The organism is Allobosea sp. P5_A5 (genome assembly GCF_056400625.1).
In genome coordinates this window covers 1-54,295 of record NZ_JBFUKY010000004.1, presented here as the reverse complement: position 1 = coordinate 54,295, position 54,295 = coordinate 1, and the positions used below count along the sequence as shown (strand labels likewise).

Sequence of the window (54,295 nt, the reverse complement as noted above, 5' to 3'; positions counted from 1 at the left end):
CGATCGACGCCCGGCCGGTCGACATCATCTGCCTGCTGCTGACTCCGGCGCAGGCGGCGCGCGAGCATGTCACCGCCCTGGCCTGCGTGGCGCGCAGGCTCCGCTCGCCCACGGTTCAAGCAGCGATCCGTGATGCGGCGACCCCGGCACAGCTATGCGCCGCATTGGCCGAGCCGGGCTGATCAACCGGATGGGGGAGGCAGATCAAATGAAGACGGGAGCCGACGCTGAGCAAGCGCCGGCTCCCTCCGGTGGGGCGTTGCGACACGCTTGAACCACCGCTGCCGGCCCATTCGCGCCACGGTCGCGGTGATCCGCGACAGGCCGGGTGCAGGGGGGCAATAAACCCGTGGCGAAGGGGTCGGCAGCGACGAACGAACACCCTGTCGAAGGCTCCGTTCCGCGTTCGCGGCAGACTGTTCCCAAACGCACCTTGCCTCGCCTCATCCGCCCCGGCAGATCGCAGCCAGAGCCTGCGCCGCGCCCGACAACGGACGCTCGGTATGATGGAGCAAAACGAAGTCGCGCGGTTCGAGCGAGAGGGGAATCGTGGCGAGGTCCCCGCGTGCGACGAACGGGCCGACCAGAGCTTCAGACAGCGCCGTGGCGCAGTTGCTGCCGGTGCGCACTGCGGTCAGCACGGCCTCGTTGGACGGAAGCGTCATGGCGACCCGCAGCCTGGCCGGGTCGATGCCGAGCGCGCGCAATCCCTCCTCGAACATCGCGCGGGTGCCGGAGCCAGGCTCGCGCAAGATCCAGTCGAGCCGGAGCAAATCCTCCACCGCATCCGAGACCCCGCCGCCAGCCCGGTCGACAGCCGGCACCACCACCATGAGCCGATCTTGCGCGACCGGCGTCGCACTGAGCCGAGGCTCCTCGTTTGCCCCCTCGATCAGGCCGAGTTCGGCCAGGCCCTCGGCGACGGCGCGGGCCACGCTCGCGGTGTTTCCGAGGCGCAGGTCGACCTCGATGCCGGGATGGCTCCGCCGAAACCGCGCCAACCTCTGCGGCAGCCAATAATTGGCAATCGTCTGGCTGGCCTGGACCACCACGGTGCCGCGGTCGAGCGAGCCGAATTCGCTCAATGCGGTTTCCGCCAGGCGCACCTGCGCGATCACCGCCTTGGCGATCGGGAGGAAGTCCCTCCCGGCAGCGGTCAGCGCAAGGCCGCGGCCGATGCGATGGAACAGCTCGACCCGGTAACGCGCCTCCAGCGCGCGAATGGCCGCGCTCACCGCCGAGGGCGAGAGGTGACGCGCTTGCGCCGCGCGGGTGAGGTGCTCGCACTCAGCAACCGCGATGAAGACCGAAAGCTGGTCGAGCGTCACAAATCCGTTCTCTCAAACCGAAAGGTCCATGCGCCATTATGCGATTGATCCGGACATTTGAGAAGATTATTCTTCGGTACGCTTTTCACAGAGTTGAACATGTCCGTCTCTCCGCTGGCTCTCCGTATCCTCCCCGGCCTTGCTGTAACTATTGGCGTCACACTCGCAGCCTTCGCGGCCGAGCGACTCGAGCTCATCGCGTTCGGATATGCCTGGGTCGACGCACTGGTGATCGCGATCCTGCTCGGCGTCGCTGTGAACTCGGCGATCGGCATGCCAGCTGCGACGGTTCCGGGAATCAAATTCGCCTCGAAAACCCTGCTCGAAGTCGCGATCGTGCTGCTCGGCGCCTCGATCAGCTTCGCCACCATCGCGCATTCGGGGCTGTTCATGGTCCTGAGTGTGGTCACTGTTGTTTTGCTGTCGCTTTTGGTCAGCTACGGCATTTCGAGGTTCCTCGGCCTGCCGCGCCACCTCGCCACACTCGTCGCCTGCGGCAACTCGATCTGCGGAAACTCGGCGATCGTCGCCACCGCCCCTGCGATCGGTGCCAAGCCCGACGACGTCGCCTCGGCCATCTCCTTCACGGCCGCGCTCGGCATCCTCGTCGTTCTGCTCCTGCCCTCGCTGGTGCCGCTGCTCGGGCTGAGCGAATGGCAGTACGGCGTCCTGGCTGGCATGACGGTCTATGCCGTGCCGCAGGTGCTCGCCGCGACGGTGCCGGTCAGCGCCGTCAGCACGCAGATCGGCACCATCGTGAAGCTGCTGCGTGTGCTGATGCTCGGACCTGTCGTGCTGATCCTGGGCTTCGTCAGCGGGCGGCAGGGCGGCGCCAAACCGAAACTCTCCAGCCTCGTCCCGTGGTTCATCATCGGGTTCCTGGGGATGATGGTGCTGCGCTCGCTCGGCCTGATCCCGACCGACGCGCTGAGGCCGCTCGCAACGGCGGCATCGATCCTGACCATCGTCTCGATGGCGGCGCTGGGGCTGTCGGTGAACCTGCGCACGGTTCTTGCCGCCGGCGGCCGCGTGCTGGCGGCCGGAGCGCTATCCATCGCCGTGCTCGGCGGGCTTGCGGCCATCGTGCTGGCGCTGTCTCCGGCTACGCCCTGAGCGCAGGGACGTCGCTACAAGCGTCGCGCCGTCAGCCCCTTGGCGACGATCGGCCCCGTCGGCCGGCCTGTCGGCGACCCGGCGGCAGGTTCGACGGTGATTTCGAACAGCTGATCCGAGCCCAGCGGGAGACTGTCCAGCCGCAGCGGAACGGCCCGCGCGCGCTCGATCAACCCGACCGAGCGTGGCCCGACGGCACGGTCCCACAGCGTCCAGATCTGCAGCGCCCGGCCCTGCGGCACGTCGATATCCTGCAGCGGGAGCAACTCCACGCGACCATCGGCGAAGGTATTGACCACCGCTGCGGCGACACTGGCATCCGTCATCAGCACCGCAACCATGACCGGCTGCCGGCCTGCCCGATCGAGCGCTGCGACGAGGCCCACCGCCAGCACGATCGCAGCAGCAGCTCCCGCGAGGGCCGCACCGCGCCATAATGGCAGGCTGTCCCACCACTCGGCGAGCCGGGCCCGCAGGACAGGCCTCGTCTTCTGTCGGACAGCCGTCGCCGGCTGCTGTCTCGAGGCGGCAAGTCCGGCCTCGATCTGCCGCCAAAGCCCTGCCGAGGGCGCGATGGGAGCCGCCGTCGCATCGATCGGAGCCAGGCGCGTCTGCCAGCGCGACACCGCGGCATGCAAGGCCGGGTCCTGCTCCAGACGCGCCAGGACGTCTTCATGCTCGCGAGGACCGAGCAGACCGAGAACATACTCGCCGGCGAGGATTTCGGATTCGAGCGGCGGGGTCATCCGAGGCACTCCCTCAATGTCAGAAGCGAGCGGCGGATCCAGGATTTGACGGTACCGAGCGGCATGTCGAGCTTGCCGGCGATCTCGCCATGGCTCAGCCCCTGCACGAAGGCGAGCAGGATCATGCCGCGCCGTTGTTCCGGCAAGGCCTGAAGGCAGCCATGGAGCGCCTGCGCATCCGAGAGCTTTTCCATGATGGTGTCGGGCCCGTCCTCCTCGCTCGCCGTCTCTTCGGCGACCGGGCTTTCCTCGGTGTCCACGCGCTTCTCGTCGCGCAGGATCGAGAGCGAGCGGTTGCGCAGGATCGCGTAGATCCAGGTCAAACCCGAGCCGCGCTGCGCGTCGAACCGCGCCGAATGCCGCCAGATCAGGATAAAGGTGTCCTGCACCGCTTCCTCCGCCAAGGCGCGGCGCCTCAGCATACGCTGCGCCACACCGATCATACGCGGGCATTCCTGCTCGTAGATGCGACGCAATGCGGATTTATCGCCGAGCACGCACGCCGCCAGCGCCTGCTCGATCATCGACTGCGCGGCGGGGCCGGCCATTCATCGTCCTATTCGCCAGAGCTGCGATCGACGGCAGATTACGCGGCCGCCGCCGGCTTGGATGCAGGCAGATAATTTATTTTTCGCTCCGCATCCGATGCACCAGCCTCGCTCTATCCGGAATGAGTGCCGCACCGCGACAGGATGGCGGCACCGCCAAAACCGGAGGATGGAATGACCAGAACCACACGGCTCGCCCTCGCGATCTCGACGATTCTCGCGACCGGCGTCGGCGCCGGCCTCACCGCGCAGGCCGCCACGCTGGCGGCGCTGACGGGCGACGATACCCTGACCATGGTCGATACCGGCACGCTCAAGGCCGGCGCATCGATGAAGGTTTCCGGAATTTCCGGCAAGATCGCCGGCATCGATGTCCGCCCGGCGGACGGGATGCTGTATGCGCTGACCGTCGACGGGACGATCTACACCATCGACAAGGCCGGCAAGGCCACGATGAAGTCGAAGATGGACACGGTTCTTTCCGCCAGCGCCATGGCGACGGTGGACTTCAATCCGGCCGCCGACCGCCTTCGCGTCATCGGTTCGGACGGCACCAACCTTCGCGTCAACGTCGAAGACGGCAAGACGACGGTCGACGGCAAGCTGAAGTTCGCCGAGACCGACATGCACAAGGGCGAAGCGCCGATGATCGTGGCAGGCGCCTACACCAACTCGGTCAAGGGCACGAAGGAAACCGCGCTCTACGACATCGACGGCAAGATCGGCGGCCTGATCAAGCAGGCGCCRCCAAATGACGGCGTGCTCGGCGCTGTCKGCAAGCTCGGCGTGATGCCGAAGGCGATCGCCTTCGACATCGAGAGCGGAAGCGACGGCTCCAACACCGGCTGGCTTCTCGCCGACGGCACGCTCCACAAGGTCGATCTCGCGACCGGCAAGGCGACGTCCGTCGGCAAGGTGACCGGGCTGTCGGCGGCGGCCCGCGACATCGCCGTCATGCCGGCGATGTAATCCACGATCGTCTTTCAACCGATCAAGAAAGAGCCCGCCTTTCGGCGGGCTCTTTATGTTTCGGGGCGAGGCGCTCGCGGTTACTTCACGCTCGTCGCAACCCCGGTCGCCAGCGCCGTCGCGCCCGAGATGTAGTAGAGCGTCTCGAAGGGCGAGCGCAGCGACAATCCGGCCCCGGCCGGTACGCCGAGCTCGGAATAAACCGACGCCATCGAGGCCGTGCCTCTCGCCGACCTGCTCTGATGGAAGCCGAGGCCGGACTGGCCCTTCTTGCCGACGCCGTCCGCAATACGCCCGCCGCCGCGATAGACGCGCTGCGCACCGGCCGCGAACAGCAGCGTGCAGGCGCTGCCGCACAGGTTTCCCGCATTCACAACCGTCGCCGCGCCGGTCGCCTTGATGTTCCGGGCCATCGCGATGGCCGGCGGAAGCCCGCCTTCGCCTGCGCCCGGGCTCGACAGGACGACCATGCGGTAGCTGCCCTGCGGCGCCACCTTCTCGAACAGGGCGTCATCGCCCTCCCCGATCATCCCGCGAACTGTGATAGTGGTGCCAGACTTCGTCACCTGCGCCGCCTGCGACATGGTGCTGACGAAGAGTAAGGATGCAGCGATAGCCAGAATTCGAAGCACGGTCTTCATGGCTCACCTTGTTCTAACATCGGTCGTTGCCGCAAAGGTGCATCGCGATTTATGGGGGCGTCAATGGTGAGCCGACCCCGTGATCCATCGGCGCAGCACAAGCCATAAAAAAACCCGCCGAGCGGCGGGTTTTTTGAAGACGTCGGTGCGCCGCAGATCAGATATCCTCGCCCTGCAAGGCAGCCACCGGGGCCGGCCCCAGGCCGTCCTTGTTGTAGATGTCGTCGCGGAACTGGACGCCGCCATCCGGCGTCGCCCAGGCCGTGACGTAGACCCAGTAACACGGCACGGGATCTGCGATGCGCGCATTGACGCGCTGGCCGGAAGCGATGGTCTCGTCGATCTTGGCGCGATCCCAGCCGGGGGTGTTCTTCAACAGCCACGCCACATAGTCGCGCACGTTCTGCACGCGCATGCAGCCCGACGAGACGAAGCGGTAATCGTCGCCGAAAATGCCCTTCGACGGGGTGTCGTGCATGTAGACGCCGTAGGGGCTCGGAATATTGATGCGCACGAAACCGAGCGAGTTGAAGTCGCCGCCCGGATCCTGGCGGAAGGTGTAATGCGTCGCCTCGTCCGAATTCCAGTTCACCTGAGCGGGCGAGACTTCGCCGCCAGACCCGTTGATGATGCGGATCTTGTTCTCGGAGAGATAGGTCGGCTCCTTGCGCATCTTCGGGATCAGATCCTTGCGGATGATCGATGCCGGCACCGTCCAGGTCGGGTTGAAGTTGATCTCGGGAATCTTGGTCTGAAGCAGCGGAGACTGGCGATCGATCTTGCCGACGCCGGCGGCATGACGGGTCGCGACATGGCCGTTCTCGACCGTTTCAACGGCCGCGGCCGGGATATTCGCGACGACATAGCGGCCGCCAAGATTGCCCGACCAGGTGCGCAGCCGCACGACATTGGTCTCGAGCTGGCGGATGCGCCGGTCGATCGGGACGTTCAGCGAGACGATGGTCGCGCGGTTGATCGCGCCCGTCGTGGAAAGGCCCATACGCGCTTGGAACTGGCGCACCGCCGCCTCGACATAGGAGTCGTAGACGTTGCTCTCGCCGGCGTTCTCGTGAAGGTCTCCCGTCACGACGAGGCGCTGGCGCAGTGCGACGACGCCGGGGCCCTTGGCGCCGAGGCCCATCTTCTCGGGCAACTGCACCGGCTGCCAGCCGCCGCGCGCAGCGAGGTCACGATAGGCTGCGATGGCCTGCTCGGTCGCCTGAAGCGATTCGGGCGACAGCATCGGAGTGGAAGAGCGCAGCACGGAATTGCGCGGGCCGGCATCGTAGTTCTGACGCCACTCCGCCTGCTGCGCCAAGGCCGGGGCCGCAGCGGCCGTCGCGACGCCCGAAAGCAGGGCCAGCACAGTTTCGCGGCGCGTCAGGCTCAGTTGCGACATTTCTTCCCTCTTTGAATCTTGACCGCGCGACCGCAGCAAAACGCCGCCGACAGGCGGCGGCCCTGGAGCAAGGCGGCCTGATGTCAGCGACGGTGTCTTAGCACGGTTAAAAAGGGGTGATGACAGCGGCTATTTTAGGGCATGAGCACGTTTTGCGACGTGCATGGCGGCCGCGCCACAGCTGATGCCAACGGCGACGCGGCCGGGATTGGGCCCAGCCGCGTCAATCGCATGAAGATCTCGAAACAGCGTTTTTCAGAGCTTATAACGGATTTGGTCGGTCCAGAAGCGCTCGAGGCGAAGCAGGGCGTTGTTCATGCGCTCGAAGTCGTCTGCCGCGATGCCGCCGATCTGCTCGACCGTGCGGACATGCTTGTCGTAAACGCCCTTCACGATGTCGTGCACCTCGGTGCCCTTCTCGGTCAGGCTGATCCGGACCGAGCGGCGGTCGATGCGCGAGCGGGCATGGTGGAGATAGCCGAGCTCGACCAGCTTCTTGACGTTATAGGAGACGTTGGAGCCAAGATAGTAACCGCGGGTCCGCAGCTCGCTGGCGGAGAGTTCCGCGTCGCCGATGTTGTAGAGCAGCAGCGCCTGGACGCTGTTGACGTCGTCCCGGCCGCGCCGCTCGAACTCATCCTTGATGACGTCGAGCAGGCGGCGATGCAGTCGCTCCACCAGCGTGAGAGACTCAAGATAAAGAGGCTTCACGTTCAGGTCGGCTTCTTTATTCCCGACAACTTCCGAAGTCTTGACGCTGGCTTTCATCGTACATCCTGCCTGTCTGACGCCTGTTTCCCGTCGGCCAGGATTGTTTCCCCGGTCCGCTTCTGAAAAAGACCATATGCCTGCACGGATGAAAACGAGTTTAAATATCAGGATGAATCAGGGATTTACCCCTTTGGGTGAATCGTAGGTGAAGTCAGAAAGGCTTAAGCTAAAGCGATTCTTACCAAGACTCAGCGTAGTCGAGCGACAGGCGACCGGGCTCAAGCCTGCATTTACTTGGCGTATACCGTGAGGCTTGCAGCGCTCGGCACGCGCTCAGGCGGCTTCCGTCTCGGTCTCCGCCGCCCAGGTCACGAGGAAGTAGAGGGCGATCAGCGCCACGTACAACCCCACCAGCCAGATCGTCAGCGGGACGAAGCGCGGGAAGAAGAAGCTCAGCAGGAGATGGCTCAGCGTCGCCAGCAGCCAGAGCACGCCCCCCCAGGTCGAGGTCAGCCAGAGGCCCACTGCCGCAACGAGGTCGATCACCGCGAAATAGACGATAATCGCTTGATAGCTCAGCAGCCGCGCCTCGAAAGGCGGCTGCGCCTGGCCGCCGAGGCCGAAAATCACGGCCCAGGACATCAGCCCCTTGGCCAGCCAGAACACCGACAGAAGGCGCAGGAACCAGACCAGCCCCGAGCGCCAGCGCGTGTTCGCTTTGACACCGCCCTCGCCCGAAATACCGCTCCGCAGGGCCTCGCCGTCGATACCCAGTCCCAACTCAAGCCTCCAGCTTCAACTCGTCGGCACCGAGCGGCTCGAAATAGGCCGCGATCACCGCTGCATTCACCTCTTGCAAGGTTTTCGGCCGCCAGAGCGGAGCCTGGTCCTTGTCGACCACGACGGCGCGAACGCCTTCATAGAAATCATGGCCGCGCGCGATGCGCGAGACGACACGGAATTCGGTGCGCATCGCTTCGGCAAAGTCGAGGGCGGGGCCACGGCGCATCTGTTCGTGGGCAATGGCAATGCTGGTGGGAGACTTCGTCGCCATGGTCTGCAGAACCTTCGCCGCAAAGGCATCACCCTTTGCCGCCGCGGCCTCCAGCCCTGCCAGAATGGACTTCACGTCCGCAGCCGCGAAACAGGTGGCGATCGTCGCCCGTGCTGCTTCCAGCGGTCCAGGACCGCGCTCGATCGTGAAGCCCGCCAGGATATCGTCGATCGCAGTGCGACCCGTCAGGGCATCGGCGAGTTCGGCCATCCGGTCGCTGGTCACGCCATGGGTCGCAAGCCCGACGGCCGTTGCATCGGCCGCGCCGATCCGCTCGCCGGTCAGCGCTAGAAACGTCCCGAACGCACCCGGCAGCCGGGGCAACGCATAGGTCGCGCCGACATCGGGGAAGAAGCCGATGCCGACTTCGGGCATGGCGAAGAGGTAGCGGTCGCCCGCGATGCGGTGGCTGCCATGCAGCGAAAGGCCGACGCCGCCGCCCATGACGATGCCGTCGATCAGCGAAATATAAGGCTTGGGATAGGACTTGATGCGGTGATTGAGGATGTATTCCTCGCCCCAGAACGCCAGCATGGCGGCATGGTCGCCAGCCTTGCCGCGATCATGCAGCCAACGGATGTCGCCACCGGCGCAGAAAGCCTTCTCGCTGGTGCTGATGACGACGATTCGCGTGACCTGCTGGTCGTCTTCCCAGGCATCGAGCGCGCGGGCCAGCTCCCTGATCATGCCAAGGCTCAGCGCGTTCAGCGCTTTCGGGCGGTCGAGCACGACAACGCCGGCGGCGCCGCGAATTTCGCAGATGATCTCAGGCGCCTGCGTCATGCTCGCTTTCCGCTGCGGCGGACTGCCGCTCCGATGGGCCTGCGGTTCTGGAAGGCAGGTGCGCGGTTGTCAACGCGAGCCTCAGCTTCTCCGCGCCGGACCGTGTGCAGGGCACCCTTGCGACCAACTGACGTGTTTTGGAATTATTCCGATGTGCTATTGAAAGCTTCGCCGACTTCGCCCGCATGACGAAAGCCGCGCGAGACCCACACGTCGAAGGCAGTCAATCATGGAATCTCGGGTCGTGCGGCCTTTCCCCCTCTCTCCTCGGCAGGACGAGGCGCAATCGGCGCCCTCGCTCGGCTTGACGCGCCGGATGCGCCGCAACCGCAAGGCGGACTGGTCGCGCCGGCTGGTGCGTGAAACGCGGCTGACGACAGACGATCTGATCTGGCCGATGTTCCTGATGGATTCGCGCGAGGCGCGCACGCCGGTCGCCTGGATGCCGGGCGTCGATCGGCTGAATATCGAAGAGGCTGTGCGGCAGGCGGCGGATGCGGCGGCGCTGGGCATCCCGGCCATCGCGCCCTTCCCCTTCGTCGAAAAGGGGTTGCGCGATCCGACCGGCTCGGAGGCGCTCAACGCCGAGAACTTGATGTGCCGCGCCGTGCGCGCGATCAAGCGCGAGGTCCCGCAGATCGGTATCATCTGCGATGCCGCGCTGGACCCCTACACCTCGCATGGTCATGACGGGGTGCTGGACGGCGAGCGTGTGCTGAACGATCACTCGGTCGCGATCCTGGTGCGGCAGGCGCTGGCGCTGGCCGATGCCGGTGCGGACGTTATCGCTCCCTCCGACATGATGGACGGGCGCGTCGCGGCGATCCGCTCCGCGTTGGACGACAGCGGCCATGAGGATGTGCAGATCATGGCCTATGCGGCGAAATACGCTTCCGCGTTCTACGGCCCGTTCCGCGACGCGATCGGCACCAACGCGACGCTGGTCGGCGACAAGCGCACCTACCAGATGGACCCCGCCAACATCGACGAGGCCATCGCCGAGGTCGCGCTCGATCTCGAAGAGGGTGCGGACATGGTGATGATCAAGCCCGGCCTGCCCTATCTCGACGTGGTGGCGCGGGTGAAAGACCAGTTCCGGGTGCCGACTTTCGCCTATCAGGTCTCCGGCGAGTACGCGATGCTGATGGCCGCCGTGCAGAATGGCTGGCTCGACGGCGACCGGGCGATCATGGAAAGCCTGCTGGCCTTCAAGCGCGCAGGCGCCGATGGCGTGCTGAGCTATTTCGCCCCGCAAGTCGCCAAGGCGCTCAAGGCAGCGGGCTAAGCCTCGCCGTCCATTCCGGCCGAACACACCTCAAAATCGAAAAGCCCGGCGTGTCGCGCCGGGCTTTTTCTTAGTGAGAGGCGGCTTCCTTCGGTGCTTCCGTCGGCGCTTCCCCGCGGCCGCGCCAGCGGCGCACCAGGCTCACCACGCCGACATAGAGCAGCGGCACGAAGAACACGCCGATCGCGGTCGCTGCGATCATGCCGCCCATCACGCCGATGCCGATCGAATTCTGGCTTCCGGAGCCGGCGCCCGTCGCGATGGCAAGCGGCGTCACGCCGAGCACGAACGCCAGCGAGGTCATCAGGATCGGCCGCAGGCGCTGTTTCGCAGCTTCCAGCGTCGCCTCGATCAGGCTCTTGCCGCTCGCCTCCTGTTCGATCGCGAATTCGACGATCAGGATCGCATTTTTCGCGGCGAGGCCAATGGTCGTGAGTAGGCCGACCTTGAAGTAGACGTCGTTGGTCTGGCCGAAGATCGTGGCGGCCAGAAGCGCCCCGAAGATGCCGATCGGCACGGAGAGCATCACGGCGAAGGGAATCGCCCAGCTTTCGTAGAGCGCGGCAAGGCAGAGGAAGACCACCAGCATCGAGATGGCATAGAGCGCCACCGCCTGGCTGCCCGAGAGCTTCTCCTGATAAGACAGGCCTGTCCATTCATGTCCAAAGCCTGGGGGCAGTTGCGACATCAGCTTGTCGACCTCGTCCATCGACGCGCCCGAACTGATGCCGGCTGCCGCGCCGCCCTGGATCTCGACGGCCGACGAGCCGTTGTAACGCTCGAGCCGTGGCGAACCGTAGGACCAGCGACCGCTCGAGAAGGCCGAGAACGGCACCATCTGCCCGCCGGCATTGCGGACATACCAGCGCCCGACATCCTCCGGCTGCATGCGGAAGGGTGCATCGGCCTGGACATAGACCGACTTCACCCGCCCACGGTCGATGAAGTCGTTGACATAGGCCGAGCCCCAGGCGGTCGACAGCGTATCGTTGATGCTGCCGAGCGAGAGCGTCAGCGCGCTCGCTTTTTCCTGATCGATCTCGACGGCATATTGCGGCGTGTCCTCCTGCCCGTTCGGGCGCGTGCCGGCGAGCATCTTGCTCTGACCGGCGAGGCCGAGGAACTGGTTGCGCACCTCGATCAGGCGCGAGTGACCGGCACCGGCGACATCCTGAAGATAGAAATCGAAGCCGGCCGTATTGCCGAAGCCCTGAATGGCGGGCGGCGCCAGCGCAAAGACCGTACCGTCCTTGATCGAGCGGAAGGCGCCCATGGCGCGCCCGGCGATGGCCTGCGCCGTCGCCTGCTTGCCGGAACGCTGATCGAAGGGCTTCAAGCGCACGAAGGCGAGGCCGACATTCTGGCCAGCGCCACCAAATCCGAAGCCGGCGACCGTCAGCACGCCGTCGACGAGGTCCTTCTCCGATTCGCGATAGTATTTCTGCACCTGATCCAGAACCGCGAGGGTACGGTCCTGCGTCGCGCCGACCGGCAACGAAACGCTGGTCAGCAGGATGCCTTGATCCTCTTCCGGCAGGAACGAACTCGGTAGCCGCGCGAACAACAGCACCATGCCCCCAGCGATGAGCAGGAAGACAAGGAAAAAGCGCACCGAGCGCGAGATCATGCCCGAGACACCGGCGCGATAGCCGTTCGTCGTGCGCTCGAAATTACGGTTGAACCAGCCGAAGAAGCCCTTGCGCTGGCCGTGGTCCTTGACCGGCTTCAGAAGGGTCGCGCAGAGCGCCGGCGTCAGCACTAGCGCGACGACGACTGAAAGGATCATGGCGGTGACGATGGTGATCGAGAACTGGCGATAGATGACGCCGACCGAACCGCCGAAAAAGGCCATCGGCACGAACACCGCCGACAGCACGGTGGCGATGCCGACTAGAGCACCGGTGATCTCGTCCATCGACTTGATGGTGGCTTCCTTGGGGCCGAGCTTTTCCTCCTGCATCACGCGCTCGACATTCTCGACCACGACAATGGCGTCGTCGACGAGCAGGCCGATGGCGAGCACCATCGCGAACATAGTCAGCGTGTTGATGGAATATCCGGCAATTGCGAGCACGCCGAAGGTGCCAAGCAGCACGACCGGGACGGCCAGCATCGGGATGAGCGTCGCGCGCAGGTTCTGCAGGAAGACGAACATCACGATGAAGACGAGCACGATCGCCTCGATCAGGGTGTGGACCACCTTCTCGATCGAGAGCGTGACGAAGGGCGTGGTGTCGTAGGGGTAGGTGACCTCGACGCCCTCAGGCAAAGTCTGCTTGAGGCGTTCGATGGTGGACTGCACAGCCTTGGCGGTGTCGATCGCGTTGGCACCCGTGGCCAGGCTGATCGCGAGACCCGTGGTCGGCTGGCCGTTATATTTCGAGACGGTGTCGTAGCTCTTGGCGCCAAGCTCGACACGCGCAACGTCGTTCAACCGAACGATCGAGCCCGACGAGCCGCTCTTCAGGATGATATTCTCGAACTGCGAGACCGTCTGAAGGCGCGAGGCGGCGGTGACGGTCGCGTTGAGCTGCTGGCCCTTGATCTGCGGCAGGCCGCCCAGCTGGCCGGCAGAGACCTGCGTGTTCTGCGCCTGGATCGCGGTCGCGATATCGCTCGGCATCAGCGCGTATTTGCGCAATGCGTCCGGGTTCAGCCAGATCCGCATCGCGTAGCCGGCGCCGAAAATCTGCGTCGTGCCGACACCCGCAACCCGCTTCAGCGTGTCGTTCAAGGTCGAATCGACATAGTCGGCGAGATCGGTCGTCGACATCCGCCCGTCCTTCGAGACGAAGGCGGCGACCATCAAAAACCCGGTCGAAGCCTTGGCGACCGAGATGCCGGTGCTCTGCACGACCTGCGGCAGCTGCCTTGTGACCAGCTGCAGCTTGTTCTGCACCTGCATCTGCGCAACGTCGGGGTCGGCCGCGCTGGTGAAGGTCAAGGTGATCGAGGCGTTGCCGGTCGAGGTCGACGTCGCCGTCATATACTGCAGGTTGTCGAGGCCGGTCATGCCTTGCTCGATGACCTTGGTCACCGAGTTCTCGACGGTGGCGGCATCGGCGCCGGGATAGTTGGCGCTGATCTGGACGGTCGTCGGCGCGATCTGCGGGTATTGCGAGATCGGCAGCGTGCGCAGCGCCAGCAGGCCGCCCAGCATAATGACGATGGCGACGACCCAGGCGAAGATCGGCCGTTCGATGAAGAAACGCGACAACATGGCGTCAGTTCTTCGTGGTGGCGGCGGGAAGCTCGGCCCGGCGATTGGCCGATTTAAGCTCGCCCGTCGCCTCGTCGACGCTGACCTCGGTCGGCGTCACGGTCTGGCCGGGTCGCACAAGCTGGCCGCCCTCGACGATGATCTGATCGCCGTCCTTGACGCCTGAATCGACCAGCCAGTTGTTGCCAATGCTGCGGCGGGTGGCCAGCACACGCTCCTCCACCTTGCCGTCGGCGGCGACGAACTTTCCGGTCGGCTCGCCCTTGGTGTTGCGGCCGACGCCGCGCTGCGGCAGCAGGAAGCTGTTTTCAGCGATGCCTTCTTGAATAACGGCACGCACGAACATCCCCGGCAGCAGCAGCCGCTGGGGATTGGGAAACTCCGCCCGAACGGCGAATGTGCCGGTCGTCTCGTCGATGTTCGCCTCGGCGAATTCGAGCTTGCCGGTCTGGGGGTATTCGGCGCCGGTATCGAGCTTGAGCTTCACCGCGACGTTGGGGCCGGTGAATTTAAGCCGTCCGGAATCGACCGCCTCGCGGAACTTCAGCAGGTTCGTGCTCGATTGAGTGACATCGACATTGATCGGATCGAGCTTGCGGATGGTTGTGAGCGCGGCGGCCTGGTTGGCCGTGACCAGCGCACCGGGCGTCAGCGCCGATTTGTCGACACGGCCGTCGATCGGCGCGGTGACCTTCGTATAGGCAAGGTTGATGCGGGCGGTCTCCACGCTCGCCTTGTTGGAGGCGACGTCGGCCTGCGCCTGCGCATAGGTCGCGTTGGCGTCGTCGGCATCCTGCCGGCTGCCGGCGTTTCGCTGAAGCAGCTCGCCGTAACGGTCCGCCCTGATCTTGGCGTTGACGGCCGCGGCTTCGGCTTTCTGCTGAGCCGCCATCGCGCTGTCGAGCGCGGCCTTATAGGGCGCCGGGTCGATCTCGTAGAGCACGTCGCCGGTCTTGACCTCGCTGCCTTCCTTGAACAGGCGCGACTTGATGATGCCGTTCACCTGCGGGCGCACTTCGGCGATCAAATTCGCCGCGACGCGGCCCGGAAGCTCGGCGGTGATTGCCACCGGCTGCGGATGCAGCATGACCACGCTGACCTGCGCCTGGGGCTGCGGCGGCGGAGCCGCCTTCTGCTCGTTGCAGCCAGCCGCCAGCAAGGCGAGCACAAGGCTGCCCGCGACAAGAGGACGGAAATGCGAGGGGGCGCGCGCGGCCGGCATGCGTGGCTCCTATTAGGAAACTGGCGGGTTTCTTAACGCTTGATTTTGGGAGCTGTCAAACCGACAATGTGCCAGCATGGACGAAATGACGGCAGATCACGACATCGGGAAGGCCGCGCGTCGGCAACCGGGCCGGCCCAAAACCCGACCCGACGAGGCGGAGCGCGCGCGGATAACGAGCGGAGCGCTCGAGCTGTTCCTTGTCTCGGGATACGCCGCCACGACCATGGACGCGGTTGCCGCGCGGTGCGGGGTTTCCAAACGCACGCTGTACCGGCTGTTTCCCGGCAAGACAGATCTGTTCCGGGCGATGGTCGCCGATCATCGCCGCAGCATGCTGGCGCTGCCGCGTGCCGCCGGTCCCGAACCGCTCGATCAGGCGCTTGCAGCCATCTTCAAGCTTGAAATCGACGCGGAAGAGGATCGGGGGCGCATAGCCTTCGTGCTGCTTGCCGTTTCGGAGGCCGAGCGGTTTCCGGAAATCGGTGAGGCGTTGCGGCTGGAGGGCGTCGAGCCTTCGCGCCGGATGCTGGCCGGCTGGCTCGCCGACCAGCAGGCGGCCGGCCGGCTGCGACCCTTCCCCACCGAGGCCGCAGCCCGCATGCTGATGGATATGATCTTCAGCGTGCAGGCCCGGCGTTTCGTCGGTGACCTCGAACTGACGCGCGGCGAACGCGTCGCCCATGCGCGGCGCTGCATCGATCTGTTCCTCAACGGGCTGGCGAGCTGATCTCCCGCCGATCGTGCGGCCGCCAAATCGCCCATTAGCGGGAAGGCCCGCCTCCGCCAGGGCCGCCGCCGCCGTGACCGCCGCCATGGCCTCCGCCGCCGGGTCCGTTTCCGCCGCCCGTGCCGCCACCCGGACCGCCGAACCCGCCGCGGCCGCCTGCGCCTTGGCCGGCCCCTGCGCTTGCCCGGCCACTGAGACCGTCACGTCCGAATCCTGCCGATGGGCCGCCACGCCCGCCCTCCCCGCCGCCCGTCCCACTCGCGCGGGCAAAACGGATGTCGTCGACTTGCAAGGTCCCGTCGGCGCGAACGCGCCCGTCAAGCACCGCGCGCCATTCCTGCGACGGCAGCAGCTTATCGGCGAAGCTATCGGCCCTGATGGAAAGACCAGAACCGAGATGCAGGCGCCCGTCGCGTGTCCCGACGTAGCTTTCCAGCGAGACTGGGCCTGCGCCGGGCAGCAGAGGCGCCGGTGTCAGGCTCTCGACAGCAAAACCCCCTGTCGCGATCCGGCCTCGCACCAGAACGCGACGACCGACAGCGCTCTCGTCGAGCCCGAGAAGTTTCAGCCCGTCGATCCAATGCCCATCTGCATCCCGTTCGACCACGCCGATCACCTGATGGGCCGCCTCGACACGGGGTTCGACGAGGCTTGCGGCGATTATGCCGTCCAGACGTCGCAGGCCGCTCACGGCGACAAGCTGCCTCTTGCGCCAAGACCGCCCTGTCCCGCCCGGCGGCAGGAGAATACGCTGGCCCAGCACATCGATCCCGTCGCGATAGAGGGCGGTCACCGGGCCGACCACCTCGCTGTCAACCACGATCGCCTGCGTCGTCAGCCCGGCCGGATCGGCTTGGGCGAGCACGCGCACGACATGGCCGATGCGGAGCTCGCGCGCGGCTCGTGTCCGTCCGTCGATGGTGACCGATACGCCCGGAGGATAAGCGATGCGGCTATCGTTGACGACGATGCTGCCGAAGCGCTGGATCGTTCCAACGAAACCGGTGCCGCCGATGCCGCGATCTGACCCGGCAGGCTCGTCCGGCGCAAAGCCCGTGCCGCCGATGCCGACATCGCGCGGCCGCTCGGGCGCCGCCACGGCGGGTCGCCACGCCAGGGTCGCCCCCAGCGAGGCGAGCAGCGTGCGACGCGTGAGGGCTATACGTCGGCTCATCCCCGTTCCGCCTCGGACGGCCCTATGGCGGCCTCGCGATAGACATAAACGCCGCAATTCCAGCGGTGTTCGCCGCCCGGATCGCCCTCGCAGGCAGCATTGGCCTCGCGGTTGAGCTGCTGGAGCATCTCCAGCGCCAGTTCGCGCGAGCGTGCTTCGAGCCGCTCGGCCAGTTCCGCCGAGAGCCCGTCATAATGCACCGAACGCTCGATGAAGGGCGGCTTCGCAGCAAGCATGTTGGCGGACGCCGCAGCAAGATGGTCGTGCATGTTCCGGCCGAAATAATACAGTTTGTCGTCGTCGCCGTGCCGGGGGATGAACGCCGCCTCGGCCAGTATCACCCGGTCTTCGGCGTCGATCATGGCGATTGCGCGGTCCAACCATTCGTCCAGCACGGCGCGGGGCCGCAGGTCGCGCGTGACCGACGCCACGAGTTCCTCGAAGGACGGCCGCCCGTCATCGGCGCTGCGCGGCAGAGGAAGCGGCGCTCCGTTCCCATCGCAATAGCGCGGCGAGCCCAACCAGCGGGCGATGATCGCGCCCGTGCGCGAAACCGAGGCCGGAACGACGTTGACCGGCGCGCCCGCGCCGCGCAGGCGGCTGACCTCCTTGCGGTGGATCCCTGTCAAAAGGCTCACCCGGCTGTCGGTCTGCTCCTTGCCGGCAAGCGCGAAATCATGTTCCGCGACGTTGACGTAAAGCTCCCGCAGCAGCTGGCATAGCGCGGGGAACGTCATCCCTGCGCGGATGCTCAGCCGAACCAGCGGCCGCAAAAGCCGCGCCAGCGGTGGATAGAGCTTCTCGGCCGAGGGGTCCTGCGACTGATCCGACATCGGGATGATCTAGGGCCGAACTCAGTGGGATACAATCCCACGACGGATGGCCCTCGTTGCTGCCGCGCGCGCTTTTATGCCGCGATGCTGTTTCCGCAGTGACGCAGGAATACACCGGCGAGAACGCCGATCCGCGGCACTTGAACCAATGAACGAATGATCGCTGCGCTACGGCGGTCGCTATGTCATTGAAAATAAAATGGTGCCCAGGGCTGGAATCGAACCAGCGACACTGCGATTTTCAGTCGCATGCTCTACCAACTGAGCTACCTGGGCGCCGCCGGGGCGCGCTGCGCCGTCCGTGTTGGTGGGGGCGATATAGAGGCTGGCGGCAGGGCTGTCCAGTCACTTCAGCCGGCTTTCTGATGCCGCCTTCAAGGCTTCGATCACGCGCAGGCGTGATCGCTTGGCGGGCTGACCTGCACATCGCGACGAGCCGCCCTTCAGCGTTTGGTATCCTGCTCGGTCGGTGTGTCCACCTTCGGGAAATGCCAAGCTGCCGTGCCGGGACCTGGACACGTCCCGCTGTCGAAGGCGGCAGAATCGCACACACGTCTGCGACTGGGAAAAGGGAAGGCCCGGCGGGAAACCTGCCGGGCCTTTGTCATCCTGCTAGTGGACCGTGGCGATATCGTCGTCGTCCGGGTCGATCAGCCTCGCCAGGCCAAGCTGGCTGACGCCGTCCATGAACTCGGCGAAAGCCTCGGCATCCGTGGCGAAACTGTCCTGCCACACGGTCGAGCCGCCCTCTTCGTCGACGAGTTCCAGCGTCCAGCCATCGGTGCCGTCGAGCCGATAGATTTCGACCTGCACGGTCATCCCATCATGGGTGACGCTCTGGGAAAGTGGCGAACGGATGATACCGGGGAATTCAGACATGGCCCGATCCTAACGTCTCGGCATGGGGCGTGCACCCCCGAATCGCAAGCGGCGCACCTCGCCGTCCAGCACCAGCGCGCCGACGATCATTTCAGCTGGCTATCCTTGCTGCCACGGCGGTTGTAGGCGGCGGCCGATGCAGGGCGGTCGAGCACGCTCTGGCAATCGACGCAGGTGCGGGCACCCGGCATGGCACGGCGCCGGGCCGCGGGAATTTCCTCGCCGCATTCCTGACAATGAATTTCGCCTTCGCCGGCGGGCAGGCGCGATCGCGCTAGCCTCACCGCATCGCTGATCGAATCGTCGATCTGGTCCTGAACCGCTCCGTCCGGAGCCCAACCGCTCGCCATGGTACACCTCCTGCGGGTTGCAGATGGGATGGCGTATCCGGCGCTTCAAGCGTTCGTCCGCGCACTCAGTTGTCGTGCCGAGGCTCGCTTCCGGGCACGTCGTCGGCCTCGTCGAGCGGCGCGCCGGGAATGACGTAGCCGCCCTTCAGCCAGCGCCCTAGATCGATATCGGCGCAGCGCGCCGAGCAGAAGGGGCAGAATTTCAGCGCCATCGGCTTGCCGCAGAGGGGGCAAGGTTTTTCGGGGCGCGCAGGATTGTCTTCCGTCTTAGCCATATTTGAGCGTGATGCCTCCGTCGACGACGAGTTCGATTCCGGTGACATAGCGCGCCTCGTCGCTTGCGAGAAAGAGCGCCGCGTTGGCCACGTCCCAGGCCTCGCCCATATGACCCATCGGAACCTGCGCGGCGCGCGCGACCCACATGGCCTCGACGTCGCCATCCCCATACGCCTGGGCAAGACCCGCCGAGTGCTCGACCATCGGCGTCTTCATCAGCCCAGGCAGAATGGCGTTCACGCGGATCTTCTGGGCGGCATACTGGACCGCCGTGGTACGGGTGAGCTGGTTCAACGCCGCCTTGGTGGCGGAATAGCTGGCATAGGGCACGCCGGTATAGCGGATCGAGGCGATGGAGGAGATGTTGATGATCGAGCCGCCCTCGCCGGTCTCCTCGAACTGCCGCTGCATCACCGGAATGATATGCTTCATCGCCAGAAAGGCGCCGGTGAGGTTGATGCGGAAAACGCGGTCCCAGGTCTCCTCAGGCAAATCGACGACGCCGCCCACCTCGGCGATGCCGACATTGTTGTGGAGGATGTCGATACGGCCATAGCGACCCAGCGTGCGGCCCACCAGATCCGCAACCTGCTCGGCCTGCGTCACGTCGACCTGGACCGCGAAGGCCTGGCCGCCCTCGTTTTGGATGATGGCGGCCGTCTCCTCGGCCGCGGCAAGGTTGATGTCGGCGCAGATCACCTTGGCGCCCTCGCGGGCGAAGATCGTCGCGGTCGCCTTGCCGTTGCCCCAGCCGGGGCCGATCGACCCCGCGCCGGCCACGATCGCGACCTTGCCCCTCAGACGTTCGCCCATCCCTGCCTCCCGCCGCGCGCCTTGTCGGATCGGCGCGCTTGTCGCTCGAAGATCGGCGGAGACGCGGTCCGATGCAAGCCGCCGGGCCCGTCAGACCGTATTCATCCAGCCGAAACGGATGGGGAAGCCCTCGCCGCCCAGCAGGCTGACGGTCTCATAGAGCGGCAGGCCGACGACGCCGGTGTAGGAGCCGACAAGCTTGATCACGAACGATCCGGCGATGCCCTGGATCGCATAACCTCCGGCCTTGCCGCGCCATTCGCCCGAAGCGAGGTAAAGCTCGATATCCTCGGTCGAAAGCCGCTTGAAGCGAAGCCTCGTCTCGACGATGCGCTCGCGGATCGTGCCCGAAGGCGTGACCAGCGCGACGCCGGTGAAGACCTTGTGCGCCCGGCCGGAGAGCAGGCGCAGGCAGGCGGCGGCCTCGTCGACGAGCTCGGCCTTGGGCAGGATGCGCCGGCCGACCGCCACGACGGTGTCGGCGGCGACGATATAGCAGCCGTCGAGATCGGCCCTCGCCTTGGCGCCTTCCCGCGCGGCCTGCGCCTTCTCACGGGCCAGGCGGCGCGCGAGATCGCGAGGACGCTCGGCTTTCTGCGGGGTCTCGTCCAGATCGGCCGGCAGCAGCGCATCGGGTTTGAGCCCTGCCTGCTCGAGCAAAGCAAGCCGTCGCGGCGAGGCGGAGGCAAGCACGAGCATCGGGCGCCAGCCGGCCGGTTTGGAAGACGTGAAGAGGCTCAAGATCGCAGGCTCGGATTTGTGCTCGGCGCCGGTGAAGCGGAACGCGCCGCCCCCGGCTTTAAAGCATCGCACGCCAAAGGGGAATCGCACATTGTTCCATGTCGAAGCCGCATGGCCTTGGCCAGCCCCTGTGCTTCCCGGCCATTGCCAAGCGGCAGGCGCAACGCCAGAGTCCTTTATCGTCGGCGTCCGCTGGCGCCCCGGAGTTTGTCCATGCCCACATCGCGCAAGCCAAAGGCCGTCACTGCCATTGCCGCGGCAGGCGTCGAGGCGCAGGCGCTGGCCATGCGCATGGCGACGATGCAGGCCGATGCCGGACTGACCATCGCCATGCGGATGCCTATGCTGATGAAGGGCGCCATGGGCGACCGCTCAGGCCAGCGCGAAGCGACCAAGGCCGTCGTGGAAAAAGTCTCGGCCCTGATGGAGAGCGGCGTCGCGGCCGGCTGCGCTGCCGCCGCGTTCTGGTGGGGCATTGCGCTCAATCCCCTCGCCCAGGTCGATTTCGCCGAAGCGTCCGCGAAGGTGGCCAACAGCACGCTGGAGCCGTTCTCCCGCCGCGCACACGCCAATGCCGCGCGGCTGCGCCAGCGCGGCTGATCACGATTTGCCTGCTTAGAGGGTCGTCTCCGGCTGCGCCGGCGTCTCCTGTGCCGGCGTCTCCTGTAGCGGGGCCGCGAGGGCATGCTCGCGCTCGAGCTTGCGATAACGCGCCATGCTGAGCGGGATCAGCCCGAGATAGGCGAGCACCACGACGCTCAGCGTCTCGAAGGTGTAGGCGAAAAGCAGCCCTGCGATGATCACTGCACCGGCAAAGAGCGGCAGCACCATGTCGCGGGGAACACGGGTGCCCAGGGTCTTGCCGGCATAGCAGGGAATGCGCGAGATCGTCAGGAAGGCGATGAACAGGATATAGAGGCCCACGAAGGGTGCGCCGTATTCCTGCACGGGAACACCGACCGTCTGGAGATAGACCGGCAACAAGGCGGTGATCGCGCCGGCCGGTGCCGGCATTCCGACGAAGAAGTTCTTCTGCCAGTCCGGGCGGTTGGGATCGTCGATCATGACGTTGAAGCGCGCAAGCCTCAGCGCCATGGCGCATGCCAGCGTCAACACGATGATCCAGCCGAAGGATTTCAGGTCGTGCAGGACGAAGATCCACAGCACATAGCCTGTCGCGACACCGAAATTCACGAAATCCGACAGCGAATCGAGCTCGGCGCCGAAGCGCGAGGTGCCCTTCAGCATGCGCGCAAGCCGTCCGTCGATGCCGTCGAGCGCAGCGGCGACCAGAATACAGATCGTCGCAGTCTCCAGCCGCCCCTCGACGATCAGCCGCATCGCCGTCAGGCCAAGGCAGAGCGCCAGCAGCGTGACAAGGTTCGGCGCGATCAACCGGAACGGGATCGATTTGAACCGCGGGCGCTTGGGCTCGACGCGCTCGGGCTCGAATGGGGGGAAAAGGTCGCTCATGGCAGCGGGAATACGCGGATTCTACCCGTCACGCCAGTCGCGCCCGCGCTCCGTCCCGTCAGATCGGGCGGTAGCTGCGGGTGACGACCTCGTTGGCGGCCATGTCGGCGAGCACGGTCTCGCCGGCGATGGCGGTTTGGCCCGGGCCGACCAGCGGCACGACATGGGCCGGCAGGTAGACGTCGACGCGCGAGCCGAAGCGGATCAGGCCGAAGCGCTCCCCTGTGCCGAGAACGTCACCTTCCTTGACGAAGGGCACGATGCGGCGCGCGACCAGCCCGGCGATCTGGACCACCCCGACGGTGCCGGATGCGGTTTCGATCGCCAGCGCGTTGCGCTCGTTGTCGTCGCTGGCCTTGTCGAGCTCGGCGTTCAGGAAGAGACCAGGCGTATAGGCCATCTTCAGGATGCGACCGGGCACGGGGCTGCGATTCACATGGCAGTCGAAGACGTTCATGAAGATCGAGATGCGCATCATCGGCTCGGCCGGCAGGTCAAGTTCCGGCGGCGGCAGGGCCAGCGCGACCTGGCTGACATTGCCGTCGGCCGGCGAAATGACCAGCCCGAGCCGCTGCGGCGTCACGCGGATCGGATCGCGGAAGAAATAGCAGATCCAGACCGTGATGATTGCGCCGATCCAGCCGAAGGGCGACCAGAAATTGGCGAGGATGATGGTCGCGACCAGCCCGATGGCGATGAAGACATAGCCCTCCTTGTGGATGGGCACGATCACCTTACGGACGGAATCGACGAGCGACATGGGCTGTTCCGTTGTTCTGGCCGCGCGTCGGCGCGGCAATGGATTTGCTCGCAGCGGAGCTGGCGGAGCGACGCGGTGATTTAGGCGGTTCCGGGCGGAAGGGGAAGCCCGGCGGGGTCGCACCCTCTTTTATCGCCACAATTCAACACCCAGTTGCTGGAGAGCACCGAACCGGCCCTGGAGGCAATCCGATGAACATCTCCGTGAACCCGTCCGAACTCGCTACCGAGGGCCTCGTCGAGACGAGTCGCTCGCCACTTGGCCTGTTCGCGGCCATCCTGCGCAACCCGTTGACGGCGCTTCCCCAGGAGATCTTTCGGGAGAAGCTGGTCCTGGCGAGCGTCGCCGGGCGGCAGAGCCTTTATGTCTGCGATCCCGCGCTGATCCAGGAGGCGCTGGTCAAGAACGCGGCGTCGCTCGGCAAGGGCGAGATCGCGCGCAAGGTCTTGGGTCCGGCACTCGGCGATGGGCTGCTGACCGCAGAGGGCGCGCATTGGCGGTGGCAGCGGCAGTCGGTCGCAGCCGGCTTTCAGCATGACAAGCTGCTGGGCTTCCTGCCGGCGATGATCGGCGCGGCTGAAGACACGCGGGCGCGCTGGCAGGAGAGCGCCGCGCCGCTCGACATCGGCCACGAGATGATGCGGACGACCTTCGCGATCATCGTGGACACGATGCTGTCCGGCAGCGCCAATCTCGATGTCGATCGGGTCGAGCGGTCGATCAGCCACTATCTCGAGCCGACGGGCTACGTCTTCGCCTACACCATGCTCGGCCTGCCGGAATGGCTGCCCTATCCCGGCCGTGCCCGCGCCAAGGCCGCCACAGGGTATCTGCGCGAGAGCATCGGCGAACTTGTGGCGGCGCGGCGCGCCTCAGGCGAACGCCGCGGCGATCTGCTCGACATGCTGCTCGCGGCGACCGACCGCGAAACGGGCCGGGCGATGCAGGACGTGGAGATCGTCGACAACCTGCTGACCTTCATTACCGCCGGCCACGAGACGACCGCGCTCGGCCTCGCCTGGACCTTGCATCTGCTTGCCGAGCATCCCGAGATCGAACGGCAGGTGCTGGACGAGGTCGCGACTGTCACGCAAGGCACGCCGCTGGCGCCCGAGCATGTCGCACAACTGAGCCTCACCAAGGCGGTCTTCCAGGAATCGATGCGGCTTTATCCGCCGGCGCCGGTCATCACCCGACAGGTCGAGAAGCCGTTCTCGCTTGGCGGGCTCTCGCTCAGCGAAGGCTCGGTGCTTTACGTGCCGATCCAGGCCGTGCATCGCCACGAGAAACTGTGGGACCAGCCGGACCGCTTCGACCCGAGCCGCTTTCTGGGCGAAGCCAGCCGTGGCCGGCATCGCTACGCCTATTTGCCCTTCGGCGCCGGGCCGCGGATCTGCATCGGAAGCGCGTTCGCGACGATGGAGGCGGTTGCGATCCTTGCCGTGCTGCTACCGGCACTGAAGCTCGCGCCGCTCTCGAACGCAGCCCCCGAACCTTCGCTCAAGATCACGCTGCGGCCGCGCCGTCCGCTGATGATGTCCGCGACCGAACGCCGGGCCGCTTGAGGCTCGGCGCGGCCGCGAGACTCAAGCAGCAAGTCGCGGGGGATGGACGAAGCGCCGCGCGGCTTGCCAGATCAGCGCCGCGAACGCGGCGAGCACCACCAGCTGCGCGACGAGAAAGGCGGGCTCCGCCCCGGTCGGTGCGAGCCCATGGAGGGCCGGCACCTTGAGAAACAGCTGTGCCACCAGCACGAAGACCAGAAGGTACCAGGCCAACAGGGCCGCAATGGCATAGACGCGGCGCCACGCGCCTTCCAGCCTACGTGCGTAAAGCGCGAAGGCGGCGATAGCGACCAGCACGAGCGAGAGCGCGCCGACGATATGCGACGGCAGGATACCGCTGACCGGAAAACCGAAGCCTGTGGCGCTGGTGGCAAAAGCCGTCGACAGAAATGTGCCGGTCCAGCGCGGTCGCGTGTGGCCCCGCAGCATCCCCGCCGCGACGGGAAAACCGGCGACAATGGCGATCAAGCTGAGCCAGGTGTGAAACCCGGTGAACGTCGTCGGATCGAACATGGAACCCCTCCCCCGCCTCGCCCACCGACCATGACGAATGCCGGCCCCGGTGAAAAGAGGCGCGTCAGGTCGTCAGGCTGACGCGGACGCTCGGCTCCTCCGCCTGCGTCGCGCGCTGCAGGGTCGCCTTGGCCTCGTCGACCTCGCGCTGGCGGTTCCACATCGCGGCATAGACGCCCTCGGCAGCGAGCAGGTCGCGATGGTTGCCGCGCTCGACGATGACGCCCTTGTCGAGGACGATGATCTCGTCGGCATTCACCACGGTCGAGAGACGATGAGCGATGACCAGCGTGGTTCGGCCTTCGCTGACCCGGTCGAGCGCATCCTGGATTTCCTTCTCGGTGAAGGAATCGAGCGCCGAGGTCGCCTCGTCCAGCACCAGGATCGGCGGGCCCTTCAGAATGGTGCGGGCGATGGCGACGCGCTGCTTCTCGCCGCCCGACAGTTTCAGCCCGCGCTCCCCCACCGAGGTGGCGTATCCTTCCGGCAGGAGGCGGATGAAACGGTCGATCTGGGCGAGGCGCGCCGCCTCCTCCATCTCCGCCTTGGTCGCGCCGGGCCGCCCATAGAGGATGTTGTACTCGATCGTATCGTTGAACAGCACCGTGTCCTGCGGGACCATGCCGATGGCGGCGCGCAAGGAGACCTGTTGCACGTCGGGGATCGGCTGGCCGTCGATCAGGATACGGCCGGCCTGCGGTTCATAAAAGCGGAAGAGCAGCCGGGAAATGGTCGACTTGCCGGCGCCGGACGGGCCGACGATCGCGACGGTCTTTCCAGGCGGGACCGTGAACGACACCCCGCGCAGGATCGGTCGCTCCGGCACATAGGCGAAATGCACGTCGTCGAAGACCACCTCACCTGCCGGGATTTGCAGCGGCAACGCGCCCGGCTTGTCTTGGATCTCGGGATCGCGCCCGATCAGCGAGAACATCTGCGCGATGTCGAGCGTCGCCTGCTTGATCTCGCGGTAGACGGTGCCCATGAAATTCAGCGGAATATAGAGCTGGATCAGCATGGAGTTGATCAGGATCAGGTCGCCGACCGTGTTGGCACCGGACTGAAAGCCGCGGACCGCCATCACCATCGAAAGCGTCAGGCCAGCGGCGAAAATGGCGGCCTGGCCGAAGTTGAGCCAGGCGAGCGAGGTGTAGGACTTGATCGAATTGCGCTCGTAGCGTGCCATCGACACATCGTAACGGGCGGTCTCGCGGGCCTCGGCGCCGAAATACTTCACCGTCTCGTAGTTCAGCAGCGAATCGATCGCCTTGGCGTTGGCGTCGGTGTCGGATTCGTTCATCGCCGAGCGGATGGCGATGCGCCACTCCGTCGCCTTGATGGTGTAGGTCATATAGGTCGTGACCATCGTCACCAGGACCACGACATAGCGCCAGTCGAACAGCGCCAGCAGCACGGCGATGATCAGCACCACCTCGATGATGACCGGAACGAGCTGGTTGAGGCCGAGCCGCACCATCTCCTCGATGCCGTTGCGGCCACGCTCCAGCACACGGGTCAGCCCGCCGGTCTTGCGTTCCAGATGGAAGCGCAGGGACAGGTAATGCAGATGGCCGAAGGTCTGCAGCGCGAGCGTGCGCACCGCATGCATGAACACCGGGGCGAAGATGGCGTCGCGCAACTGCACGAAAGCGGCCGAGCCGACGCGCGCAAGGCCATAGAGCACCGTCAGCGCCAGCGGGGCACCGACCAGCCAGGGCAGCCAGTTCTCCACGCCCGAGCGTGTACCGGCCAGCGCATCCGTCACCCATTTGAAGGTGAACGGCACGCCCATCAGGATCAGGCGCCCGCACAGCATCAGCACGAAAGCCGCCACGACGCGCCCACGCAGATCGGCCCTCTCCGCCGGCCACAAATAGGGCCACAGAGCCCGGAACGTGGCGAAGAAGCCGGATCCCGGCTCGATCACGGCGGAGCGCGAGAAACTCGGCGCCGGAGGCGGCGCGGCAGGCGATGGCATTTAAAATGATTCCAGTTGCGCGGCTGATATAGGCGCAAACGCCCCGGCGCGCATGGGTCTTGTCGGGGGTCGGCCTTGCGCCGGAATGCTGCCTTGCTCTCGCCGAAGCGCGGGTGTCTGATCGCGCCAGAGCAAAACATGCTCATATCGGGAGACACGACCATGACATCGCGCATCCTGATCGCGGCAGGCCTCGGCCTCACGATGGCCGCCGCCGCGCTGCCAGCCTACGCGCAGGGCAAGAAGCCCGTCTCGCAGGTGACCATCACCAACCAGCGGGCCGTGCCGCTGATGGCACTGGAGATCACGACAGCGGGCGAGCAGCCGCTGCTTGTTGCCAAGCTCGCCAGACCGTTACCGCCGGGCAAGAGCGTCGCGCTGAAACTTACCAAGGCGCAAGGCTGCGCCTTTACCGTGCAGGGCAAGTTCGACGACGAGGCCGATACCGACTCCGACATCGACCTTTGCAAGGAACGGGTGCTGCGCCTGACGGAGTGAACCTCTCCAACATCGGCGCCGTCATCCCGGACAAGCCGCGAGGCGGCGCCGATCCGGGATCCATGCCGGAGCGCCTCAGATAAAGGTTCTGGAATGGATCCCGGGTCTGCGCTTCGCTTCGCCCGGGATGAGCGACGTTTGCGGCGAGGCGCGCTGCTCAAGCTGTCGCGCCGGCCCTCACCAGCTTGTAGGTGATGGAATCCACCAGCGCCTGGAACGAGGCGTCGATGATGTTGGCGCTGACACCCACCGTGGTCCAGCGCTCGCCAGTCTCGTCGCCGGACTCGATCAGGACGCGGGTCACGGCGTCGGTGCCGCCCTGGAAGATACGCACTTTGTAATCGACAAGGCGCAAGCCGCCGATCAGCGACTGGTAACGGCCGAGATCCTTGCGCAACGCGATATCGAGCGCGTTGACCGGGCCGCTGTCGCCTTCGGCGGCCGAAATCAGCAGGTCGTCGCCGACCTTCACCTTCACGATCGCCTCGGAAAAGGTCACGAGTTCGCCGAGCGCGTTGTATCGGCGCTCGACATTCACCTTGAATCGCTCGACCTCGAAATAATCCGGCACCTCGCCGAGGATGCGCTTTACCAGCAGGAAGAACGAGGCGTCGGCGCCTTCGAAGGCGTATCCTTGCGCCTCCTTGTCCTTGACCTCCTGCAGCACGCGGTTGAGGCGCGGGTCGTCGCGGCCGAGCGTGACGCCGATGCGCTCAAGCTCGGCGACGAGGTTCGACTTTCCGCCCTGATCCGAAATCAGCACCTTGCGGGTGTTGCCGACCGCCTCCGGCGCTACATGCTCATAGGTGCGCGGGTCCTTCAGCACAGCCGAAGCGTGGATGCCGGCCTTGGTCGCGAAAGCCGAGGCGCCCACGAAGGGGGCATGCCGGTTGGGCGCGCGGTTCAGCATCTCGTCGAGCGCGCGCGAGACATGGGCAAGATCGGCGAGCCGGCTCTCATCGACGCCAAGCGCGAAGCGATCGCGATAGCGCTCCTTGAGCTTCAGGGTGCCGATCAGCGTGACGAGATTGGCGTTGCCGCAGCGCTCGCCCAGCCCGTTCAGCGTGCCCTGGATCTGGCGCGCCCCGGCCTCGATCGCGGCCAGCGAATTGGCGACGGCGCAGCCGCAATCGTCATGGGCGTGGATGCCGAGATGCTCGCCCGGCACTGTCTTCGTGACCTCGGCGACGATCGTGCCGATCTCGTCCGGTAACGTGCCGCCATTGGTGTCGCAGAGCACGATCCAGCGGGCGCCGGCTTCATAAGCCGTGCGGGCACAGGTGAGGGCGTAGGCGGGATTGGCCTTGTAGCCGTCGAAGAAGTGCTCGCAATCCAGCATTACCTCGCGGCCGGCGGCCTTCGCCGCCTCGACGCTTTCGCGGATGCCGGCAAGGTTGTCCTCCAGCGAGATCTCGAGGGCGACGTGGACATGGTAGTCCCACGCCTTGGCGACGAAGACGATGGCGTCGGCCTTCGCCTCCAGCAGCGCGGCGATGCCCAGATCGTTGGCGGCGGAGCGCCCTGCCCGCTTAGTCATGCCGAAGGCGGCGAATTTCGCGTGTTTCGTAGGTTTTTCGGCGAAGAAGGCCGTGTCCAGCGGGTTGGCGCCGGGATAGCCGCCCTCGACATAATCGATGCCGAGCCGGTCGAGCAGGCCTGCGACGGCGCGCTTGTCGTCGAGCGAGAAATCCACGCCGGTCGTCTGCGCGCCGTCGCGCAGGGTGGTGTCGAAAAGATGGATGCGCGCGGCGCTCACGGCTCGCGCCTCAGCTTGAAGCGCAACATGCGAGGCACAACCATGGCCAGCATGACGAGCTTGATGGCGAGCGACAGCGAGCCTGCGGGGCGAATGTTGGGGGTCATGGGCTTTTCTTGTTCTTGTCGATGAGAGCGATACAGGCCGAAACAAAGTCCCGCGCCTGCGAAACGGCGAGTTCGGCCTCTTCGCGGTGCTGCACACCGTCGCCGTAATCGGCAAAAAGGCGCAGCTGCTCCTCGCGGCCGATCAGCCGACCGATCTCCAATGGTAAATGACCGGCCTTGACGACGACAAGGTTGAACAACCTGATCAGACCGGCATGGGTCTTGACCTCGGTCGTGTCGATCGCGGCTAGCGCCTCGATGCAGCCGCGTGCCGCGTCATAGCAGGCGTAATAGGCGCGATTGACCGCCCCGTCGAAATCGCCGACCTGCAAAAGCAGTTCTGCGGAGCGCAAGGATTGCCGGGCCTTGTCGAGATGAGGCCTCATCTCGCCGGCACCACCGCCACGGCGTCGCGACGCGCGGCTTGCAGCAGGCCAGAAAAGCGGGCTTCGACTCCACGGTTCTCCCAATCGGCCTGGCTGAACGGCCATGGCTGGATCATGAGCCCAGATTCCGTCAGAGCGTCAAAGGCAAGATCGACAAGACGCATCTTCTCGTCCAGTGCCGACCCGGACAGGGCCGTCAGCACCACTGCGATATCCGCATCGCTTTCGGGTCGAGAGGAGCCCCGCGCCCGGCTGCCAAAGAGATAGAGCCCGACAAGCCGGTCGCCATAAACATCTGCGACCAAGCCTGCATAGTCGGACAGGGCTTGCTCGACTGCCGCTGCGTCCGGCGCAGCGAGGAGCTCGACGAGATCGATCATCGCTTCACCTCCCAGGCCGTCGTCAACTCGCCGGTTGCCGGGTCCTTGCCGTCCATCAATACGATGCCCATCGAAACCAGCTCGTCTCGGATGCGGTCGGATTCGGCGAAGTTCTTGGCGCGGCGGGCTTCGAGGCGCGCATCCTTCTTTGCCTCAATGAGGGCGATGTCCGTGTCGGTTAGACCGAATGTACCGGCGCTAGCGTAAAAAAGGTTATCGAAACCGAGCGCCAGAAGCGTACGCGTCAGCCGACGCCCCGCCGATGCGTCGCCCCGCTCGGCATCGTTGTACGTTTTGTGCAGAGCGGTGATAGCAGCCGCAGTATTCAGATCATCGCATAATGCGTCCTCGACAGCATCAATCTCGATAGACGCGGTCTGATCGGGCACCCACTTCCGCCCCCAAGAATTCAAGGTTCGCTCGGCTTCGTTCAACGCACTCACAGTCCAGTCGATCGGCTGGCGATAGTGTGTCTTCAGCATCGCCAAACGAAGAACGTCACCTCGCCATTTCCGCTCGCCGAACTTCTCCGTCTCCAAGAGTTCGTTGATCGTGACGAAGTTGCCGAGGCTTTTCGACATCTTCTCGCCTTCGACCTGCAGGAAGCCGTTGTGCATCCAGATATTGGCCATGCGCCCGGCTCCGTCCGCCCCACCGAAGGCGCAGCAGGATTGGGCGATCTCGTTTTCGTGGTGCGGGAAGACGAGGTCGATTCCGCCGCCATGGATGTCGAAGGCGTTCTTGGCGGGATCGTCGCAGGAAAGTCCGCCGCCGAAGGGCGCGAGCAGCTTCGCCATCGACATCGCCGAGCACTCGATGTGCCAGCCGGGGCGGCCGGGCGTGGCGATGCCGGCGGGTGACGGCCAGCCGGGATCGATGCCGTCGCGGCTCGGCTTCCACAGCACGAAATCCATCGGGTCTTTTTTGTAAGGGGCCACATCGACCCGCGCGCCGGCCATCATCTCGTCGAGCGAGCGGCGCGCCAGCGAACCATATTTCGGCGCCTTCGCCAGATGCGCGACGGCCGGCACATGAAACAGCACATGGTCCTCGGCGACATAGGCGACGCCGCGCGCGATCAGCCGCTCGATGATCGCCTTCATCTCCTCGATATGCTCGGTCGCACGCGGCTCGGCATCCGGCCGCAGGCAACCGAGCGCATCGATATCGGCATGGAACTGCGCCGTCGTGCCGTGGGTGACCTTGGCGATGGCCTCGTTCAGCGGGATGCCGGGATAATCACGGGCCGCTCTGGCGTTGATCTTGTCATCGACGTCGGTGAGGTTGCGGGCATAGGTGACGTGAGCGTCGCCGTGAAGATGCCGCAGCAGCCGATAGAGCACGTCGAAGACGATGACAGGGCGGGCATTGCCGATATGGGCGTAGTCGTAGACCGTCGGACCGCAGACATACATCCGCACATTCCGCGGATCGATCGGGACGAAATCCTCTTTCGTCCGCGTCAGCGTGTTGTAGAGCCTGAGCGTCGGCGACATCGGGCGGAAATCCTGAAAACGAACGAAGAGCAGAACAAGAACAGCCTGGCCGCTGGCCGGGGCGCTGTTGTCTTTTCGTTTTCAGGACGAGGACGTGAGCAGCCGGCCAGCGAAAGCTAGCGGCAAATCAAGCAAATCCGGTTGTGGATGGCGGCTCGCGTCATAGTGCTGAGTGATTGCCTTTCCGCAGCACGTCCGTCAAGAGGGCGTCCACTTTGCTGCGCCGCAACATCGCCGCGCAATTCACTCAAATTTAACGGACCGGAACCATCCTCCCGATTCTCGGGTTGCTGGCCCGTTGAAACAGGATCTCCTCGCATGCGCCGCGCCGTCGCCCTTCTCGGACTGTTCGGAATCGTCGCGGGCGGTCTTTCGCTTTCGGTGCTGCCGGCCACGAAGACCACGGCAGCCTCGAACGAGCAGCGCACCTTCCTGATCCCGGCAAGCGACGGCTACGGCGTTGCCGATTGCCTCAGCACGGCGTCGGAATGCGGCAAGATCGTCGCCAATGCCTGGTGCGAAGCGCAGGGCTTCGGCAAGGCCGTCGCCTTCGGCGTGGCCGACCGCGCCGATTTCACCGGCACGGTCGCCAAGCCCGTCGCCGCGGTCAGCGAGCAGCCGCTCAGCATCACCTGCGGCGGCTGATCTTCCTCCTCAACGGATCCAGTCCGCGCATTTCGGCACGTCGGTCGCCGCGCCCCACGGCATGATCGGCACGGTCGAGGTCGAGTTCTGCGGTGAGCCCTCGATCAGCTTGTCGGTGTAGACGAGATAGACGAGCACATTGCGCTTGGCGTCGCAGCCGCGCACGATCTGCATTTTCTTCCAGATGAGCGAGCGGCGCTCGCGGAAGACGACATCGCCCTGCTCCGCCTTTTCTTTGAACTTGACCGGTCCGACCTGACGGCAGGCGAGCGAAACCTCCGAAACCTCCTCGGCCACGCCGAGCATGCCCTTCACGCCGCCCTTTTCCGGCACGGTGTAATGGCAGGCCACGCCTTCGACCACGGGATCGTCGACCCCGTAGACCGCAAGCTTGTCGTCCGGCGTCAACGCCTTCCAGACGGTCGATTTCTTGAAGATCAGGTCCTCCTGCGCCGCCGCAGGCCCGGCGGCGGCAAGGCAGAAGACCGCCAGGGCGGAGAGGATGACAGGCAGGCGCATTGGCGAACTCCGAAAGGCACGCGCTCGAAACCGAGGCGAGCCGCATATGGCCCCGGCGAGATCAGGGCGCCAGAGGCCGAAACACCAGCCAGGCGGCAGCGAGTGCGCCGACGACACCCAACGAGAAGAAGATGAGCTTCAGACGCGTCATGCCGCTGGCGAAGGCGACATCGCCCTCGGCGACCGCAGGATAGCGATCGAGCAGGCGCGCGACTGCCAGGTTCTCGGCGACGTCGCAAAGCCCGCCGATCAGCCAGCCGCCCCCGCACAGCGCCGCGATCCACCAGGGCTGGCCACGCATGGCGAGGCCCGCGATCAGCAATCCCCCGACGATGGCGTAGGTGAAGGCGCAAGCGACATCCGCCGGCAGGACGCGGCTGCGGTAGCGGGCGCGCGTTGCCTCGCCATAAAGGCCGAACAGCTTCTCGACATCGGCGACGCTGTAGCCATCCCAGTCGCTTTCGAGCATGCGCGGCACGCCTTGCCGGTTCGACCAGAAGCCGACCAACCAGTAGAGCACGACGACGAAGACCGGCGCCCAGATAAAGAAGGCGAGCGGGATCGTCGTCGTGTAGAGCGGCACGGATTCGGTCATTGGGGCTCGGCTCTCGCTGGAGACTCGGAAGACGGGCGGATCAAGGCAGGTTACCCGGCCCTCCGGCAAGCGCCAAGCTGTTCCGCCATCAGCCCTCGGGCAGAATCTCCTGTTCGATCGCGCCGAAGATCGAATGGCCGGCTGCATCCTTCATCTCGATGCGCACCGTGTCCCCGAATCGCAGCGGCACCGGCGCCGGCGCCGCCGGGATGTGCTCGACGATCGTGCCCGCCGTCAGCGCGCGCCGCGCGGAAGCAGACGCGAGCAGCGAGCCGAATGCCAGCGGGACCGAGACCGCCGAGGACGCGCCGTTGACTTGCAGATGCAGGGCCATTGCTTTGCCGGGATCGGTCCATGCCACGCCGAGTTCATCCGGCGTGACGGCGACGGGGGAGAGCGTCAAGGCCGCTGCGTGAGTCGTTCCAAGGGGTTGGCCGGACGAGTTCACATCCTGATTCCACGGCTTCACGTGAACGGTGAGCATGACCAGGCGAACCAGACCGAAGGCTTCCGACGCCGAGGCACCCATCGGCACATCGCCTATGACGATCGCGAGACCGCAGGCGCAATCGCTGCCCTCCTCCCCCGGCAAGCGGGTCGGCTGACGCGGACCGAGCGAGGCGTCCCCGGCGATGTCGAGCAGCGCGCCCTCCCCTTGCTGGATGAGGCGGCGATAGGCTCGCGGCAACGGAGCGGCGCAAGCGTGCTCATGAAAGCGGAACGAGGGCACGGAGCCATGCTCCAACCCCTCGGCGAGATCGGCCAGGCGTGGGGCCAGACGCTCCCAATCATCCAGCGCCGCCTGCAAGGTGGCGACAACCGGGAAAGCGTCGGTAGCACGGGTCAGATCGTTCGAGACGACGACCAGCCGGCCGTCCCGACCATGAGCGAGGGAAGCGAGTTTCATCTCTTTCCATTCCTTCCGGGACACGCCAATAAGAGGCCAACGGCCTTCGAAAAAAGGCCTCGGGAGGAGAGCATATGGAACGTCGGGCGTTTTTGAAAACCGGGGCTCTCGCCGCAGCCGTGGCACCGATCGCGATGCCGGCTCTGGCGCAGTCGCAACCGCAGGTGAAATGGCGGCTGACCTCGAGCTTTCCGAAGTCGCTCGACACCATCTTCGGCACCGCCCAGCACTTCGCGAAGCTCGTCTCCGAAGCCACCGACGGCAATTTCGAGGTTCAGGTCTTCGCGCCGGGCGAGATCGTACCCGGTCTGCAAGCACTCGATGCGGTGTCCTCCGGCACCGTCGAATGCGCCCATTCGCCGACCTATTTCTATATCGGCAAGGATCCGACGCTGGGTCTGGGCACCGGCATTCCGTTCGGGCTCAACGCCCGCCAGCAGCACAGCTGGTGGTATTTCGGCGGCGGCGAGCAGATCGTGAACGGCGTGCTGGACCGCTTCAACGCCTACTCCATTCCCTGCGGCAATTCCGGCTGCCAGATGGGCGGCTTTTTCCGCAACGAGCTGAAGAGCGTCGATGACCTGAAGGGGCTGAAGTTCCGCATCGGCGGCATGGGCGGCTCGGTTTTGGCGAAGCTCGGCGTCGTGCCGACGCAGATCGCGCCGGGCGACGTATACCCGGCGCTGGAGCGTGGCTCGATCGACGCGGCCGAATTCGTCGGCCCCTATGACGACGAGAAGCTCGGCTTCATCCGCGTCGCGAAATATTATTACTATCCCGGCTGGTGGGAGGGCGGCGCCATGCTGCACCTGATCATCGGCAAGGAGGCCTGGGCCAAGCTGCCGAAGCATTACCAGGCGATCGTCGCCCAGGCTTGCGAGGCGGCGAACAACTGGATGTTGGCGAAATACGACTTCGTGAACCCCGGCGGCCTGCGCCGGCTGGTCGCGCAGGGCGCGCAGTTGAGGGCCTTCCCGCTGCCGGTCATGGAAGCGGCGCTCAAAGCGTCCGAGGAATACTACACCGAGACCAGCGCCAAGAGCGCCGATTTCAAGAAGGGTTACGAGTCGATGGTGGCGTTCCGGGGCGAAAACCTGCTCTGGTGGCAGCTCGGCGAACTCTCCTACGACACGTTCATGAACCGCCTGAAAGCGCGTTGAAGCCGGAATTGACCGGCTAAGCCTGGGACCCGCCGATGTCGACGAAACCACCCGATGACTCCGAGAAGCAGGCGCTCCGGCTGGAGCGCTTCCTGCCGTATCGCCTCAATGTCGTCGGCTCGTTCGCGAGCCGGGCGCTGGGCCGCATCTATGGCGAGCATTTCGGCATCGGCATCCCCGAATGGCGGGTCGTGGCGCAGCTCGGCGAGTTCGGCAAGCTGACCTCGCGCGACATCGGCGAGCTCGCGCAGATGCACAAGACCAAGGTCTCACGCGCCGTGACCGAGCTGGAGAAGCGCGGTCTGGTCTCTCGGTCCGAGAATCGGCAGGATCGGCGCGAGTCCTTCGTCGAGCTGACCTCGGCCGGCCGCCGCGTCTACGACCAGATCGTGCCGCTGGCGTTGGGCTTCGAGGCGCGTTGGATCGAGGGCATCGCGCCCGACGAACTCAAGACCTTCGAGCGTGTCCTCTCGACCCTGACCGAGCGCGGACGGCACCTGGCCGGGACGTATCGGGAAGAGGACGGGTCGTAAGGCCTGTCGGTAGCGTCATGCTCGGGCTTGACCCGAGCATCTCATCACACGAAGGCTCGGAGCCTCTTCCGGCGCAAGATTCTCGGGTCAAGCCCGAGAATGACGGCTGTATATCAGAAATACTTCGCCAGATTCCGCCTGATCCTGGCCTGCGGGTCTTCGCCGGCCGGCGGATAGGCGAAGGACTGCCCAGTGATCGTCTCGAAGGCGCGGACATAGACCGCCGAGGTCTGGTCGATCAGCTCCTGCGGGATCGGTGGCAGCTCTTCCTTGTAGGGATCGCAGCGCTCCACCACCCAGTTGCGCACGAAATCCTTGTCGAAGGACTCCGGCTTTCCACCCGTGGCGAGGCGTTCCGCATAGCTCTGCGCGAACCAATAGCGGCTGGAATCAGGCGTATGAATTTCGTCGGCGAGAAGGATGTTGCCCTCGGCATCCGTTCCGAACTCGTATTTCGTGTCGGCGAGGATGAGGCCGCGCTCGCGGGCGAGCGTCTGGCCGCGCGCGAACAGTGCCAGCGCGTAGCCCGAAATCCGGTCCCATTGCTCTTTGGTCAGCAGGCCGCTGTCGATGATCTGCGCGGCGGAAAGCGGCTCATCATGGCCGCCGTCGAAGGCCTTGCTTGTCGGGGTGATGATCGCCTGCGGCAGCGCCTCGTTGTCGCGCAGGCCGTCCGGCAGGGTCATGCCGTACATCTCGCGGCGGCCCTGCTTGTACATCGTCAGGATCGACGTGCCGGTCGTCCCGGCGAGATAGCCGCGCACCACCATTTCGACTGGCAGGATGTCGAGGCGCTTGCCGACGACGACGTTCGGGTCTGGGTATTCCATCACATGGTTGGGGCAGAGGTCGGCGGTCTTCTCGAACCACCAGCGCGCCGTCTGGGTCAGCACCTGGCCCTTGAGCGGGATCGCGGCGATGGCGCGGTCGAACGCCGAGAGCCGGTCGGTCGAGATCAGGATACGCCGCCCGTCCGGGAGGTCGTAATTCTCGCGCACCTTGCCGCGATAATAATTCGGCAGTTCGGGAATGACGGCTTCGTGAAGCGGCGGGAAGGCGGTCATGGCGTGGCTCTCGCCTCGTGCGATGGCGGGTCGGATCAAGCCGGTGCGACGGCGCCGGCCCGGTCTTCTAGCGAAACCGCGGGTTTTCCACCACAGCGACGGCAGAGCCATCCCCGGATTGCTGCGCCGTTAAGGATATGGCATGGCGACAGATGGTGCGGCTGTTGGCTCCGCGCCAAAGAGCCGCAAGGCTCGTTCCATAGTTCCGTCTCCTTTGGCGGGTGTTCTCGGCAGGATTTCGCGGTTCGACGGCCGCGATCCGACATTGGATGACGTGACCCGCCTGCGATGATTCTGCGCTTTTCCAGATTTTTCGGCCTGACGCTTCTGGCGCTGGCCGCCCTGAGCGGACCGGTGGCGGCCCAGTCGCCCTCCTGCGACGCCTGGCGCTCGGAGCTGGAGGGCCTGCAAGGGCGCAGCGGCGGCGACCCCCGCGCGGCCCAGGCCGCGCAACGCATCGGCGCCCAGCTGGCGCAGTTGAACGGCCAGTTTCGCAGCCTCGGCTGCGACCGGGGGTTCTCACTGTTCGGCCAAGGCGTGTCACCGCAATGCGGCTCGATTCGCGGGCAGATGGATACGCTGCAGGCGCAGTATGGTGCTGCGCAGGCGCGCGCGCAGGGCGGCGGCGTCGAGCAGCGGCGGGCCCAGCTCGCAGCCGCGATCAGCAACAATTGCAGCCCGCGCCAACGTGGCTTCTTCGACACCATCTTCGGGCGCGATCCGGGGCCGGGCGGCGTCGATTCCACCGTGCCGGAGCTGGACCCCGAGCAGTCGATCATCGAGCCGGAAAAGCCGCGCATGGGCGGCGCCCAGACGGTCTGCGTGCGGACCTGCGACGGCTTCTTCTTTCCGCTCGCCAACAACAACGGCAATGCCGACGAGATGTGCCAGGCGCTTTGTCCCGGCTCGGAAACGACGGCCTTCGGCATGACCGCGGGGGGGGAAATCCAGAACGCGGCCTCGCGCTCGACCGGGCAACCCTACTCCTCGTTACCGAATGCTGGAAAATACGTCCGCTCCTTCGATGCGAGCTGCACCTGCCGGGGCCAGGGCCAGAGCTGGTCGGAGGCGTTGAAGAACGCCGAATACCTGCTCGACAAGCGCAAGGGCGACGTCATCGTCAGCGAGCAACGCGCCGCCGAACTCTCCAGGCCCAAGGCCGTCGATCCGAAGCGGCGCGGGGCTCCCGGCGCGGCTTCCGCCACCGCCCCGGCCACTGCCGCGCCTGCGCCGGACCTTCCCGACGAAAAGCCCATGACCTCGGAGAACTCACCGACCTCGGGGACCGAATCCGCCGGCGTCGGCCCCGACGCGGTGACCGAGAAGACGCTCGACAAGAAGGACGGGCTGAAAAGCGAATCGCGCAGCGTCACGGGTGAGCGCCGTGCCGTCCGGATCGTCGCACCGAACCTCGCCCCGAACCTCAGTCCGCAGTTGGTCCAGCCATAAGGCGGCTGTTCCATGCTTCCGTCTCACACCACCCCTCTGTAAAAGGCGTGGTTCCGGCGCTGGACGCCTGGGTATCTGAAGTCGCATAACTGACGCCTCCGCGCCCTCCGGGAGGCCGCCAGATCGCGTCCAGACGTAGCCTTCAAGCTGCTGGAGCGCTCCTGACGCTCCCCAGCCTCAGGCCAGCTCATGTCGAACAGCGAAACGCCGGGTCATCCGCACCCGATCCAGCTCGCGGACGCACAGCGGCGGATCAAGGCGATCTTCATCGGCTCGGTCGGCAATCTCGTCGAATGGTATGATTTCTACGCCTATACGGCTTTCGCGCTGTATTTCGCGCCGCATTTCTTCCCCTCGACCGACCCCGTCGTGCAGCAGCTCAACGCCGCGACCTTGTTTGCCGCCGGGTTCATCGTGCGGCCTGTGGGCGGCTGGCTGTTCGGACATCTCGCGGACCGCTACGGGCGGCGCCTGTCGCTGACGCTCTCGGTGCTGATGATGTGCTTCGGATCGCTGATCATCGCCTTCACGCCGACCTATAGCTCGATCGGCTTCGCGGCGCCGGCCCTGCTGGCGCTGGCCCGCATCATCGAGGGTTTGAGCCTCGGGGGCGAATACGGCGCCAGCGCGACCTACCTCACCGAAATCGCCGATCCCGAGCATCGCGGCTTCTATTCGAGCTTTCAGTACGTGACGCTGATCGGCGGGCAGCTCACCGCCATCCTGGTCCTCCTGCTGCTGCAAAACGTCTTCCTGACCCATGAGCAGCTCGTGGCCTGGGGCTGGCGCATTCCTTTTGTGATCGGCGCGCTGCTGGCGGTGATCGCGATGTTCATGCGACGCCACATGGAAGAGACGGCGTCGTTTCAAAAGGCCAAGGAGGCCGGCCATCTCAAGCGGGAGAGTTCGCTGCGCGGCCTGCTGCGCTATCCGCGCGAGGTCGCCATCGTGGTCGGGCTGACCGCCGGCGGCACGGCGGCTTTCTACACCTTCACGACCTATATGCAGACCTTCGTGAAGCAGACGGTAGGCCTCTCCGACATCGTGACGACCTATGTCATCGCGGGGTCGCTGATCTTCGCCTCGATCCTGCAGCCGATCTACGGGCTGATTTCGGACAGGATCGGCCGCAAGCCGGTGCTGATGTTCTTCGGTATCGCCGGCACACTGCTGACCGTGCCGATCCTGACCACGCTCGCCGGCACCAAATCGCCCTGGATGGCGTTCCTGCTGATCTGCGGCGCCTGGATCTTCGTCGCCGGCTACACCTCGATCAACGCCGTGGTGAAGGCCGAGCTATTCCCGACCGCGATCCGCGCCACCGGCGTCGCGGTGCCCTATGCACTGACGGTCTCGATCTTCGGCGGCACGGCGCCGGCGATCGCGCTTTATTTCAAGCAGCAAGGCCACGAGCAGTGGTTCTTCTACTACCTCGCCGGGATGATCTTCATCTCGCTGCTGGTCTACGCAACGATGCGCGACACCAAGCACCGCTCGGCGATCGACCGGCACGAGTGAACGGGTGTCATTCCGGCGAGCGCATAGCGCTCGAACCCGGACTTACGACGGCGTGAGCGCGTCAGAGCGACGGTATAAAGGGCGCACCCCGTCGTGGGTTCCGGGTTGAGGCCTTCGGCCTCACCCGGAATGACAGTGGTCAGACTCTCTCGCTGGCCAGCCGCCTCAGCGCTTCCTCACGCCCGATGAGCGGCAGAAGGGCCGCGAGCTCAGGGCCGTGGTCGAGGCCCGTCAGCGCCTGGCGCAGGGGCATGAACAGCGCCTTGCCCCTGGTGCCTGTGGCGGCGGCCACGGCTTGCGTCCAGCTTTTCCAGGTGGTCGCATCGAAGGGCTCGGCGGGGAGCAGGCCGGCGGCCGTCTTCGCGAAAGCCGCGTCGGCGATCACCGGCTCGACTGGTCCTTGGACCACCTTCCACCACAGCCTGGCCTCGCCGAGGTTGGCGAGGTTGCCGCGCACCGCAAGCCAGAATGCCTCGCCGCCCGCGATACCGGCCGCCGCAAGCCGCGCGGCCACTGCCTCATACGGCATCTGATGAAGCGTCCGGGCGCTCAGTGTCTCCAGCTCGTGCTCGTCGAACTTGGCCGGCGCGCGTGAGACATGCGCCAGCTCGACCAGCCCGGCGAGTTCGTCGAGGCTCGCGACGGGGCGCACGGCGTCCGACGTGCCGACCAGCACCGCCAGCGCCGCAACGGCGAGCGCCTCAACGCCGCTGTCGCGCAGCCCTCGGAGCGAAAGATGGCCGAGCCGCTTGGAAAGCCCCTCGCCGCTCGCGGTCGTCAGCAGGTTGTGGTGGCCGAAGACCGGCAAGGGCGCGTTGAGCGCCTCGAAGATCTGCGCCTGGACGGCCGTGTTGGTGACGTGATCCTCGCCCCGGATGACGTGGGTTACGCCGGTCTCGATGTCGTCGACCACCGACGGCAGCGTGTACAGATAGCTCCCGTCCTCGCGCACGAGAACCGGATCGGACAGCGAGGCGCAGTCGACATGCGAGGCGCCGCGCACCAGATCATCCCACACGACCTCACGCGCCTCCAGCATGAAGCGCCAATGTGGCGAGCGACCCTCAGTGGCGAATTCGGCCTTCTGGTCCGGCGTCAGCTTCAGCGCCGCCCGGTCGTAGATCGGCGGCAGGCCGCGGGCGAGCTGGCGCTTGCGGCGTCGGTCGAGTTCGTCAGCAGTCTCGTAGCAGTCATAGAGGCGCCCGGCAGCGCGCAGGCGATCAGCCGCAGCGTCGTAGATCGCAAGCCGTTGCGATTGCCAGATGACGAGATCCGGCACGATGCCGAGCCAGCCGAGATCCTCGGCGATGGCGTCCGCATATTCCGGCTTGGAGCGCGCGATATCGGTGTCGTCGTATCGCAGCAGGAAACGGCCGCTATGGCGCCTGGCGAACAGCCAGTTGAACAGGGCCGGCCGGGCATTGCCGATATGCAGATAGCCGGTGGGTGATGGTGCGAAGCGTACGAGCGGGGAGTTCATGGGCGGCTTATGGCGCTTTTGCCGACGCTGGACAACGGACCCGTTGCGTCTCTGGCGGGCATTAACCGCGCATTAGGGTTACTGAGGCATGAAAGCTTCAAGGCGAAATCTTCACCCGTTGTCGCCGGGGAGCCAGGGATGCGCATCCGTTCGATCTTGCCCGCTTTCGCGATGGTGTCGCTCGCAGCCCTCGCTGCCTCTGCTGCTCTCGGCGCCGATTATCCGGTGCTTCGCGGATCGCAGGTCGAAGATGCTCCTCCGGCGCCATCCTTCGCGCCAAATTGGGGCGGCTTCTACTTCGGTGGCAGCGCCGGCTATACATCAACCCAATTCGATGCCGAGAAGCAGTCCGGCACCCTTTCGACGGCAGCCTTCCGGAACCTGGTGATCAGCGATGCCGCCAGCGGAATGCTGCGCTTCGGCCGCGCCAGCAAGGATCGCACGAACTTCGGCGGCTTCGTCGGCTATAACACCTCATTCGGTGACGCTGTCCTTGGCATCGAGGCGGAATACCTCAAGATCAATACACAGACCGATCAAAGAGGCTCGATCGGCGGCGTATTCACCGACCTGTATCCGACCACGGTCGCGTCCTCGCCTAGCGCAGAGCCGCTCAACACGAAGACGGCTGTGGCCGTCGCCGGTCATTCGACGAACAAGATCGACGATCTGGTCATGCTGAAAGCAAGGGCTGGATATGCCTTCGGCAACTTCATGCCCTTCGCCAATATCGGCCTTGCCGTGGGGCGCGTGTCGACGAATGCTGAAATCCAGCACGCCTATGCGACCATCGAAAACTACTCCCGCTTCAACACCATCACCGACCAAACCGGCGCCGTCTCGCGGACGACGCTGATCGGCACGGGCACGATCGGCCGGCCGGATGCGACGGGCAGCCGGGGCGTCACCCAGATATCGTCCGGTTATGTACCGGGCCTTGTGCTCGGTGCCGGCATCGATGCGCTGCTGGGCGACAACCTGCTGGTGCGGGCTGAATATAACCGCATCTATTTCGCGGATTACAAGGGCGTGAATGCGGTCGTCGATACCGCTCGCCTCGGTGCTGGCCTCAAGTTCTGACAAGCAGCGACCATCGCAAAAAGGCCGGGCAACGCCCGGCCTTTTTTTCGTTTCTGCGCCCGATGTGAGGATTTACTCCGCCGCTTCGACCTCAGGCCGAACGCGCCCCGCCCGCTCGCGCTTGACCAGCTCAGCCACCAGGAAGGCAAGTTCCAGCGCCTGTTCGGCATTGAGGCGCGGGTCGCAGACCGTGTGGTAGCGATCGTTCAGGTCCGCATCGGTCATGCCGCGCGCGCCGCCGGTGCATTCGGTGACGTTCTTGCCGGTCATTTCCAGGTGCAGGCCGCCGGCATGCGTGCCTTCCGCCTGATGGACCGAGAAGAAGTTCTTCACCTCGGTCATGATCAGGTCGAAGGGCCGGGTCTTGTAGCCGCTGCCGGCCTTGACCGTGTTGCCGTGCATCGGGTCGCAGGACCAGAGGACGTTGCGCCCTTCCCGCTTCGTCGCCCGAACCAGCGCCGGTAAATTGTCGAAGACCTTGTCGGCGCCGAAGCGGCCGATCAGCGTCAGGCGGCCCGGCTGGTTTTGCGGATCGAGCACCTCGATCAACTTCAGCAAGCCATCGACTGTGGTCGAGGGGCCGCACTTCAGGCCTATCGGGTTCTTGATGCCCCGGAAGAACTCGACATGGGCGTGGTCGAGCTGACGGGTGCGGTCCCCGATCCAGACCATGTGGCCGGAGGTGTCGTACCATTCGCCGGTGGTGGAATCGACGCGGGTCATCGCCTGCTCGTAGCCGAGCAGCAGCGCCTCATGGCTGGTGTAGAAGTCCGTCGTGCGGGTCTCGGGATGCGCTTCCGGGTCGATGCCGATGGCGCGCATGAAGTCGAGCGACTCGGTGATGCGTTCGCTGATCTCGTTGTAGCGCGAGGAGGACGGCGAATCCTTGACGAAGCCGAGCATCCAGCGATGCGCGTTGTCGAGATTGGCGTAGCCGCCGGTCGCGAAGGCGCGGATCAGGTTCAACGTCGCGGCCGACTGGCGGTAGGCCTCGAGCTGGCGGCGCGGATCGGGCGTGCGCGACTGTTCCGTGAAGGCGATGTCGTTGACGATATCGCCCTTGTAGCTCGGCAGCTCGACGCCGTTCTCTTTCTCGGTGGGAGCCGAACGCGGTTTGGCGAATTGGCCGGCGATGCGCCCGACCTTCACCACAGGCGAGCCGCCGGCGAAGGTCAGCACCACCGCCATCTGCAGGAACAGGCGGAAAAAATCGCGGATGTTATCGGCCGAATGCTCGGCGAAGCTCTCGGCACAGTCACCGCCCTGAAGCAGGAAGGCCTCGCCGGCCGCGACCTTGCCCAACGCCCGTTTGAGCTTGCGCGCTTCGCCCGCAAAAACGAGCGGCGGAAAGCCGGCGAGCTGCTGCTCGACCGCCTTCAAGGCTGCCTGATCCGGATAATCCGGAATCTGCTGGGCGGGCTTGGCCCTCCAGCTCTCTGGCGTCCACCGCTCGGACATGGGACTACGTGCTCCTGACCTCTTGACGATCGCGCGCATGAACCTCTCGGCGCGAGGGGGCGGCTATACACCCGCGGATGCCGCAAGGCCACCACCGGGGAAACCGTCCCGTCGCACGGCGTTTCGAGCGTTCAGCCGGCTCTTGGCGTGCGCATCGTGACCAACTCTTCGGCCGCGCTCGGATGCAAGGCGATGGTGCGGTCGAAATCGGCCTTGGTCGCACCCATCGTCACAGCGATGCCGACCGCCTGGATGATCTCGCCAGCGTCATGGCCAAGGATGTGCACGCCCAGCACCTTGTCGCTTGTCCTGTCGACGATGAGCTTTATGTAGATGCGCTCCTGCCGGCCTGAAATCGTCGCCTTCATCGGGCGGAAAGCCGATTCGAATACGCGCAGCTCATAGCCGGCCGCATAGGCCTGCTGTTCGGTCAGCCCGACAGAGCCCAGTTCCGGTGTCGTAAAGACGGCCGAGGCGACCGTGAGATGGTCGACCGTCCAGGGCTTTCCGCCGAACATGCCGTCGGCAAAGGCATGGCCTTCGCGGATCGCGACCGGGGTCAGGTTCACGCGGTTGGTCACGTCGCCGACAGCGTGGATGGAGGGGACCGAGCTCATCGAGTTCGCGTCGACCATCACCTCGCCGATGGGGCCGAGCTTGACGCCCGCCGCTTCCAGTCCCAGCCCCCTGGTGTTCGGCCGCCGGCCGGTCGCGACCAACACCACCTCGGCATCGATCGGCTCGCCATGCGCGCAATGAGCCCGGCGCGCCCCGTCCGGCAAGGCCTCGATGCGCTCGATGGTGCAGCCGAGTCTCATCGCGATGCCGGCCTCCTTCAGCGCATCGCGCAGGCGCGTGCGGAGATCGTCGTCGAAGCCGCGCAGGATGTTGTCGCCGCGATGCAGCACCGTGACGGCCACGCCCAGGCGGGCGAACAGGCTGGCGAATTCCAGCGCGATGTAGCCGCCACCGACGACAAGCATGCGCTTGGGCAGTTCGGCCAAGTGGAAGACTTCGTTGGAGGAGATCCCGAGTTCGCCGCCGGGGATCGGCGGATCGAGTGCCGGCCAGCCGCCCGTGGCAATGAGAATGTGCCGAGCGCGGACGAGCTCACCGCTGGTCTGCAGACGGACCTCGTGCGGACCTTCGACAACCGCCCTCTCCTCCCGGATCTCGACCTTCGCACCGTCGAGCCCCTTGCGATACAGCCCGGAAAGGCGAGTGACCTCGTTGGCAACGGCCTCCCGCAGGGTCGGCCAATCGAAGACCGGCGCGGCCGGAAGCGTCCAGCCGAAGCCGGCGGCATCCTCGAACTCGTCGGCGAAACGGCTGGCATAGACGAAGAGCTTCTTCGGCACACAGCCACGAATAACGCAGGTACCGCCGATCCGGTCCTCCTCCGCGATCATGACGCGGGCGCCATGGCCGGAGGCGATACGGGCCGCACGCGTGCCGCCCGACCCGGCGCCGATGACAAAAAGGTCGACGTCGAACTCAGCCATGATGCTCTCCTTGCCGATGCTCTGATGCGGGGAACCAGAGAATGGCGGCGCCAAGAACGGCGATCCACCAACCCTGCCAGGCGCCGTGACCCACCACCGAAATCGCGAAACAGGCCGCGAAGAGCGCCAGGCGCGGCGCAGCCTCGCTTCGCGGCATGCGGGCGAGGCGCGCCAGCAGAAGCAGGCCGGCCAGAGTCACGAGGATGGCGCCGATCGCCCCTGTCTCAACCCAGGCCTGCAAGGGCATGTCGTGCGGGTGGCCCACGGCCAGAAGCTGGCGACGTTCGGGTGCGACCAGCGCGGCGACGGGATGCTGGTCGAGGCTCGGCGAGGTATCGAACCCCGCTCCGATCAGCGGTCGCGCGCGGGCCGCTTGGCCGAAGCTCTCCCAGATATCGATGCGTGCCTTGCCGGTCATGACAGCGAACCGGTCGAGGATCATTCCGGGCAGGTAATTGTTCGCGAGGACGCCGAGCACGGGTGCCAGGGCCATGGTAACGACGAAGGCGAAGCCGGTCGCGCGCAGCGAAAATCGCGGCCAGAGCCAGGCACAGACCCAGCCCAGCGCGCAAACCGCGACGCCCAGCCGTGCCGATGCGCTTTCCGAACGCAGCGCCAGCGCCGCCACGGCAGCCGCGGTAACGATCGCGAGCAGCCGGTCGGACCGGCGCGCTGATGGCATCGTCCAAAGTCCATGGATCACCGGCACCGCCAGCACCACCGCCGTGATCGCCGGGCGGTTGAAGACGAAGGCCATCAGCTTGCCGATGCCGAGCGCGGCGCGCTGCGAAAGGCCGGATGCAAGCTCGATCACGCAAAGAAGGCAAGCGAGGATGATCGCCACCGCCAACGCCCGCAGCCACGGCAAGGACGACCTGAATCGACCGGAGGCGGCGATCGCCATAGCGAAAGCAATAGGCAGCGCGAGTTCGGCCCATCCCCGCAAGGACGCAGCAGGCCGATGGCTCCACAGAATGGAGACGAGCGACCAGGCCAGGAACGCGGACACGGCAAGGCCCAGCGGCGTCGCCACCAGCCGCCGCAGGCTGGCCGTGAGAGAGCCGGCGCCTCCAGTCAAAAGGCAGGCGCCGAGAAACGACGCGGCCGCCAACCCCAGAAGGAGTGGCGCCGAGCGGTTCGCAAGCCACATCGCCAGCGGGAGCGAGATCATCAGCGCGAAGCCGGCGATGCTCAAGGCATGGGCGAACCGCGGGGAAGGCTGCACAGCGGGGTTCACCGGATGTCGAGGCTGGCTCATCGGCTGCGCTTACGCGATCGGCGAATTTGACGCCAGAGGCCGGGCTGTCCACCGAACTCGCAGCTCCAGCGCCGTGCTTCGACGAAAGACGTAGAACCTTGGAAACGGAGTTCGGCAGGCAATGATTATCCCTCTTCCATTATGTAATCCCACGCAATTGACGCCCCTCGCGGCATGGTGCCACAGGCTAATCAAGCCTTAATAATCGCGGCCAAGCCGCAATGCGGAGGAAAACCCATGATGACATCGATGCTGAAGCGCGGCACCGTGGCTGCCATTGCTCTCGCAGCGTTCTCGACGGCTGCCTTTGCACAGGTCAACGAACTCAAGATCATGGCTCCGGCGGCGCCGGGCGGCGGCTGGGACGGCACGGCGCGCTCGATGCAGCAGGCGCTGACAGCCGCCGGGATCGTGAAAAGCGTCCAGGTGAACAACGTGACCGGCGCCGGCGGCACCATCGGCCTTTCCCAGCTCATCAATGCGAAGGGCCAGGGCGACCAGCTGATGGTCAACGGCTTCGTGATGGTCGGCGCCATCCTGCTGAACAAGTCGCCGGTCAACCTCACCCAGGTGACGCCGATCGCGCGCCTGACGGCCGAGGCGGAAGTGATCGTCGTACCGACGGAATCGCCGCTGAAGACCGCCAAGGATCTGACCGAGCGACTCAAGGCCGATCCGGCCAAGGTGACCTGGGCTGGTGGCTCGGCCGGCGGCACGGACCACATTCTCGCGGCCCTGTTCGCGCAGGCCGTCGGCGCCGACCCCAAGAAGATCAACTACATTCCGTTCTCGGGCGGCGGCGAGGCCCTTGCGGCCATGCTCGGCGGCCGAGTGACCGTCGGCGTCTCCGGCTATGGCGAGTTCGAAGGCCAGATCAAGGCGGGCAAGCTGCGTGTGCTCGCGGTGACCTCGCCCAAGCGTCTCGATAACGCACCCGACGCCGCCACGCTGAAGGAGCAGGGTATCGATCTCGAACTGCTCAACTGGCGTTCGGTCGTCGCCCCTCCCGGAATTTCGGCGGAGCAGACCGAGGCTCTGACCGGCACGGTCGAGAAGATGGCCAAGTCGAAGGAATGGCAGGAGATCCTGAAGTCCCGCGGCTGGGACGATTCCCTGCTGACGGGCGCGGCCTTCGACAGCTTCCTGAAGAGCGAGATCGACCGCGTCTCCAAGGTCATGACCGAAGTCGGCCTGGTGAAGTAAGCCAGCCGGGTTCGGCAGGACGGGGCCGGGCGACCGGCCCCTTTCGCATCTCAACGCCATTCCCACGCGACGCTCCGGCGTCGCGGCCGCAAGCGGGAACGACATGACCAACGATACGCGCGCGCAAGGCGCCAACAAGCCGGCCCTGATCGTGGGCGTGCTGTTGCTGGCGGTTGCCATTCTGGTCGGCTACGACGCCTCGCAGCAAACCATCGTCTCGACCTATGGCATCGGGCCTACCGCGATGCCCTATGTCGTCGCCTGCGGGCTCGTCATCCTCGGGCTGGCCCATTTCGTCACGGCATTCCGGGGTGGCCTGCCGCAGCCGGAAGCGGCCGATACCGCCGCGCTGCTCTGGATCGCCGGTGGCCTCGTCTGTCTGATCGCCTGCATCGGGCTCGGCGGCGGCTTCATTCTCGCTATCGCGCTGCTCTTCGCCTGCACCGCGCGCGGCATGGGCCGGCAGGCCTTCGCGGTCGATTTCGCGATCGGGTTCGCGATGGGGCTCATCATCTTCCTGACCTTCGCCAAGCTCCTGACGCTGATCTTGCCCGCGGGCCCTCTCGAACGCCTGTTCCTGTAAAGGAGAGCCGTACCATGGAAACCACGCTCTCCCTGCTCCACGGTTTCACCGTCGCATTGGAACCGTCCAAGCTGCTGTTCTGCCTGATCGGCGTCTTTCTTGGCACGGCTGTGGGCGTGCTGCCCGGCATCGGGCCGGCGCTCACCGTCGCGCTGCTGCTGCCCGTGACCTTCAAGCTCGACCCGGCCGGCTCGCTCATCATGTTCGCCGGCATCTATTACGGCGGCATGTATGGCGGCTCGACCACCGCCATCCTGCTCAACGCGCCCGGCGAGAGCGCCTCGCTCGCGACCGCGCTCGAAGGCTCGAAAATGGCGAAGGCGGGCCGTGGTGGACCGGCGCTGGCGACAGCCGCCATCGGCTCGTTCGTTGCCGGGCTGATCGCCACGATCGGGCTTGCCTTCCTGGCGCCCTGGCTGGTCGAGGTTGCCGTCAAGTTCGGCCCCTGGGACTATTTCGCGCTGATGATCGTGGCCTTCGTCACGGTGTCGGCGACCTTTGGCGATTCGCCCCTGCGCGGCCTGACAAGCCTGTTCCTCGGCATCGCGCTCGGCCTGGTCGGCATCGACAAGCTGACCGGCCAGGCCCGCCTGACCTTCGGCGTGCCTGAGCTGCTGAATGGCATCGAGGTGACCACGCTCGCGGTCGGCCTCTTCGCGGTCGGCGAGGCGTTCTATGTCGCCTCCAAGCGTTTCCGCGATCCCGAGGAAATCATCCCGATCAAGGGCTCGCTCTGGATGACGAAGGAGGACTGGAAGCGGTCCTGGGCGCCCTGGCTGCGCGGCACCGCGTTCGGCTTCCCTATCGGCGCGCTGCCGGCCGGCGGCGCGGAGGTGCCGACCTTCCTGAGCTATTCGACCGAAAAGAAGCTTTGCAAATATCCCGGCGAGTTCGGCAAGGGCGCCATCGAAGGCGTCGCAGGCCCGGAAGCCGCCAACAATGCCTCGGCTGCCGGTACGCTTGTGCCGCTGCTGACGCTCGGCCTGCCGACCTCGGCGACCGCGGCGATCATGCTGGCGGGCTTCCAGCAATACGGCCTCAATCCGGGCCCGCTGCTGTTCGCCGAGAAGCCCGATCTGGTCTGGGGTCTGATCGCCTCGCTGTTCATCGCCAACGTGATGCTGGTGATCCTGAACCTGCCTTTGGTCGGGCTCTGGGTCCGGCTTCTAGCGATCCCGCAGCCTTGGCTCTATGCCGGCATCCTCGTCTTCGCGACGATGGGCACGCTGGCGGTCAACGGTTCGCCGGTCGAGCTCACCATGCTCTTCGCCTTCGGCTTCATGGGCTATCTGATGCGCCGGTACGATTACCCGGTCGCGCCGATGGTGGTCGGGCTCATCCTGGGTCCGATGGCAGAGGCGCAGCTCAGGCGCGCTCTCCAGATCAGCCTTGGGGACCCGATGATCCTGCTTGAAAATCCGATCTCGGCGACGCTGCTGGGGATTGCAGCACTGGCCTTGGTGGCGCCCTTCGCGATGCGCGGACTGAACCGGTTCAAGGCCGCCGAGGACTGACGAGGCCGAGCCTGAGCAGGCTCTCGCCGGCCGCGACCAGCGCTTGCGCCGCCGGGCGCGGCTGCCAGCCGAGCATTGCGATCGCCTTCGCGCTCGTCGCGGTCTTGGCGCGCCCCAGCTCAGGCGTCGCTGCCTGCCGGGCTGTCGCGCTGAAGCGGCTTGCCAGTCGCACCAGCCAATCCGGCAGCACCCTGGTAGAAACCTTTGCCGCACGCTCGCCGAGACCGTCCTTCAAAGCATGCGCGATTGCCGTCATGGTCAGGAAATCGCCGGCCGTCGCGAGGAACCGCTCGCCTGCGGCGGCGGAATCGGTCATCGCCCGCAGGTGAAGATCGGCGACGTCCCGGACATCGACGACCCCGAACATCAGGCGTGGCAAGGCCAGCAGCCGCCCCTCCAGCATCGCCTTGATCAACTGGATCGAGGCCGAGAGATCAGGCCCCAGCAACGGGCCGAAGATGCCGACGGGATTGACGACCGAGAGTTCCAGCCCCCGCCCCTCGCTGTCGGCAAACGCCCAGGCCGCCTGTTCGGCCAGCGTCTTCGATTTGGGATAGGCGGCGAGGCCCGGCGCCTGCGCGTCCGTCCAGTCCCGCTCATCATAAGCCTTCGATACCGGGCGGCCATAGCCGATCGCGGCGAAGGACGAGGTCAGGACGACGCGCTTCACGCCGGCCCGGTGCGCCGCATGCAGGACGCGCAAGGTGCCGTCTCGCGCCGGCTGGATGAGTTCGTCCTCGTTTTTCGGCACGGCAGCCGAAAGCGGGGATGCGACGTGCAGGACATAGGCGCATCCGGCGACGGCATCGTCCCATCCGGCATCGTCCAGCAGGTCCGCGATCGCGATCTGAAGCCGGTCGCCCGCATCGACACCCGCCCCCGCAAGCCCCTGTCGCAGCGCGGGCTCGCGGGCAAGCGAACGCAAGGTCGTCCGGACCTCGTATCCCGCCCGCAGCAAAGCGAGAATGCAATATCCGGCCAGGAAGCCGGAGCCGCCGGTGACGAGTACCTTTTCACCCGACATGCCTTGTCCTCCCGGACGCCCCGGCCGGCCTTGGTCGCGCGGCCTGACAAAAAGGCCGGCGATCGCTCGCCGGCCCGATAGCCTCAGATCAGGTCTTCGATGCGACGCCGGCTCAGAGCTGGTGGCCGCGCTTGCGCATCTCCTGGGAGAACCGGTCGAACAGATAGTTGCTTGTCTGGACGCTCCAGGGCTGCATCATGTCGAAGATCTCGGTCATCGCCTCCGTGCGCAGCTTGAGATAGCGCTGGCCGACAGGCGATTTGAAGAAGGCGACCGAGTCCTTCAGATCGGATTCGGTCATCTTCCTGGCAAAAATCTCGGTCGCGTTTTTGATCGCCTCGTCCGAGCGCTTGGCCGCCTCCGGACGCAATTCGTCGAGAATGGCCCGCGCATCCTTCACCGCCTCGGGCCGGGTCGTCAAAAGCTGCTGCGCGCTGTCGTCAAACTGCTTGAAGATGCCCTCGAAGCTCTGGGTGACGCCCGTCATGTCCATGATGTCACGGGCCGCCTGCAGATGGCTCGGCGTCGGCGCGGCCACTTGAGCGAACGCCGGCGCGGCGCAGAACAATGACAGGCCCAGGCATAAGCTGGCGAGCGTGTGGCGGATCATGCGTCAGACATCCTTATCGTTGATCATTCGTCGGGCGCGGCCCATCCCAATCGGTGCGTTCCTTAGCCCGGATCGTACCCAAAGGGAATCATTCGATGGTGCCGAGCGTCCTGACGCCGTCCCCGCCGGCGAGGATCGCGCCTGTCGCCAGGCCGATGAACAGGCCATGCTCGACCACGCCGGGCACGGCGTTGAGCGCCTGCGCCAGAAGCTCCGGCCGGACGATAGCGCCCAGGCGCGCATCCAGGATGTAATGGCCGCCATCCGTGAGGAGTATCGACCCATCAGCCTTTCGGCGCAGGGACAGATCGCCCTCGGCACCGGCAACTGCGATCGCGGCAGCCACGGCGCGCCGGGTCGCCTCCAGACCGAAGGGCACGACCTCGATCGGCAGCGGATAGCGCCCGAGCCTGTCGACCAGCTTGCCTTCATCCGCGATCACGATCATGCGGGCCGAGGCCGCCGCGACGATTTTCTCGCGCAGAAGCGCAGCGCCGCCGCCCTTGATCAGGCGCAGCTGGGCATCGAGTTCGTCGGCTCCGTCCACGGTCAGGTCGAGTTCCGGGGTCTCGTCGAGCGTCGACATCGAGATGTTCAGCGACAGCGCCTGGGCCTGCGTTACCTCCGAGGTGGCGACGCACAGGACATCGAGACCCGCCGCCACCCGCACTCCCAGAAGGTCGACGAAATGCTTCGCGGTCGAGCCCGTGCCGAGGCCAAGCCTCATGCCGGGCCTGACCAGCTCCAGGGCACGGGCCGCAGCCTGCTTCTTCAGATCATCGGCGGTCATCGTCAGGGCCCCGGCGGTCATGGTCGCGAAGGAAATGCGACCGGAAAGCTCGGGCCGTCCTGCCGCGCGATCATCGCCGAGTCCAGTCTTGCGGGCGGCGCGAGCGCTATTTCGCCTGCGGCGTGCACACCGTCTTGTCGTCGAAGACGTAGCAGATGCTCATCTCGCCCGTACGCGTATTGACCCGGAAGATTCCGCCTTCGCGCTCGTGCCGCGACGGCATCAAGGTGTATTCGCCGGCCGGCTGCGGGCCGGCGCCATCGCCAGAGGGAAAGCAGATGGTGACGCCGACGCCACCCTCCTTGAGCTGGAACTGGCAGGCGCCGACCTCACCGGTCGAGTGGTCGATGCGGTAGACGCGGTTCAGATCGGTCTGCGGTGCCGGCGCGAACTCGAAATTGCCAGCCAGGGCCGGCGCCGCCGCCAGGCACAGCAAAAGCGCAGGGGCAAGGCGGCCCGGGTAAGTCGCGAAAGCGGCGATTTTCGTCATCGTCAGGTTCCCGGCCGCGCCATGGCGGCGAATCGCAGGGAGGATAGCACCATCGGCCACAATCCGGAGCAGCCGAGGTCGGGGGCCGCTTGCCAAGCACGAACCGAGGTCCTTTAAGGCCGGAGCGCCGCGCGCATGGCGCAGGCCGATCGTCCATCCGGAGCCCGTGACATGAGCCTGCCCCCCATCGTCGTCTTCGATCTCGACGGCACATTGGCCGAGACCGCTCCGGACATCATGCGCGTGCTCAATGTTATCCTGACCCGCGAGAGCCTCGCGGCCCTGCCGATCGAGCGCGCCCGCGAGCTTGTGGGGGCCGGTGCGCGCGCCTTGATCGAGCGCGGCTTCACTGCCTCCGGGCGCGCGCTCGACGCCGCAACGCTGGAGCGGCTGTTTGCGGATTTCCTGACGATCTATGCGGAGGACGTCGCATCCAGCAGTCACCTCTTCGATGGCATTCTCCCCGCGATGGATCAGCTGGAAAAGGATGGATTTGTTTTTGCCGTCTGCACCAACAAGCCGATCCTGCACACGCGGTTGATCCTCGATCATTTCGGCATTGCGGACCGCTTCGCTTCCGTCGCGGGGCGCGACAGCTTCCCCTATTTCAAGCCGGACCCACGGCATCTGACGATGACGATCGAACTGGCGAAGGGCGACCCCAAGCGCGCCGTGATGATCGGCGATTCGCTTACCGACATCCTGACGGCGCGGGCCGCTGGCATTCCCTCGATCTGCGTGCCATTCGGTTATACCGACGTGCCGATCGAGACGCTGCAGCCGGATTATGTGATCCAGCATTTCGACGAGTTGCCCGCGGCGGTCATGCGGGCTCTCGCCCCTTCCGCTATGCGTTGAACCACGCGGATATCCTTGACGGCATCCGACCCTCCGACTAGGAGAGGGCCGTTCGGGCGATTAGCTCAGCGGTAGAGCACTCCCTTCACACGGGAGGGGTGACATCAATCGCTGCATCTGTTTATCTCCGGACCTTCGGTTCACTTGAACCCTAGGGCGATTAGCTCAGCGGTAGAGCATTCCCTTCACACGGGAAGGGTCACAGGTTCGATCCCTGTATCGCCCACCATCATTTGGTCTTCCTGGCAGCCGCCAGAAGCGTGCGGCGAACCCAGTTTGAAACCGTCTCTCCATTGATAGCTGCGGCAGCCGCGATCTGTTCGCGCTC

General features: G+C 65.7%; 55 protein-coding genes and 2 tRNA genes (1 of these 57 cut by a window edge). 19 read left to right on the top strand and 38 right to left on the bottom strand.

The features are described 5' to 3' along the window. Positions 1-182 carry the final stretch of a PTS sugar transporter subunit IIA gene (locus AC1DR6_RS09950; protein WP_476829062.1) on the top strand. It extends 283 nt beyond the left edge of the window, so 182 of the gene's 465 nt are visible here — the last part of the coding sequence; the start codon falls outside the window, past its left edge; the stop codon is at positions 180-182. A gap of 261 nt (positions 183-443) precedes the next feature. Here AC1DR6_RS09950 and AC1DR6_RS09945 read toward each other — a convergent pair whose 3' ends face one another. Continuing rightward, positions 444-1,328, bottom strand: a complete 885-nt coding sequence (locus AC1DR6_RS09945) for a LysR family transcriptional regulator (RefSeq protein ID WP_476829061.1) — start codon at positions 1,326-1,328, stop codon at positions 444-446. 99 nt (positions 1,329-1,427) lie between these two features. Between AC1DR6_RS09945 and AC1DR6_RS09940 the strand changes: the two genes are divergently transcribed. After that, positions 1,428-2,441: a YeiH family protein gene (locus tag AC1DR6_RS09940; RefSeq protein ID WP_476829060.1), complete on the top strand. Its 1,014-nt coding sequence runs from the start codon at positions 1,428-1,430 to the stop codon at positions 2,439-2,441. 14 nt (positions 2,442-2,455) lie between these two features. Here AC1DR6_RS09940 and AC1DR6_RS09935 read toward each other — a convergent pair whose 3' ends face one another. Both AC1DR6_RS09935 and AC1DR6_RS09930 read right to left on the bottom strand, forming a co-directional pair. Further along, a complete protein-coding gene (locus AC1DR6_RS09935; RefSeq protein ID WP_476829059.1) occupies positions 2,456-3,187 on the bottom strand; it encodes an anti-sigma factor in 732 nt (243 codons plus the stop codon). Next, positions 3,184-3,735, bottom strand: coding sequence for a sigma-70 family RNA polymerase sigma factor (locus AC1DR6_RS09930; protein ID WP_476829058.1), 552 nt, complete (start codon positions 3,733-3,735; stop codon positions 3,184-3,186). The genes AC1DR6_RS09935 and AC1DR6_RS09930 overlap by 4 nt, the downstream gene beginning before the upstream one ends. A 174-nt stretch (positions 3,736-3,909) precedes the next feature. Between AC1DR6_RS09930 and AC1DR6_RS09925 the strand changes: the two genes are divergently transcribed. Then, on the top strand, positions 3,910-4,704 hold the full coding sequence (locus tag AC1DR6_RS09925; RefSeq protein ID WP_476829057.1) for a DUF4394 domain-containing protein: 795 nt from the start codon (positions 3,910-3,912) through the stop codon (positions 4,702-4,704). An 80-nt stretch (positions 4,705-4,784) separates the two neighbouring features. On the opposite strand, the gene AC1DR6_RS09920 is transcribed toward AC1DR6_RS09925, so the two are convergent. The 5 genes from AC1DR6_RS09920 to AC1DR6_RS09900 all read right to left on the bottom strand — a co-directional run bounded on the left by AC1DR6_RS09920 (position 4,785) and on the right by AC1DR6_RS09900 (position 9,292). Further along, positions 4,785-5,345, bottom strand: coding sequence for a hypothetical protein (locus AC1DR6_RS09920; RefSeq protein WP_476829056.1), 561 nt, complete (start codon positions 5,343-5,345; stop codon positions 4,785-4,787). Positions 5,346-5,502: 157 nt separating this feature from the next. Beyond that, the gene (locus AC1DR6_RS09915; protein WP_476829055.1) at positions 5,503-6,744 is read right to left on the bottom strand and encodes a L,D-transpeptidase family protein; all 1,242 of its coding nucleotides are present in this window, start codon (positions 6,742-6,744) and stop codon (positions 5,503-5,505) included. Between the two features lie 255 nt (positions 6,745-6,999). Beyond that, positions 7,000-7,512 carry a transcriptional regulator LdtR gene (gene ldtR / locus AC1DR6_RS09910; protein WP_476829054.1) on the bottom strand — a complete coding sequence of 171 codons (513 nt, stop codon included), beginning with the start codon at positions 7,510-7,512 and terminating at the stop codon, positions 7,000-7,002. Positions 7,513-7,788: 276 nt separating this feature from the next. Then, positions 7,789-8,235, bottom strand: a complete 447-nt coding sequence (locus tag AC1DR6_RS09905; protein WP_476829053.1) for a DUF6163 family protein — start codon at positions 8,233-8,235, stop codon at positions 7,789-7,791. Between the two features lies 1 nt (position 8,236). After that, positions 8,237-9,292: an enoyl-CoA hydratase/isomerase family protein gene (locus AC1DR6_RS09900; protein WP_476829052.1), complete on the bottom strand. Its 1,056-nt coding sequence runs from the start codon at positions 9,290-9,292 to the stop codon at positions 8,237-8,239. 229 nt (positions 9,293-9,521) lie between these two features. Here AC1DR6_RS09900 and hemB point away from each other — a divergent pair, with 229 nt between their 5' ends. Then, entirely contained in the window at positions 9,522-10,577 is a 1,056-nt protein-coding gene (hemB, locus tag AC1DR6_RS09895) for a porphobilinogen synthase (protein ID WP_476829051.1), read from the top strand. Between the two features lie 70 nt (positions 10,578-10,647). Here the strand turns inward: hemB and AC1DR6_RS09890 are convergent, their stop codons facing one another. Then, the gene (locus AC1DR6_RS09890) at positions 10,648-13,794 is read right to left on the bottom strand and encodes an efflux RND transporter permease subunit (protein WP_476829371.1); all 3,147 of its coding nucleotides are present in this window, start codon (positions 13,792-13,794) and stop codon (positions 10,648-10,650) included. 7 nt (positions 13,795-13,801) lie between these two features. Then, positions 13,802-15,019, bottom strand: coding sequence for an efflux RND transporter periplasmic adaptor subunit (locus tag AC1DR6_RS09885; protein ID WP_476829050.1), 1,218 nt, complete (start codon positions 15,017-15,019; stop codon positions 13,802-13,804). A gap of 76 nt (positions 15,020-15,095) precedes the next feature. On the opposite strand from AC1DR6_RS09885, the gene AC1DR6_RS09880 reads away from it, so the two are divergent. Then, positions 15,096-15,749, top strand: a complete 654-nt coding sequence (locus AC1DR6_RS09880; RefSeq protein ID WP_476829049.1) for a TetR/AcrR family transcriptional regulator — start codon at positions 15,096-15,098, stop codon at positions 15,747-15,749. 34 nt (positions 15,750-15,783) lie between these two features. On the opposite strand, the gene AC1DR6_RS09875 is transcribed toward AC1DR6_RS09880, so the two are convergent. From AC1DR6_RS09875 to AC1DR6_RS09840, 8 genes are all read right to left on the bottom strand, one after another. Further along, on the bottom strand, positions 15,784-16,923 hold the full coding sequence (locus tag AC1DR6_RS09875; protein WP_476829048.1) for a DUF5666 domain-containing protein: 1,140 nt from the start codon (positions 16,921-16,923) through the stop codon (positions 15,784-15,786). Beyond that, complete coding sequence (locus tag AC1DR6_RS09870; RefSeq protein ID WP_476829047.1) at positions 16,920-17,756, bottom strand: DUF6502 family protein; 837 nt, start codon at positions 17,754-17,756, stop codon at positions 16,920-16,922. The genes AC1DR6_RS09875 and AC1DR6_RS09870 overlap by 4 nt, the downstream gene beginning before the upstream one ends. Positions 17,757-17,956: 200 nt before the next feature. Then, positions 17,957-18,032, bottom strand: a tRNA-Phe gene (locus tag AC1DR6_RS09865). Positions 18,033-18,368: 336 nt separating this feature from the next. After that, on the bottom strand, positions 18,369-18,635 hold the full coding sequence (locus AC1DR6_RS09860; RefSeq protein WP_476829046.1) for a hypothetical protein: 267 nt from the start codon (positions 18,633-18,635) through the stop codon (positions 18,369-18,371). A gap of 86 nt (positions 18,636-18,721) precedes the next feature. Continuing rightward, entirely contained in the window at positions 18,722-18,985 is a 264-nt protein-coding gene (locus AC1DR6_RS09855; RefSeq protein ID WP_476829045.1) for a DksA/TraR family C4-type zinc finger protein, read from the bottom strand. A gap of 65 nt (positions 18,986-19,050) precedes the next feature. Next, positions 19,051-19,260 carry a DNA gyrase inhibitor YacG gene (gene yacG, locus AC1DR6_RS09850; RefSeq protein WP_476829044.1) on the bottom strand — a complete coding sequence of 70 codons (210 nt, stop codon included), beginning with the start codon at positions 19,258-19,260 and terminating at the stop codon, positions 19,051-19,053. Next, positions 19,253-20,074 (bottom strand): SDR family NAD(P)-dependent oxidoreductase, encoded by an 822-nt coding sequence (locus AC1DR6_RS09845; RefSeq protein WP_476829043.1) that lies wholly within the window; start codon positions 20,072-20,074, stop codon positions 19,253-19,255. The genes yacG and AC1DR6_RS09845 overlap by 8 nt, the downstream gene beginning before the upstream one ends. Positions 20,075-20,164: 90 nt before the next feature. Next, positions 20,165-20,773, bottom strand: coding sequence for a Maf-like protein (locus AC1DR6_RS09840; RefSeq protein ID WP_476829370.1), 609 nt, complete (start codon positions 20,771-20,773; stop codon positions 20,165-20,167). Between the two features lie 255 nt (positions 20,774-21,028). On the opposite strand from AC1DR6_RS09840, the gene AC1DR6_RS09835 reads away from it, so the two are divergent. After that, positions 21,029-21,415, top strand: coding sequence for a hypothetical protein (locus AC1DR6_RS09835; protein WP_476829042.1), 387 nt, complete (start codon positions 21,029-21,031; stop codon positions 21,413-21,415). A 15-nt stretch (positions 21,416-21,430) separates the two neighbouring features. On the opposite strand, the gene AC1DR6_RS09830 is transcribed toward AC1DR6_RS09835, so the two are convergent. Together AC1DR6_RS09830 and AC1DR6_RS09825 are read right to left on the bottom strand one after the other, a co-directional pair. Beyond that, positions 21,431-22,288, bottom strand: coding sequence for a CDP-alcohol phosphatidyltransferase family protein (locus AC1DR6_RS09830; protein WP_476829041.1), 858 nt, complete (start codon positions 22,286-22,288; stop codon positions 21,431-21,433). 58 nt (positions 22,289-22,346) lie between these two features. Beyond that, entirely contained in the window at positions 22,347-23,087 is a 741-nt protein-coding gene (locus AC1DR6_RS09825) for a phosphatidylserine decarboxylase (RefSeq protein ID WP_476829040.1), read from the bottom strand. Positions 23,088-23,239: 152 nt separating this feature from the next. Here AC1DR6_RS09825 and AC1DR6_RS09820 point away from each other — a divergent pair, with 152 nt between their 5' ends. Next, positions 23,240-24,613, top strand: a complete 1,374-nt coding sequence (locus AC1DR6_RS09820) for a cytochrome P450 (RefSeq protein ID WP_476829039.1) — start codon at positions 23,240-23,242, stop codon at positions 24,611-24,613. Positions 24,614-24,634: 21 nt separating this feature from the next. Here AC1DR6_RS09820 and AC1DR6_RS09815 read toward each other — a convergent pair whose 3' ends face one another. Further along, positions 24,635-25,126, bottom strand: coding sequence for a hypothetical protein (locus AC1DR6_RS09815; RefSeq protein ID WP_476829038.1), 492 nt, complete (start codon positions 25,124-25,126; stop codon positions 24,635-24,637). A gap of 64 nt (positions 25,127-25,190) precedes the next feature. Then, entirely contained in the window at positions 25,191-27,104 is a 1,914-nt protein-coding gene (locus tag AC1DR6_RS09810; protein ID WP_476829037.1) for an ABCB family ABC transporter ATP-binding protein/permease, read from the bottom strand. Between the two features lie 162 nt (positions 27,105-27,266). On the opposite strand from AC1DR6_RS09810, the gene AC1DR6_RS09805 reads away from it, so the two are divergent. Then, positions 27,267-27,602: a hypothetical protein gene (locus tag AC1DR6_RS09805; RefSeq protein ID WP_476829036.1), complete on the top strand. Its 336-nt coding sequence runs from the start codon at positions 27,267-27,269 to the stop codon at positions 27,600-27,602. A 157-nt stretch (positions 27,603-27,759) separates the two neighbouring features. On the opposite strand, the gene cimA is transcribed toward AC1DR6_RS09805, so the two are convergent. The 4 genes from cimA to cysS form a co-directional block, all read right to left on the bottom strand. Continuing rightward, positions 27,760-29,358, bottom strand: a complete 1,599-nt coding sequence (gene cimA / locus AC1DR6_RS09800) for a citramalate synthase (protein ID WP_476829035.1) — start codon at positions 29,356-29,358, stop codon at positions 27,760-27,762. Between the two features lie 103 nt (positions 29,359-29,461). Beyond that, entirely contained in the window at positions 29,462-29,851 is a 390-nt protein-coding gene (locus tag AC1DR6_RS09795) for a HEPN domain-containing protein (RefSeq protein ID WP_476829034.1), read from the bottom strand. Further along, positions 29,848-30,231: a nucleotidyltransferase domain-containing protein gene (locus tag AC1DR6_RS09790; protein WP_476829033.1), complete on the bottom strand. Its 384-nt coding sequence runs from the start codon at positions 30,229-30,231 to the stop codon at positions 29,848-29,850. Before AC1DR6_RS09790 ends, AC1DR6_RS09795 begins: the two co-directional genes overlap by 4 nt. Beyond that, positions 30,228-31,727: a cysteine--tRNA ligase gene (cysS, locus tag AC1DR6_RS09785; protein WP_476829032.1), complete on the bottom strand. Its 1,500-nt coding sequence runs from the start codon at positions 31,725-31,727 to the stop codon at positions 30,228-30,230. Before cysS ends, AC1DR6_RS09790 begins: the two co-directional genes overlap by 4 nt. 318 nt (positions 31,728-32,045) lie before the next feature. Between cysS and AC1DR6_RS09780 the strand changes: the two genes are divergently transcribed. Further along, entirely contained in the window at positions 32,046-32,372 is a 327-nt protein-coding gene (locus tag AC1DR6_RS09780) for a hypothetical protein (RefSeq protein WP_476829031.1), read from the top strand. Between the two features lie 9 nt (positions 32,373-32,381). On the opposite strand, the gene AC1DR6_RS09775 is transcribed toward AC1DR6_RS09780, so the two are convergent. The 3 genes from AC1DR6_RS09775 to AC1DR6_RS09765 all read right to left on the bottom strand — a co-directional run bounded on the left by AC1DR6_RS09775 (position 32,382) and on the right by AC1DR6_RS09765 (position 34,393). After that, complete coding sequence (locus tag AC1DR6_RS09775; protein ID WP_476829030.1) at positions 32,382-32,891, bottom strand: CreA family protein; 510 nt, start codon at positions 32,889-32,891, stop codon at positions 32,382-32,384. A gap of 61 nt (positions 32,892-32,952) precedes the next feature. Continuing rightward, on the bottom strand, positions 32,953-33,486 hold the full coding sequence (locus AC1DR6_RS09770) for a hypothetical protein (protein WP_476829029.1): 534 nt from the start codon (positions 33,484-33,486) through the stop codon (positions 32,953-32,955). An 88-nt stretch (positions 33,487-33,574) separates the two neighbouring features. After that, positions 33,575-34,393, bottom strand: a complete 819-nt coding sequence (locus tag AC1DR6_RS09765) for a fumarylacetoacetate hydrolase family protein (RefSeq protein ID WP_476829028.1) — start codon at positions 34,391-34,393, stop codon at positions 33,575-33,577. A 74-nt stretch (positions 34,394-34,467) separates the two neighbouring features. Between AC1DR6_RS09765 and AC1DR6_RS09760 the strand changes: the two genes are divergently transcribed. Both AC1DR6_RS09760 and AC1DR6_RS09755 read left to right on the top strand, forming a co-directional pair. Further along, complete coding sequence (locus tag AC1DR6_RS09760; RefSeq protein ID WP_476829027.1) at positions 34,468-35,553, top strand: TRAP transporter substrate-binding protein; 1,086 nt, start codon at positions 34,468-34,470, stop codon at positions 35,551-35,553. 35 nt (positions 35,554-35,588) lie between these two features. Further along, positions 35,589-36,086 (top strand): MarR family winged helix-turn-helix transcriptional regulator, encoded by a 498-nt coding sequence (locus AC1DR6_RS09755; protein ID WP_476829026.1) that lies wholly within the window; start codon positions 35,589-35,591, stop codon positions 36,084-36,086. 113 nt (positions 36,087-36,199) lie between these two features. Here the strand turns inward: AC1DR6_RS09755 and AC1DR6_RS09750 are convergent, their stop codons facing one another. Next, a complete protein-coding gene (locus tag AC1DR6_RS09750) occupies positions 36,200-37,150 on the bottom strand; it encodes a phosphoribosylaminoimidazolesuccinocarboxamide synthase (protein ID WP_476829025.1) in 951 nt (316 codons plus the stop codon). A gap of 288 nt (positions 37,151-37,438) precedes the next feature. Between AC1DR6_RS09750 and AC1DR6_RS09745 the strand changes: the two genes are divergently transcribed. Both AC1DR6_RS09745 and AC1DR6_RS09740 read left to right on the top strand, forming a co-directional pair. Beyond that, on the top strand, positions 37,439-38,599 hold the full coding sequence (locus tag AC1DR6_RS09745) for a DUF2865 domain-containing protein (protein ID WP_476829024.1): 1,161 nt from the start codon (positions 37,439-37,441) through the stop codon (positions 38,597-38,599). Between the two features lie 189 nt (positions 38,600-38,788). Next, positions 38,789-40,117 (top strand): MFS transporter, encoded by a 1,329-nt coding sequence (locus tag AC1DR6_RS09740; protein ID WP_476829023.1) that lies wholly within the window; start codon positions 38,789-38,791, stop codon positions 40,115-40,117. Between the two features lie 139 nt (positions 40,118-40,256). On the opposite strand, the gene gltX is transcribed toward AC1DR6_RS09740, so the two are convergent. Next, positions 40,257-41,597, bottom strand: a complete 1,341-nt coding sequence (gltX, locus tag AC1DR6_RS09735) for a glutamate--tRNA ligase (RefSeq protein ID WP_476829022.1) — start codon at positions 41,595-41,597, stop codon at positions 40,257-40,259. Positions 41,598-41,735: 138 nt separating this feature from the next. On the opposite strand from gltX, the gene AC1DR6_RS09730 reads away from it, so the two are divergent. After that, complete coding sequence (locus AC1DR6_RS09730) at positions 41,736-42,677, top strand: outer membrane protein (protein ID WP_476829021.1); 942 nt, start codon at positions 41,736-41,738, stop codon at positions 42,675-42,677. A gap of 72 nt (positions 42,678-42,749) precedes the next feature. Here the strand turns inward: AC1DR6_RS09730 and AC1DR6_RS09725 are convergent, their stop codons facing one another. The 3 genes from AC1DR6_RS09725 to AC1DR6_RS09715 all read right to left on the bottom strand — a co-directional run bounded on the left by AC1DR6_RS09725 (position 42,750) and on the right by AC1DR6_RS09715 (position 46,895). Next, on the bottom strand, positions 42,750-44,135 hold the full coding sequence (locus AC1DR6_RS09725; protein WP_476829020.1) for a class II 3-deoxy-7-phosphoheptulonate synthase: 1,386 nt from the start codon (positions 44,133-44,135) through the stop codon (positions 42,750-42,752). 131 nt (positions 44,136-44,266) lie between these two features. Further along, a complete protein-coding gene (gene gor, locus AC1DR6_RS09720) occupies positions 44,267-45,637 on the bottom strand; it encodes a glutathione-disulfide reductase (protein WP_476829019.1) in 1,371 nt (456 codons plus the stop codon). Beyond that, positions 45,630-46,895 (bottom strand): O-antigen ligase family protein, encoded by a 1,266-nt coding sequence (locus AC1DR6_RS09715; RefSeq protein ID WP_476829018.1) that lies wholly within the window; start codon positions 46,893-46,895, stop codon positions 45,630-45,632. The genes gor and AC1DR6_RS09715 overlap by 8 nt, the downstream gene beginning before the upstream one ends. Positions 46,896-47,135: 240 nt before the next feature. Between AC1DR6_RS09715 and AC1DR6_RS09710 the strand changes: the two genes are divergently transcribed. The 3 genes from AC1DR6_RS09710 (at position 47,136) to AC1DR6_RS09700 (ending at position 50,195) form a co-directional block, all read left to right on the top strand. Continuing rightward, positions 47,136-48,098 carry a Bug family tripartite tricarboxylate transporter substrate binding protein gene (locus AC1DR6_RS09710; RefSeq protein ID WP_476829369.1) on the top strand — a complete coding sequence of 321 codons (963 nt, stop codon included), beginning with the start codon at positions 47,136-47,138 and terminating at the stop codon, positions 48,096-48,098. A 103-nt stretch (positions 48,099-48,201) separates the two neighbouring features. Then, positions 48,202-48,681, top strand: a complete 480-nt coding sequence (locus AC1DR6_RS09705) for a tripartite tricarboxylate transporter TctB family protein (protein WP_476829017.1) — start codon at positions 48,202-48,204, stop codon at positions 48,679-48,681. Between the two features lie 14 nt (positions 48,682-48,695). Beyond that, a complete protein-coding gene (locus AC1DR6_RS09700; RefSeq protein ID WP_476829016.1) occupies positions 48,696-50,195 on the top strand; it encodes a tripartite tricarboxylate transporter permease in 1,500 nt (499 codons plus the stop codon). Here the strand turns inward: AC1DR6_RS09700 and AC1DR6_RS09695 are convergent. The 4 genes from AC1DR6_RS09695 to AC1DR6_RS09680 all read right to left on the bottom strand — a co-directional run bounded on the left by AC1DR6_RS09695 (position 50,176) and on the right by AC1DR6_RS09680 (position 53,109). Next, complete coding sequence (locus AC1DR6_RS09695) at positions 50,176-51,219, bottom strand: SDR family oxidoreductase (protein WP_476829015.1); 1,044 nt, start codon at positions 51,217-51,219, stop codon at positions 50,176-50,178. The genes AC1DR6_RS09700 and AC1DR6_RS09695 overlap by 20 nt on opposite strands. Before the next feature lie 112 nt (positions 51,220-51,331). After that, positions 51,332-51,829, bottom strand: coding sequence for a DUF2059 domain-containing protein (locus AC1DR6_RS09690; protein ID WP_476829014.1), 498 nt, complete (start codon positions 51,827-51,829; stop codon positions 51,332-51,334). 88 nt (positions 51,830-51,917) lie between these two features. Next, entirely contained in the window at positions 51,918-52,619 is a 702-nt protein-coding gene (gene rpiA / locus AC1DR6_RS09685; RefSeq protein WP_476829013.1) for a ribose-5-phosphate isomerase RpiA, read from the bottom strand. A 106-nt stretch (positions 52,620-52,725) separates the two neighbouring features. Next, positions 52,726-53,109, bottom strand: a complete 384-nt coding sequence (locus AC1DR6_RS09680; RefSeq protein WP_476829012.1) for a hypothetical protein — start codon at positions 53,107-53,109, stop codon at positions 52,726-52,728. A gap of 171 nt (positions 53,110-53,280) precedes the next feature. On the opposite strand from AC1DR6_RS09680, the gene AC1DR6_RS09675 reads away from it, so the two are divergent. Beyond that, positions 53,281-53,967 carry an HAD family hydrolase gene (locus AC1DR6_RS09675; RefSeq protein WP_476829011.1) on the top strand — a complete coding sequence of 229 codons (687 nt, stop codon included), beginning with the start codon at positions 53,281-53,283 and terminating at the stop codon, positions 53,965-53,967. Between the two features lie 154 nt (positions 53,968-54,121). Further along, positions 54,122-54,196, top strand: a tRNA-Val gene (locus tag AC1DR6_RS09670). Positions 54,197-54,295 lie beyond the last annotated feature (99 nt).

Bases quoted from the DNA above. Each gene is read 5' to 3' on its own strand.
- AC1DR6_RS09940 (WP_476829060.1), top strand. From the start codon at position 1,428: ATGTCCGTCTCTCCGCTGGCTCTCCGTATCCTCCCCGGCCTTGCTGTA.
- AC1DR6_RS09935 (WP_476829059.1), bottom strand. From the start codon at position 3,187: ATGACCCCGCCGCTCGAATCCGAAATCCTCGCCGGCGAGTATGTTCTC.
- AC1DR6_RS09930 (WP_476829058.1), bottom strand. From the start codon at position 3,735: ATGGCCGGCCCCGCCGCGCAGTCGATGATCGAGCAGGCGCTGGCGGCG.
- AC1DR6_RS09920 (WP_476829056.1), bottom strand. From the start codon at position 5,345: ATGAAGACCGTGCTTCGAATTCTGGCTATCGCTGCATCCTTACTCTTC.
- AC1DR6_RS09915 (WP_476829055.1), bottom strand. From the start codon at position 6,744: ATGTCGCAACTGAGCCTGACGCGCCGCGAAACTGTGCTGGCCCTGCTT.
- ldtR (WP_476829054.1), bottom strand. From the start codon at position 7,512: ATGAAAGCCAGCGTCAAGACTTCGGAAGTTGTCGGGAATAAAGAAGCC.
- AC1DR6_RS09900 (WP_476829052.1), bottom strand. From the start codon at position 9,292: ATGACGCAGGCGCCTGAGATCATCTGCGAAATTCGCGGCGCCGCCGGC.
- hemB (WP_476829051.1), top strand. From the start codon at position 9,522: ATGGAATCTCGGGTCGTGCGGCCTTTCCCCCTCTCTCCTCGGCAGGAC.
- AC1DR6_RS09885 (WP_476829050.1), bottom strand. From the start codon at position 15,019: ATGCCGGCCGCGCGCGCCCCCTCGCATTTCCGTCCTCTTGTCGCGGGC.
- AC1DR6_RS09880 (WP_476829049.1), top strand. From the start codon at position 15,096: ATGGACGAAATGACGGCAGATCACGACATCGGGAAGGCCGCGCGTCGG.
- AC1DR6_RS09875 (WP_476829048.1), bottom strand. From the start codon at position 16,923: ATGAGCCGACGTATAGCCCTCACGCGTCGCACGCTGCTCGCCTCGCTG.
- AC1DR6_RS09870 (WP_476829047.1), bottom strand. From the start codon at position 17,756: ATGTCGGATCAGTCGCAGGACCCCTCGGCCGAGAAGCTCTATCCACCG.
- AC1DR6_RS09860 (WP_476829046.1), bottom strand. From the start codon at position 18,635: ATGTCTGAATTCCCCGGTATCATCCGTTCGCCACTTTCCCAGAGCGTC.
- AC1DR6_RS09855 (WP_476829045.1), bottom strand. From the start codon at position 18,985: ATGGCGAGCGGTTGGGCTCCGGACGGAGCGGTTCAGGACCAGATCGAC.
- yacG (WP_476829044.1), bottom strand. From the start codon at position 19,260: ATGGCTAAGACGGAAGACAATCCTGCGCGCCCCGAAAAACCTTGCCCC.
- AC1DR6_RS09845 (WP_476829043.1), bottom strand. From the start codon at position 20,074: ATGGGCGAACGTCTGAGGGGCAAGGTCGCGATCGTGGCCGGCGCGGGG.
- AC1DR6_RS09840 (WP_476829370.1), bottom strand. From the start codon at position 20,773: ATGCTCGTGCTTGCCTCCGCCTCGCCGCGACGGCTTGCTTTGCTCGAG.
- AC1DR6_RS09835 (WP_476829042.1), top strand. From the start codon at position 21,029: ATGCCCACATCGCGCAAGCCAAAGGCCGTCACTGCCATTGCCGCGGCA.
- AC1DR6_RS09830 (WP_476829041.1), bottom strand. From the start codon at position 22,288: ATGAGCGACCTTTTCCCCCCATTCGAGCCCGAGCGCGTCGAGCCCAAG.
- AC1DR6_RS09820 (WP_476829039.1), top strand. From the start codon at position 23,240: ATGAACATCTCCGTGAACCCGTCCGAACTCGCTACCGAGGGCCTCGTC.
- AC1DR6_RS09815 (WP_476829038.1), bottom strand. From the start codon at position 25,126: ATGTTCGATCCGACGACGTTCACCGGGTTTCACACCTGGCTCAGCTTG.
- AC1DR6_RS09810 (WP_476829037.1), bottom strand. From the start codon at position 27,104: ATGCCATCGCCTGCCGCGCCGCCTCCGGCGCCGAGTTTCTCGCGCTCC.
- AC1DR6_RS09805 (WP_476829036.1), top strand. From the start codon at position 27,267: ATGACATCGCGCATCCTGATCGCGGCAGGCCTCGGCCTCACGATGGCC.
- AC1DR6_RS09795 (WP_476829034.1), bottom strand. From the start codon at position 29,851: ATGAGGCCTCATCTCGACAAGGCCCGGCAATCCTTGCGCTCCGCAGAA.
- AC1DR6_RS09790 (WP_476829033.1), bottom strand. From the start codon at position 30,231: ATGATCGATCTCGTCGAGCTCCTCGCTGCGCCGGACGCAGCGGCAGTC.
- cysS (WP_476829032.1), bottom strand. From the start codon at position 31,727: ATGTCGCCGACGCTCAGGCTCTACAACACGCTGACGCGGACGAAAGAG.
- AC1DR6_RS09780 (WP_476829031.1), top strand. From the start codon at position 32,046: ATGCGCCGCGCCGTCGCCCTTCTCGGACTGTTCGGAATCGTCGCGGGC.
- AC1DR6_RS09775 (WP_476829030.1), bottom strand. From the start codon at position 32,891: ATGCGCCTGCCTGTCATCCTCTCCGCCCTGGCGGTCTTCTGCCTTGCC.
- AC1DR6_RS09770 (WP_476829029.1), bottom strand. From the start codon at position 33,486: ATGACCGAATCCGTGCCGCTCTACACGACGACGATCCCGCTCGCCTTC.
- AC1DR6_RS09765 (WP_476829028.1), bottom strand. From the start codon at position 34,393: ATGAAACTCGCTTCCCTCGCTCATGGTCGGGACGGCCGGCTGGTCGTC.
- AC1DR6_RS09760 (WP_476829027.1), top strand. From the start codon at position 34,468: ATGGAACGTCGGGCGTTTTTGAAAACCGGGGCTCTCGCCGCAGCCGTG.
- AC1DR6_RS09755 (WP_476829026.1), top strand. From the start codon at position 35,589: ATGTCGACGAAACCACCCGATGACTCCGAGAAGCAGGCGCTCCGGCTG.
- AC1DR6_RS09750 (WP_476829025.1), bottom strand. From the start codon at position 37,150: ATGACCGCCTTCCCGCCGCTTCACGAAGCCGTCATTCCCGAACTGCCG.
- AC1DR6_RS09745 (WP_476829024.1), top strand. From the start codon at position 37,439: ATGATTCTGCGCTTTTCCAGATTTTTCGGCCTGACGCTTCTGGCGCTG.
- AC1DR6_RS09740 (WP_476829023.1), top strand. From the start codon at position 38,789: ATGTCGAACAGCGAAACGCCGGGTCATCCGCACCCGATCCAGCTCGCG.
- gltX (WP_476829022.1), bottom strand. From the start codon at position 41,597: ATGAACTCCCCGCTCGTACGCTTCGCACCATCACCCACCGGCTATCTG.
- AC1DR6_RS09730 (WP_476829021.1), top strand. From the start codon at position 41,736: ATGCGCATCCGTTCGATCTTGCCCGCTTTCGCGATGGTGTCGCTCGCA.
- AC1DR6_RS09725 (WP_476829020.1), bottom strand. From the start codon at position 44,135: ATGTCCGAGCGGTGGACGCCAGAGAGCTGGAGGGCCAAGCCCGCCCAG.
- gor (WP_476829019.1), bottom strand. From the start codon at position 45,637: ATGGCTGAGTTCGACGTCGACCTTTTTGTCATCGGCGCCGGGTCGGGC.
- AC1DR6_RS09715 (WP_476829018.1), bottom strand. From the start codon at position 46,895: ATGAGCCAGCCTCGACATCCGGTGAACCCCGCTGTGCAGCCTTCCCCG.
- AC1DR6_RS09710 (WP_476829369.1), top strand. From the start codon at position 47,136: ATGACATCGATGCTGAAGCGCGGCACCGTGGCTGCCATTGCTCTCGCA.
- AC1DR6_RS09705 (WP_476829017.1), top strand. From the start codon at position 48,202: ATGACCAACGATACGCGCGCGCAAGGCGCCAACAAGCCGGCCCTGATC.
- AC1DR6_RS09700 (WP_476829016.1), top strand. From the start codon at position 48,696: ATGGAAACCACGCTCTCCCTGCTCCACGGTTTCACCGTCGCATTGGAA.
- AC1DR6_RS09695 (WP_476829015.1), bottom strand. From the start codon at position 51,219: ATGTCGGGTGAAAAGGTACTCGTCACCGGCGGCTCCGGCTTCCTGGCC.
- AC1DR6_RS09690 (WP_476829014.1), bottom strand. From the start codon at position 51,829: ATGATCCGCCACACGCTCGCCAGCTTATGCCTGGGCCTGTCATTGTTC.
- rpiA (WP_476829013.1), bottom strand. From the start codon at position 52,619: ATGACCGCCGATGATCTGAAGAAGCAGGCTGCGGCCCGTGCCCTGGAG.
- AC1DR6_RS09680 (WP_476829012.1), bottom strand. From the start codon at position 53,109: ATGACGAAAATCGCCGCTTTCGCGACTTACCCGGGCCGCCTTGCCCCT.
- AC1DR6_RS09675 (WP_476829011.1), top strand. From the start codon at position 53,281: ATGAGCCTGCCCCCCATCGTCGTCTTCGATCTCGACGGCACATTGGCC.